Here is a 56610-nt window from a genome sequence, read left to right as displayed (position 1 = left end):
GAGAAGGTCGCGGGCCAAAAGATCCGCGATCTCGTCACCGTCAACGGCGTGCGTGTCACCTCGGAGGACGGCAGCTGGGGCCTGGTGCGGGCGTCCTCCAACAAGCCGGAACTGGTCGTGGTGGTCGAAAGCCCGGTCAGCGAGGCGCGGATGCACGAGATGTTCGAAGCGATGGATTCGGTGCTGCGCACCCATCCCGAAGTCGGCGAATATAATCAGAAGATTTGAGGGACACTCGAACGCGCCGCGCCCTCCGCCGTCATACCCCGCGAAAGCGGGGTATCCAGTACGCTGCGGCTTCTCTAATGAATCTCGACGTCGGTGGAATACTAGGTTACCCGGTCAAGCCGGGTAACGACAGCTGCTACGCGACGTGAAGCGAGCCGAGGAAGCTGTCGACCTCGGATTTCAGCCGGCCCGATTGCGACGACAGGCCATTCGCGGCGTCGAGCAACCGTGCCGTCCCGCGTCCGGCGTCATCGGAAGCCCGGCTGACGCTGAGGATGCTGTCGTTGACATCCCTTGTGCTATTTGCGGCCTGCTGCACGTTGCCGGCGATTTCGCGCGTCGCGGCGCCCTGCTGATCGACGGCGGCGGCGATTCCGCTTGAGATCTCGTCGATCTCGGCGATGGTGCCGCTGATCACCTGGATGGCGTTGACGGCCTCGCCGGTGGCGGCCTGGATGGCTTGAATCTGCGCGGAAATTTCCTCCGTCGCGTTCGCGGTCTGATTAGCCAGCGCCTTGACTTCGCTCGCCACCACCGCAAATCCCCTGCCATGTTCGCCGGCGCGCGCGGCTTCGATGGTGGCGTTCAGCGCCAGCAAATTGGTCTGGCTGGCGATGCTCTGGATCAGCGTCACCACTTCGCCGATCTTCTGGGTGCCGGCGGCAAGTCCCTCGACCACGGCGTTGGTGCGACGCGCCTCTTCGGCGGCCTTGTTGGCGATCTCGGCGGAGCGCGTCACCTGCTGGGCAATGCTGTTGATCGAAGCCGCGAGCTCTTCGGTTGCCGATGCCACCGTTTCCACGTTCGCCGAGGCCTGCGTCGATGCGGCAGCGACCGTTGCGGTCTGCCGCGAAGTTTCAGCGTTGCTTTCGCTCATCGAAGCCGACAGTCCCTGCATCTCGCTGGCTGCCACGGCGACGGCCTCGACGACGCCACTGATCCTGCGCTCGAAGCCGGCGGACAGTTCGCGCCTTGCCGCATCACGGTCGCGCTTGGCTTGTTCGGCCATGTTGCTGTCGGCAGTGGCGCGCGCTTCGGCAGCGCTCGCCGTATCGGCCTCCGCGGTCTTCCGTGCCGCCATTTCGAACAAATGGGTGACCGTGGTCGTGAGCCAGATCAACACGCCTGCCTCGATAAGGAGGATGACGGCGTGGAGAACGACGCGGCCAAAGTCGGAGCCGCCGGGATAGACCGCGGCCGGCAGCAGGAAATTCAGCGTCAGGTGGTGCAGCGCGACGGCCACCGTACCGAGGACGATCGGCCGGTAGTCGCAATAGGCGACCAGACAGGCCAGCGCGGCGAAGAAGTACATGTGCATGTCGACCTGCCAGCGATGTCCCGCGAGCTGGAAGACAAACATGGCGACATCGGCCATCAACGCGACCGCAACGATTAGGCGGGTGGAAAGTCCGTTCCCCGACATGCGCCACGACAAGGTCGCGGCCAGCGCCATTGCGGCCATGAATGCGGCCGGTACCAGCCAGTCGGCGTCGCGCGCCATACCGATGACGAGAGCGATCGGGACATGCAGCCAGAGCACCGCGAGCAATATCTTGCTGGCTGTTTCGCGCAGGATTACCAGGTCTTCGCTTTCGAAGGTCATTCCCAGCTCCCAAAATGTAGGTCGTGAAGTACGCGTCTATTTCGTGAAGCAGGCCGCGATCGCCTGCGGGTCCATGGTCAGCCAGGCGCCGGCTTTGCGCAGTTGTGTCAGCCCGTCATTGTCGTCCGGACGCACGATCAGAAGGGCCGGAACGGCGGTCGTCCTGACGATGGCGGCGTTGGCGGACGCGGTAGCAAGGAACGCTTGCTGGTCGCTCCACCATGGCGGGAAGGCCACCGCCACGACCTCGGCGCCGGTCCTGACCTGCAACGACAGTGCTGCTACTCCGATCCAGCTCGCGATCAGGAGCGCGGCAGCGTTCAGCCAGACAGGCCGTCGGGTCGTTGGAATGATTTCCCCCCGCTCCATCACAAAACAATATCGTGACGAAGCTAACGGCGCGTAAACCTTCAGCCTAAGGTAGCGATAGGGGATGTCCGGCGGTTACGCCGCCGGCACCGGCAGGGCGGTGACCGACTTGATCTTCTCCATCGCAAAGCGCGAGGTCACGTTCTTCAGCGGCACGGCGCTGATCAGCTTTTTGTAGAACACGTCATAGCTTGCCATGTCGGCGACCACCACGCGCAGCATGTAATCGACGTCGCCCGCCATCCGGTAGAATTCCATCACCTCGGGCATGGCGCTGACGGCGCTGGCGAAGGTCTTCAGCCAGGCCTCGGAATGGTCGGAACTCTCGACCGAGACGAACACGGAAATGCCGAGCCCGATCTTGTTCTGATCGACCAGGGCAACCCGCCGCAGGATCACCCCGTCGGCTTCGAGCCGCTGGATGCGCTTCCAGCATGGCGTCGAGGACAGCCCGACCCGGTCACCGATCTCGGCTACCGACAGCGAGGCGTCCTCCTGCAGCACCGTCAGGATTTTGCGGTCAATGGCGTCAAGACGGCGATTGGCTTCGTGAAGCTGGACTGCAATGTCGGTCATGAGAAGAATGTTCCATGAATAAGGCTTTCATTCCTCATATATAGAAAATTCTTCTATAGCAAGCCCATCTTATTGGCCGGTCGAGGCCGGGCTGGTACTCTGGCCTTGGCTCAAAAGCTTTTCAACTTCAATACGTTGGGGAGCGGCGAAGGCACCGCCAAAGCGGGTGCATTTCAGGGCCGCGGCAGCCGAGGCGAACCGAAGCGCCTGCCGCAATTCCTGCCCCTCGGTGATCGCGAGCGCGAAGGCGCCGTGGAACACGTCGCCGGCGCCCAGGGTGTCCACCGTGTGGACCGGGAAGGCCGGGGTTTCCTGGATGGCCTGATTCTCGTCGAGCCAGATGGTGCCGCGCGCACCGCGGGTTCCCGCCAGGAACGACTTGGTCAGTTTGGCGATCTTCTTCAGCGCCTGGGCGTCGTCGGCGACATCGGCGGTCTCCTGCAGCGGCTCGCTCGAGAACACCAGATGCGAAGACGCATTGAGCAACCCCTCCCGCAGCGACATCGCGCGGTCGACGTCGACGATCACAGGGATGCCGCGTCTTTGCGCCTCGGCGCACAGATCCGTACAGAATTCAGCGCAACGGCTCTCGGTGAGAATGGCGGCACAATCGTCCAGCAGCGTGTCGAAGTCGGGCAATTTCACATGCCACAGCTCTGGATCGCGGAAGGTCACGATCGTGCGCTCGCCGGAAGGATCGATCATGACAGCCGAGATCGGCGTCACCAGGCCGGGCATATGGATGAGATGTTTCGTCTCGATGCCCTCATGCGCCATCTGATCGAAGATGAAGCGACTCGATGTTTCCTTGGCATCGCCCATCGGCCCGCAGATCGAGGCGCGGCCACCGAGCCGAACGATGCCGATCGCGCCATTGAGCGCGTTGCCGCCGCAGATTTCGTCGAATGCGGTGGCGTTCTCCTTGGAGCCGCGCCCGGGAACACTTGGCGTGTGAAAGGTCAGGTCGCGCACCGGCATACCGATGCACAGGATGCGCGGCGGGGTTTTCGGCGCTTTATCGTGAAAGTTCATACCGGAATCCGTCATGCCGGTTCCGCCATGTGCCGGAACCCGGAAGAGAGTCCGGGGATAATGATTTGGTCCATGGGAGAGTTCCCGCTATGCGCTCGAATCGGTTCCCCCATGCACCCAGCGGCCGATCAAATGGTGAGCAATCGCGAACGGATGCGCGGCAAACATGCCGTCGGGGTGTGTGCGGCTGTGCATCAGGGCCACCTCGTCGCGAGTGAACCAGCGTGCATCCTCCAGTTCGGCCTTGTCGACCACGATTTCGTCCGAGGTTGCGCGCGCGGCGCATCCGATCATCAGCGACGACGGGTAGGGCCACGGCTGCGTCATGTAATAGGTCACGTCGGTGCAGTGAATCCCGGATTCCTCGAAAATCTCCCGCCGGACCGCGTCCTCGATGGTTTCGGCGGCCTCGACGAAGCCCGCCAGGCACGACCACATCCCCGGCAAAAACTGTTTCTGCCGTCCCAGCAGACATCTGTCGCCATGAGTGACCAGCATGATCACGACCGGATCGGTGCGCGGAAAATGCTCGACCTTGCAGTTCGGGCAGTCGCGCTTCCAGCCGCCCTCCTTCATCGCGGTGCGGGTGCCGCAATTGGCGCAATAGCCATGGCGCTGGTGCCAGGTCACCATCGATTTGGCCATCGCGATCGCCGAGAGCTGTTCGGTCGGCACCGCGCCCTGCATCACCATGCCGCGCAGTTCGGTGACCGCGACGTCGTCGCGCGTCAGCAGCTTTTCCACCGCCGCGGCCGCGATGCCCATTCCGAAAACAGGCGCACCGTCGCGCAGGCCCAGAAAGATCGTGCCGGGATTGGCGCCCAGTTTTACGGCCTCGTCGACACTGAGCAGGACGCGAGAGCCGCCGGCCTCCTGCCGCACCACCAGCGAGTCGCGGTAGATCACATAGGCGCCGGCGTCGCGGTGACTTTCCAGCGCGAACAATTTCTCGTCATTGCTGCGCAGATGCGCGGCGCGGTCGAGAATGTCGGTGACGAAAGCCGGCTTGCCGAGCGGAAACGAATCGAAAATTGACATGAATTCAACCTAGCCAAATCTTGCGGCGGAGCGCGCTGATGAAATTCTGGACTTCCTCGGCGTCATGCGCCAGTGGCGGCATCACGCCCCAGACCGGCCGCGGCCAGGCGGCGTCGCTGGTGCGGCGCGCGACGACGTGAACGTGGAGCTGCGGCACCAGATTGCCCAGTGCCGCGATATTGAGCTTGTCGCATTTGGTGATCTCTTTGAGGGCACGGGCGACGCGGGAAACTTCCGTCATCAACTGCGCCTGGGCTACCTCGTCGAGATCGATGATTTCCACCGCTCCCTCGCGGCGCGGCACCAACAGCAGCCACGGGTAATGCGCGTCCTTGATCACCAGCACCCGGCACAGCGGCAGGTCGCCGATGTCGATGGTGTCTTTCTTGAGCTGGGAGTGCAGCGACCAGGCGGCGTCGGACATACGTATTTCCCCGTCATGGCCGGGCTTGTCCCGGCCATCCACGTCTTTCTGGTTGGGAACCGAGGAAGGCATGGATACCCGGCACAGGGCCGAGCATGACGGCAAGTAAAGCCTTTCCGCGTTTCTGCACAAGTCCCGCAAACCCTGCTGACCCCGCTTGCTTTCCGGCCCTTTTGGCCCCAAATAAGGGCCGGGAGATTGGCGGTGGACGAGCCACTCGCCAACCGGGTCAGGTCCGGAAGGAAGCAGCCCTAACGAGGTCCGGATCGGGTCGCTCGTCAGTCTCCTACCTGTTTTTCGAGCGAATCGCGCTGAAAGCGGCGAGGCCGCCTTTGCCGCTTGATTCCTCTTCCGTTCCGCAAGCCGGCCTTGAGAGACAATCAATTGCGGATCGACCGATGAGTGATGCTGGCGCTCCCCAAGAAAAGCCTGAAGATCAAACAGATGGCGCCAATCAGGGCGGCTTCGCTCTCGGTGGCGCACCCGAGGCCGGAAAGCCCTATCGTGTGCTGGCGCGTAAATACCGCCCCTCCAGTTTCGACGATTTGATCGGCCAGGAGGCCATGGTCCGAACCGTTTCGAATGCGTTCGAAACGGGGCGAATCCCGCAGGCCTGGATTCTGACCGGGGTGCGCGGGGTCGGCAAAACCACCACGGCGCGGATTCTCGCCCGCGCGCTCAATTACGAAATGGCTGACGGCTCGGCGAAGGGGCCTGCGATCCAGATGCCTGTTCTCGGCGTGCATTGCCAGGCGATCATGGAAAGCCGGCACATGGACGTGCTGGAAATGGACGCCGCGTCGCATACCGGCGTCGACGATGTCCGCCAGATCAATGACAGCGTGCGCTATGCACCGGCCTCTGCGCGCTACAAGGTCTACATCATCGACGAAGTCCACATGCTGTCGACCGCCGCCTTCAACGCGTTCCTGAAAACGCTGGAGGAGCCGCCGGAGCACGCCAAATTCGTGTTCGCGACCACCGAAATCCGCAAAGTGCCGGTCACGGTGCTGTCGCGCTGCCAGCGTTTTGACCTCCGCCGGGTCGAGGCCGATGTGCTGATGGGGCATCTGTCAAACATCGCCGCGAAAGAGGGCGTCGAGGTCGAGCCCGAGGCGCTCGGCATCATCGCGCGCGCCGCCGAAGGCTCGGTGCGCGACTCGCTGTCGCTGTTCGACCAGGCGATCGCGCATGCCGCCGGCACCGTGCGCGCCGACGCGGTGCGGCAGATGCTCGGGCTCGCGGACCGCACGCGCGTGATCGATTTGTTTGAATCGCTGGCGCGCGGCGACATCGCCAGCGCCTTCAAGGAATTCCGCGAGCAATATGACGTCGGCGCCGATCCGGTGGTGGTGCTGTCTGACCTGGCCGAGTTCGTCAATTTCGTCACCCGCGTGAAAGTTGTGCCGGCCACCGCCGACAACGTCGCCTATGGCGAGACCGAACGCGTGCGTGCCCGCGATTTTGCGGCCAAATTGTCGATGCGGGTGCTGTCGCGGATGTGGCAGATGCTCCTGAAAGGCATCGCCGAGGTGCAGACCGCGACGCGGCCGGCCGCGGCCGCCGAAATGGTGCTGGTGCGCATCGCCTATGTCGCCGACATGCCGACGCCGGACGAAGCGATCAGGATGCTTGAACAAAATGGCGGTGGCTCGCCGGTCGTTTCGGCAAGTGCTGCGCCCTCGCGCGCGGCGCCGGCCTCGACCGTGTCCGCCATGTCGTCAGCGCCGATGCGCGCGCCCACGGCGCAAAGGTCCGGTGCCGAGGCGTCGGCGCGCCCGCAAATGGCCGCGCCCGCGCCTGAGGCGCAGTCCGCGCCCGCCTTGCGGATCACCAGCTTTACGCAGCTCGTCGCGCTGGCCGGCGAGAAGCGCGATCTGCTGATCAAGGCGGCGCTCGAGGCGGACATGCGGCTGGTGCGCCTGGAGGATGGGCGGCTGGAAGTCGCGCTCGAGCGCCACGCGGCGCGGGCGCTGGTCAGCGATCTCTCCCGCAAGCTGGAACTATGGACCGGCCGGCGCTGGACCGTGATCGTCTCCAACGAGACCGGCCAGCCGACGGTTCGTTCGCAGAACGAGCATGCGAAGAACGAACATGCGCGGGCCGCGGAAGCGGATCCGCGCGTGCAGGAAGTGCTGGCGCGGTTCCCGGGCGCCAAGGTCGTCGAGGTGCGCAAGCTTGCCGCCGAGCCGCCGGAAACCGATGCGATCGCCGAAGACCCGGCCGAGCGTTCGGACAGCGACGACGATTGATCGATATCTTGAGAAGACGCACCCAAGGAAAACTGCGAGGAAAACCCAATGGCTGATTTTCTCGGCATGATGAAGCAGGCGGCGCAGCTGCAATCCAAGATGCAGGCGATGCAGGAAGAACTCGGCAATGTCGAAGTCGAGGGCATTTCCGGCGGCGGCATGGTCGCCGTGCGGATGACCGCGAAGATGGAAGTGAAGGGTGTCAAGATCGATCCGTCGCTGATGAAGGCGGAAGACCGCGAGATCCTCGAAGACCTGCTGGTGACGGCGCATAACGACGCCCGGCGCAAGGCGGAAACCGCGATGCAGGAAAAGATGCAGGCGCTGACCGGCGGGCTCGGCCTGCCGCCAGGCCTTGGTCTTACTTAAATGCTCGGTCTCACCTGAAATGGCTACTGCGGTTGCCGGCCCTGAAATCGAACGTCTGATCCAGCTGTTGGCGCGGCTGCCGGGCCTTGGGCCACGTTCGGCGCGGCGCGCGGCGCTGCATCTGATCAAGAAGCGCGAAGCGCTGATGACGCCGCTCGCCGGCGCGCTGCAGGTGGCGATCGAAAAGATCCAGGTCTGCAAGACCTGCGGCAATATCGATACGCAAAATCCCTGCACGGTCTGTACCGATCCGCGGCGCGATCCCACCACCATCGTCGTGGTCGCCGACGTCGCGGATTTGTGGGCGCTGGAGCGCGCCAATGCGACCAACGGCCGCTATCACGTGCTGGGAGCCACGCTATCACCGCTCGACGGCGTCGGCCCGCAGGATCTCACCATCGACGCGCTGGTGGCGCGCGCACATGATTCGCAAGTCGGCGAGATCATCCTGGCGCTGAATGCAACGGTTGATGGTCAGACCACGGCGCATTACATCACCGATCTGCTGCAGGAAGCCAACGTCAAGGTGACACGGCTGGCCCATGGAGTTCCAGTCGGCGGCGAGCTTGATTATCTCGATGAAGGTACGCTATCCGCAGCGATGCGGCAGCGAACGCTGTTCTAACCAAAACAACGGAACTGACATGACGAAATCACGATTCGCCAAGCGCCTTTGTATTGCGGCTACCATGGCGGCGGCCTTGGCCGCGCCTTCCGCACGGGCGCAGCAGGCCGAGCCTGCGCCGAAGCCGGGCAAGCTGATCAATGCCGGCGACGTCCTGTCGGGGGAACTCAATGCGATGAAGGTTCGCGGCGGCAAGAAAGGCAAGCGCGTCGCCACCTATCAGCTGACCAGCGAGCCGCGCCGGCTGCCGCCGCCGAACGGGCTCTGCAATCTGGAGACCGGCCCCGAAACGTTCCAGCTCATCACCTCGAACGACGCGCAGGCCGCGCAACTGAAGAACTTCATCGGCAAGGAAATCTCGGTGAAGGTCGACGAAGTCGCCTGCGCGCAGGATGCCGGGCAGATGAGCGAAGCCGTGATCACCAAGTGGAGCGTCGTGACCAAGCATTGAGTTGTCGCCGTCGTCGTCACATACACCGCTGTTGCCACAAACACCGCTGTCATCGCCCGGCTTGACCGGGCGCCGCGGCTTCTCGGTCCTACAACCAACGTCTCTGGAATACTGGGTCCCCGCCCCCCGTGCGCAATTGCGCACTCGGCGGGGACGAAACCGAGGTTGTTGACGCAACGTTCAACGCCCTTGCAGCCTAAACTTTCACCGGCCCCAGTTCGTCGAAATGCCCGCGTCGCTGCAGCCATACCAGCAGGATCAGGCTCGGCACCGCGACCAGTACGGAGACCACGAAGAACAGCGGCCAGCCCGTCGCCGCGGCCACATAGCCCGAGCCAGAAGACAGATAGATGCGGCCGACTGACGCCAGCGCGGTGAGCAGCGCGTATTGCGTGGCGGTGTGCAGCGGGTTCTTGCACAGCGCAGATAGATAGGCGACGAAGATCACCGTGCCGATCGCGCCGGTGAACGCTTCCACCGAGACAGCGACGGTCAGCGCCCATTGCTGCGGCCCGACCAGCGCCAGCCAGGTAAAGGTGAGATTGGATACCGCCTGCAGCAGGCCGCCGATCCACAGGCAGGTTACCAGCGAGGTGCCGCGCGCGAGGAAACCGCCGGCGAAACCGCCGACCAGGGTCGCGGCCAGGCCGACGCCCTTGACGATGATGGCGTAGTCGTTGCGCGTAAAGCCGATGTCGATGATGAACGGCACTGTCATCGCGCCGGCGAAGGCGTCGGTGAACTTGAACAGCATCACGAACACCAGCACGACGATGGCATAGCGCTGGGTCAGGAACTCGCTGAAAGCGCCCATCGCGGCCTCGGCGATGCGGCTGACCGAAGGCTTTCCGCCTGCTGCGGCGTCAGCGATGCGGGACTGCTCCGGCTCCCGCGCGCACAGCACCGTGACGATGCCGATCAGCACCAGCGCCGCCATTGCCGCGAAACTCGCCATCCAGGCATCGAGCCGGCTCAGCCCGACATATTCGAAGCCAGTGACGAGAAACAGCGCACCGGCCGTGGACGCCACCATGCCGACGCGATAGGCCGCCACATAGGACGCCATACCGGCGGCCTGTTCGTTCTCCGCAAGGCTTTCGACCCTGTAAGCATCGACCACGATGTCCTGCGTTGCCGACGTCGTTGCGACCAGCAGGGCGCCGAGCGCCACGAAGAACGGCGAGCGCGCGGGATCGGTCAGCGCCAGTCCGAGGATCGCGGCCATCAGCAGCAGTTGGGTGAAGACCAGCCAGCCGCGCCGCCGCCCGAGCCAGCGCGTCAGCAGCGGAATGTTAAGGCCATCCACCAGCGGCGCCCACAGGAACTTGAGCGTGTAGGGCGTGCCGACCAGGGTGAACAGGCCGATGGTGCCGAGGCTGACGCCGTTCTCGCTGACCCAAACCAATAGCGTCGATCCCGACAGCGCCAGCGGCAGCCCGGATGAGAAGCCGAGCATCATCACGATCAGCACGCGCGGCTGCAGATAGACCGCCCACGCTTCGCGCCAGGAGGCGCGGGGTGGTGTTGCCGATGTCGAGGGGGCTTCAGGAGCGTTCATGATGAGGTGTTAGCAGATTCGGCTCTTCCCCTCTCCCCTTGTGGGAGAGGGTGGATCGAATGAGCGTAGCTCATTCGAGACGGGTGGGGGGTCTGTCTCCGCGGATAGAGACCCCTCATCCGGCGCTTCGCGCCACCTTCTCCCACAAGGGGAGAAGGGAAGATCTCACTCCCCCGCCTGCAGCTTGCGCTGCAACGGAAACAGCTCGGGTGCGCCTGTTTTGACGATGCGCGGGGCCTCGGGCGGCGGCTCGGACTTGCTGAAATCCAGCTCCTCGATCCGCCCCGCGCGCTTTTCGATCTTGTCGGCGGAAATCAGGATCTGGCGGACGTCCTCGTTCACATCGCCAAAATGCTTCTGCAACTTCACGACGCGGTCGCGCAGCCGGTTGAGATCGTCGCCGAGATTGAGAACTTCCGTGCGGATCTGGTCGGCGGCGTCGCGCATCCGCGCGTCTTTCAGGATCTGCTGCATCACCTGGATCGCCAGCATCAAGAGCGACGGGGACACCAGAACCACGCGGGCGCGGTAGGCCTTCTGGATCACGTCGTCGAACCCGTCGTGAATCTCCGCATAGACCGATTCCGACGGCACGAACATCAGCGCGGTGTCCTGAGTCTCGCCTGATATCAGGTATTTCTCGGCGATGTCGCTGACATGTTTCATCACGTCGGCGCGCAGCCGCTGGGTGGCGTGTTTCTTTTCCTCGTCGGTGCGCGCGTCGTGCAGCGCGGTCATCGCTTCCAGCGGAAATTTCGCATCGATGCAGAGCGGGCGCTGGTCGGGCAGGAACACCACGCAGTCCGGCCGCTTGCCGGTCGAGAGCGTATACTGGAACTCGTAGGCGCCCTTCGGCATGCCGTCCTGGACGATCGCTTCCATCCGCGCCTGGCCGAACGCACCGCGCGACTGCTTGTTGGCGAGCACGTCACGCAGCGTGGTGACCTGCGAGGTCAGATCGGTGAGATTTTTATGCGCATTGTCGATGATGCCGAGCCGCTCATGCAGCGCGCGCAAACTGTCCATGGTGTTGCGCGTGGTCGCTTCCATCGACTGGCCGACCCGGTGGGTCACCGAATCCAGCCGCTCATTGACGGCGCGGGCCATCTCGGCCTGGCGGCCGGCCAGCGCCTGTCCCATCGCGTCGACCCGCCCGGTGGATTCGCTCTGCGCCCGCAACATCTCGCTCAGGCGCTCTTCCAGCTCGTCAGCCCGGATCGCCTGCGCCATCGCGAGTTCCGCGCCGCGCCGGCCGGAGCGGGCAATCACGATGGCAATGGTCAGCAGCAGCACCAGCGCCAGCATGCCGAACCCGATCAGCGCGTCGCTGGTCCGAATCGGCAGGTCGCCGACCACAAAAAGAATCTCGTTCATGGCCTGCTTGTAGCCGATTCGCCGACTTGCACGAACGAAGAGGGAACATTTATGGTAAATGAAACCCTAATTTTCGTGGTTAACGCGGCCTTAAAAATCATGGTTAAGGCCGCCTTAACCGGTTCCGCCGCGCATTGACCCCGGCAAACCGGCAGCTTAAATCGCCCCATCATGGCATTAAGAGAAATCATCATCCTGCCGGACAAACAGTTGCGGCTCGTCTCCAAACCCGTAGAGAAGGTGACGGCGGAGATCCGCAAGCTCGCCGACGACATGTTCGAGACCATGTACGACGCGCCCGGCATTGGCCTCGCCGCGATCCAGGTCGCCCAGCCGCTGCGGTTGATCACCATGGATCTGGCCAAGAAGACCGAGGACGGCGAGACCAAGCCGCAGCCGCGGGTCTTCATCAATCCGGAAATCATCTCCTCGTCCGAGGAACTGTCGGTTTATGAGGAAGGCTGTCTGTCGATCCCCGAATATTACGAGGCGGTGGAGCGGCCGGCGCAGGTGCGCGTGCGCTTCACCGATCTGGACGGCAAGGTGCATGAGGAGGACGCCGACGGCCTGTTCGCGACCTGCATCCAGCACGAAATCGATCACCTCAACGGCGTGCTGTTCGTGGATTACCTGTCCAAGCTGAAGCGCGATCGTGTGCTGAAGAAGTTTACCAAAGCCGCGAAACGGGCGGCGGAGTAGGCCAGACTCTCTCTGCCGTCATGCCCGGCCCTGTGCCGGGCATCCACGTCTTTCTTACTTGCGGCGTCAAAGACGTGGATGGCCGGGACAAGCCCGGCCATGACTAGTAAACTAGAATCTCCGTAGGACATCCTTCGAACATGTCTCTCCGCTTGATCTTCATGGGCACGCCCGATTTCGCGGTGCCGACGCTGCTGGAGCTCGTGGCCCATGGCCATGAGATCGCGTGCGTCTATACCCGCGCGCCGAAGCCGGCCGGGCGTGGCATGAAGCTGCAACCGACGCCCGTCGAGCAGGAAGCGCGGCGGCTCGGCATATCCGTGTTGACGCCGACCACATTGAAGACGCCGGACGCGCTGGACGCGTTTCGCGCCCACAACGCCGATGCCGCCGTTGTCGTCGCCTATGGCATGATCCTGCCGCAGGCGATCCTGGATGCGCCTCCGCTCGGCTGTTTCAACCTGCACGGCTCGCTGCTGCCGCGCTGGCGCGGCGCTGCCCCGATCAATCGCGCCATCATGGCAGGCGACGCGGAGACCGGCGTGATGGTGATGAAGATGGACGTCGGTCTCGATACCGGCGACGTCGCAATGGCCGAGCGCCTTCCCATTTCGGACACCATGACGGCTGCCGATCTGCATGACGCGCTGGCCCCATTGGGCGCTGACCTGATGGTGCGCGCGATGGGCGGGCTGGAACGCGGCGGCCTGCAATTGCGCAAGCAAAGCGAACAGGGCGTCACCTACGCGGCCAAGATCGAGAAAGCCGAGGCGCGGATCGACTGGAGCCGGCCGGCGCGCGAAGTGCTGCGGCATATTCACGGGCTGTCGCCGTTTCCCGGCGCCTGGTGCGAGGCCGCACTCGACGGCGAAATCGCGCGCATCAAAATCCTGCGCTGCGAGCCGGCGAAGGGCGCAGGGGCGCCGGGTGACGTGCTCGACGAGCAGCTCACGATCGCCTGCGGCGACGGCGCGATCAAAATTCTCGAATTGCAGCGCGCCGGCAAGTCGCCGATGAAAGCCGCGGATTTTCTGCGTGGCACGCCGTTAAAACCGCCGGCGCGGCTCGGCTGATGCCCCGCTACAAGCTCATCATCGAGTATGACGGCAGCCCCTTCAGCGGCTGGCAGATTCAGGACAACGCCCCAACGGTGCAGGGCGCGCTGGAAACCGCGGTCAAGGCAATCTGCGGCGAACAGGTTCGCGTGCACGGCGCGGGGCGCACCGATGCCGGCGTGCACGCGCTGGGCCAGGTTGCGCATTGCGACATTGAGAAGCCGTTTCCACCGGGGCGGCTGCGCGACGGGCTGAATGCGCATCTGCGGCCGCATCCGATCGGCGTGCTCAGCGCCGAGATCGTGGCCGACGATTTCGAGGCGCGATTTTCAGCCATGAAGCGCCACTACCGCTATCGCATCACCAACCACCGCGCCAATCTCGCGCTCGACATCGGCCGCACCTGGCGGGTGCCGCGACATCTCGATACCGATACGATGCATGCCGCCGCCCAGCGGCTGCTCGGCAAGCATGATTTCACGACGTTCCGCGACACCGAGTGCCAGGCGAAATCGCCGGAGAAGACGCTCGACCAGCTCGACGTCATCAGGGACGGCGACGCGGTTGCCATCGTGACCTCGGCGCGCTCGTTCCTGCATAGCCAGGTGCGCTCGATGGTGGGCTCATTGGTCTGGGTCGGCGAAGGCCGCTGGAGCGCCGACGATCTTGCCTCAGCCCTTGCCGCCCGCAACCGCGCCGCCTGCGGCCCCGTCGCGCCGCCGGACGGGCTATATCTGGTACGCGTGGATTATTGAGAACCCCAATCCCTACTGTGCATGGGGTTGTTTTCGCGATTTTTTTCCGACCGAAGCGGCGCGATCACGAAAAGTACCGATCCAGTATCCCGCGATAAACCTTCGTCAGCTTTTCCAAATCCGACACCGGCGTGCGCTCGTCGACCTGGTGCATGGTCTGGCCGACCAGGCCGAATTCGATCACCGGGCAATAGCTCGAGATGAAGCGTGCATCGGACGTGCCGCCGGAGGTCGACAGTTCCGGCTTGCGTCCCGTCACCTCTTCGATCGCACTGACGGCGAGGTCGGTGAAGGCGCCGGGTTTTGTGACGAACACGTTGGAGTTCGAGGGCTCCCATTTGATGTGCGCGCGGATGCGGTTGCCGCAGGCTTTCGCCAGCCGCTCATCGACCAGCGCCCGCAGCGTTTCCTGCGTGTGGTTGTCGTTGAAGCGGATGTTGAACTTCGCACGCGCCTGTCCGGGGATCACGTTCCTGGCGGTGTTGCCGACATCGACGGACGTGAATTCGAGGTTGGAGGCCTGGAACTGGGCGCTGCCATGGTCGAGCGGCTCGTCGCTCAGCGCCACGATCAGCCGCGAAATATCCGGCACCGGGTTGGCCGCGCGATGCGGATAGGCGACGTGGCCCTGCACGCCATCGACGAACAGCGTGCCGGATTGCGAGCCGCGGCGGCCGACCTTGATGCAATCCCCTAGCACTTCGACATTGGAGGGCTCGCCGAGCACGCAATGGTCGAATTTCTCGCCGCGCTCGGCGCACCACTTCAGCAGCTTGATGGTGCCGTTGACGGAAACGTCTTCCTCGTCGCCGGTGATCAGGAACGAGATCGACCCCTTTGGCTTGCCGTCATTGTCAGCGAGATATTGCAGCACCGCCGCGACGCTGCAGGCGATGCCGCCCTTCATGTCGACCGCGCCGCGGCCGTAGAGAAAGCCGTCCTTGATGTCGCCCGAGAAAGCGCCATGGCTCCATGCGCCTTCATCGCCGGCCGGCACCACGTCGGTATGCCCCGCGAAGGTGATGTGCGGCGCGGCGTTGCCGATGCGGGCATAGAGATTGTCGATGTCTGATGTGCCGGGCTCGCCGAATGTAACGCGATGCACCTCGAAGCCGGCGGCCTTCAGGAGGTTTTCGAGAACACCGAGCGCGCCGGCATCGGCCGGGGTGACGGAAGGGCAGCGGACGAGGTCGCGGGTAATGGAAACAGCATCATTCATACCCCGGCTTAACATGCCAAACCGGCGGCGGGCCAGCCTTGTGGGGCACCATTTCGATCTCGCTTTGCTGGTCCCATGCGGGCCGCGTATCGACCGGCGCCAGCGGGTCGGCGCCGAACCGGTTGGGCCCTCGCGAGCCCTTGAGGAAGAACAGCTCGATAATTCCCCAGACCCACAAAACGAGAATGCAGATGGCCAACAACAAACCGAATACGTCGGGAAGCCAGTCGGTGAGCTGGTCGAAGGGACGGGAAAAGACCAGGAGCGTGGCTATCCACCAGCCGCTTCTCCCGCGATCGTGCAAGCGCTTGACCGAGGTGGCGAAAAAGACCCACAGCAGCAGGACCGAGCCGGCGGCCTGGAAAAACAGGACTGGCGCGTTGACCCATGACAGCGATCGATAAGAAGCGGAGCCGAATAGCTTGAGGATTTCCTCGATGCCGAGGCTGAAATTGAAAGGCCCGGTCCCACCAAGGAGGAGGACGACGCCTATCGTCAGGATGGCAAGGAATATCATCCAGCAAATGCTGATCAGCAGCGCCTGCCAATATCTGGCGCGGTTGAGGCGACCCTCAAATCTGAACAGGTACCAGGCGTAGTCCATGCGCGTAACTCCGGGCTACCAGCCAGGTATTAACCACGTGCGACCGGGCCAGCACGCTGCAGGAGAAAATCCGGAACGCCGAACGACTGCGCGTGCGAAACAACAGGAGATTTGGGAGGGCTGCGCGTCGGATCGGTTCCGAACCGGTTGCGGCCATCGGTTCCGATCAGGAAAAACAGCTCGATGACAATCCAGGTTTGCAGAACCGAGAGGGCCACAGCACCCATCACGAGCAGCATCTCCCGCGCGCCGGAAACATCAACGCCGAAATAGAGCCCGAAGAAGAGAGCATAATAAACGTAGGAGAGAGGGTTAACGATCAGCACCGCAATCGCCCACCAGCCGCTTCGGTCGCGGTCGTGAAGCCGCTTGGCCGTCGTGGCGGCGTTGATCCAGAGCATCGCGATGACGGCGCCGGCCTGCAAAACCTCCCATTGCCCTAACGGGGATTTGAGCCAAAGCACCAGCCAGCAAGTCAGGAGGGCGAGCTGGACCGCTAGGTATCTGGCGCGGTTGATGCGGCCATTGAAACTGAACAGAAAACGGGCGTAGTCCATCGCATCCTCCGGACGGCGGAAAAACCCCGCGGTTCCGGAATATTGGTCGCGTCAGACGGCCGCGGGGTTCGAGCTTTGGGCTCGAAATCAGTCCCGCAGCAGCTCGTTGATGCTGGTCTTGGCGCGGGTGCGCTCGTCGACGCGCTTGACGATCACCGCGCAGGCAGTGGACGGGCCGGGCTGGCCGTTCTTCAAGGGGCGCGCCGGCAGGTTGCCGGGCACCACAACGGCATATTCCGGAACTTCGCCGATGAAGGTCTCGCCGGTGTCGCGGTCGACGATCTTGGTGGAGGCGCCGAGGAACACGCCCATCGAGAGCACCGCGCCCTTGCGCACGATCACGCCTTCGGCGACTTCCGAGCGCGCGCCGATGAAGCAATCGTCCTCGATGATCACGGGCTCGGCCTGCAGCGGTTCCAGCACGCCGCCGATACCGACGCCGCCGGAAATGTGCACGCGCTTGCCGATCTGCGCGCAGGAGCCGACCGTGGACCAGGTGTCGATCATGGTGGCCTCATCGACATAGGCGCCGAGATTGACGAAGGACGGCATCAGCACGACGTTGCGGGCGATGAAGGCCGAGCGGCGCACGATCGCGCCGGGCACCGCGCGGAAGCCGGCGTCGCGAAAACGGTTCTCGCCCCAGCCATCGAACTTCGACGGCACCTTGTCCCACCACGTCGCCTTGCCGGGGCCGCCCGGGATCGCACCCATGTCGTTGAGGCGGAACGACAGCAGCACCGCCTTCTTCAGCCACTGATTGACTTTCCACTTGCCGTCGGCCGCGCGCTCGGCGACGCGCACTTCGCCCTTGTCGAGCAGTTCGAGCGAATGATCGACGGCTTCGCGAACTTCACCCCTGGTCGACGTCGAGATGCCGTCGCGGGCATCGAACGCGGTGTTGACGGTGGATTCCAGCGCGGACAGGGACATCGGGATTTCCTCGGGATATCGGGCCAGTTGTGACGTGAATTGGGAGGCTTTTTCGGGATTTGGCGGGAGAGAGTCAAGGCTTGCGCTCCCGTCGTCCCGGCCTTGAGCCGGGACCCATAACCACAGGGAGCTATGATTTGAAGAAGGTATCTACCCGCAGCGCTTCATCATATCCGCCGCGGCGTATGGGTCCCGGCGTTCGCCGGGACGACGTGGGGACACACAGTACCTCTAAACCTGCGGCAGTCGCGCCAAAAACCCCGTCAAATCATCCGTGACATGATCGACATAGGCGGCGTCGCGGCCTTCCAGTTCCCAGTCCTCGCGGACCACTTCCTTGGCGCCGTCAGGCACCACCAGCACCGTCGTCATGCCGAGCTCGTGCGGCACCACGAGGTTGCGGGCGAGATCCTCGAACATTGCGGATTTTTGCGGATCGACGCCGTGAACCCTAAGGAATTTCTGGTAGGTCTGCAGCGCGGGCTTCGGCTCCAGCTCGGCGGCAATGATGTCGAACACCGCCTCGAAATGATCCCCAATGCCAAGCCGCGCCAGCACCGCGCCGGCGTGGTCGGTCGAGCCGTTGGTCAGGATCAGCTTGCGCCCCGGCAGCCTGGCGATCGCAGCTCCCATCGCCGGGTTCGGCTCCAGCGGCGAATGGTCGATCTTGTGCACATAGGCCAGGTAATCGTCGGCGTGCACGCCGTGCTCGGTCATCATGCCGCGCATGCTGGTGCCATAGCGGCGGTAATAATCCTTCTGCAGCACCCGCGCTTCTTCCGCCGAGATCTTCAGGTAGGTGCTGATGAACTCGCCGATGCGGGCGTCGACCTGCTGCCACAGATTGACGTGATGCGGGTACAGCGTGTTGTCGAGGTCGAACACCCAGGTGTCGATGTGGGTGAAGGTGCGGGGTGTTGTCATGACTCGCTCTCCACCGTCGTCCCGGCGAACGCCGGGACCCATACGCCGTGTAGAATCTTGTTGAGCACAGTGTGAATTGCCTTTTCTTGTGGCGCCGTCATCAGCCAAAACTCAGATCGGTGGTTATGGGTCCCGGCGTTCGCCGGGACGACGATAGCGGGCGTTCCCATCATGGCATCGCAAACCGCAGCGTCTTGCCGCCGCCCGTCATGTCGACGACGGCAAAGCCGATCGGGCTGAGGCCGCGGCTGCCGCAATCGCCCTGTTCGTTGATTTCGAATTTGCTCTCGCGGGTGCAGAGTTCCCTGGTGCCGCCCCAGTTCAGCGGCTTGTCCTTCAGTTTGACCGTGCGGTTCTCGCCGTCGACGGCCTCGGCGAAACTGAACACCTGCTTCGGCTGGCCGGTCACGTCGGGATGCAGGCATTTGCCGGGATCGATCCGATACCAGCCGCGGCTGGTCACGGCCTTGCCGTCGTCGGTGGCGACCGCGGCCATGATCTTGTGTGGCGTGTCGTTGCACCAGGTGAGCCCCGTCGCGGACGGCGACTGCACCGCATCGATCATGGTGGTGAAGAAGTTCGGCGACTGCACGATGTCGGGGCTAAGCCCTCGATTCTTCAGGAATGCGTTCAGCGCGGCTTGTGTCTTCGGGCCATCGACGCCGTCGATGGGAGCGGCGTCATAGCCCGCGATCACCAGCAGCCGCTGGATGCCGGCAAGGCGCGCCTGTTCGTCGTCATACTCGCTGCCCTCGGCCAGATAGGCCACCAGATGGCCATCGTCGGTCTGCGTCGGCGTGACCTGGGTGAACGGCGCCGGGGTCTGTCCGGTGCGGCACTGGCGTGCCGCGGCGATGATGAAGTTCTCCGGTGCGATGCACAGCGTGTCGTTGCCGCCCTGCGGGATCGGCGAGGCGCCGTAGACGCCGAGCGCGCGCGCATTGAGGAGGATGCGATCCGCGGTCAGCGCGCCCTGCAGCACGACGCGGCAGGCGGCAGGATCGATGCGAAACCAGCCCCGGGTGGCGGTCGCCGATTTGTCGTCGATGCCGATCGCGGCCTCGACCACATAGCTCATGCGGTTGCAGAGCTTCAGGTCGGCCAGCGCCGGCAACGACGAAACGACCAGCGAGATCGTGGCCGCCGGCAGTGCCAGGATCGTGCGTCTCCCATACCGCCGCATTCTGGCGCGGAAGCGGCGCGTGAACTTCGCGGGCGGGGAGATCGCGCTTGTCACTTGTGGATCAGCGTGCCGGTGCCTTGATTGGTGAACAATTCGAGCAGCACGGCGTGCTGTGTCTTGCCGTCGATGATGACGACGCCCTGCACGCCCTGTTCGAGCGCATAGATGCAGGTCTCGACCTTGGGGATCATGCCGCCGGAAATCGTGCCGTCGGCGATCAGCTTGCGCGCATCCTTCACCGACAGTTCCGGAATCAGCTTCTTGGACTTGTCGAGCACGCCGGGAACGTCGGTCAGCAGCAGCAGACGTTTTGCCTTCAGCGCGCCGGCCACTGCGCCGGCAAAGGTGTCGGCGTTCACGTTCAGCGTCTGCCCGTCATGCGAGGTCGCCAGCGGCGCCAGCACCGGGATCAGCTCATAGCCGATCAGCTGGTTCAGCAAGGTCAGGTCAACCTTGTCGGGGTCGCCGACGAAGCCGAGATCGACAGCCTTTTCGATGTTGGAATCCGGATCGACCATGGTGCGCGTCGTCTTCGACGCCTTCACCATGTTGCCGTCCTTGCCGCTGAGGCCGACGGCCTTGCCGCCGGCTTCGTTGATGTAACCGACCAGTTGCTTGTTGACCGAACCGGCCAGCACCATCTCGACGATTTCGATGGTCGCCGCGTCGGTGATACGGAGGCCCGCGGCGAATTCGGACTGGATGCCGAGCCGCTTCAGCATGGTCGCGATCTGCGGCCCGCCGCCATGCACGACCACCGGATTGATCGCGGTCTGCTCCAGGAGCACGATGTCGCGGGCGAAAGCCTTGGCGAGATCCTCGGCGCCCATGGCATGGCCGCCATATTTAATGACGATGGTTTCCTCGTCATATTGCTGCATGTGCGGCAGCGCCTCGGACAGGATGCGGGCCTGATCGAGCGGGCTGATATGTTGCGAGTCGGTCATGAAGCGGCTCTCGTCATTTCCAGATGTCGGGCCGGGTTCTAGCTGATTGGCGGGCAGGGCGCAAAGTGGGGATTTATTGGCCTCTCCGCGTACATTCTTCCCCCCTTGTGGGAGAGGGTGGATCGAATGAGCGAAGCTCATTCGAGACGGGTGAGGGGTCTGTCTCCGCGGATAGCGACCCCTCATCCGGCGCGCTTTGCGCGCCACCTTCTCCCACAAGGGGAGAAGGAAGAAGAAGCGGCCTCAGCTGCGCCGTGGCCAGGCCGTGGCGATGGCCAGCACCAACCAACTCGCGATCAACAATGTCCCACCCGTGGGCGCTGCCATCGGAAACAGGCCGTGTCCGGCATATTGCCGCAGCGTCAGGTCGCCGGCGAACAGGCCGGCCGCGATGACGAAGCCGAAGGCGGCCACGATGCCGATGCGGGGGTGGATGAGGCCACGTTCGGCCAACGCCACCGCAGCGAGAACGGCGGTGGCATGGAACAGCAGCATCGATGACGCCGACGCCAGCCGCGACGCGTCGGCCTGATGCGCGGAGGCCGCCGCCAGTATCACGCCATCGGCGCCCATGATGGCGGCCAGCACGATCAGGATACGACAGGCGCGTGACATCAGCTGCGCTCACCGAGCAGGCGCACCATCGCCGCGCGCAATTCCGGCATGCCGCTGCCATCGCGCGAGGAGGTTACCAGCACGTCCGGAAACGCGGCGGGGTGTTTGGCCAGCGCTGCCGTCGTTTCTTCGATGTGCTTTTCGAGCTCTGTGCGCTTGACCTGATCGGCCTTGGTCAGCACCACCTGATAGCTCACGGCCGACTTATCGAGCGTCTTCAGCACATCCTGGTCGACGTCCTTGATGCCGTGGCGGGCATCGATCAGCACATAGACCCGCGCCAGCGTGGCGCGGCCCTGCAGGAATTGATGGATCAGCTTGGTCCAGGACGCGACCTTGGCCTTCGGCGCCGAGGCGTAGCCATAGCCGGGCATGTCGACCAGGCGCAGCCCGGCGTTCTCAGGGCCTTCGAAGAAGATCAGTTCCTGGGTGCGTCCGGGCGTGTGCGAGGTGCGCGCCAGCGCGTTGCGGCCGGTCAGCGCGTTGATGAGGCTCGATTTGCCGACATTGGAACGGCCGGCAAACGCCACCTCCACGCTGGCCATCGGCGGCAGCGTTTCGATCGACGGCGAGGCCCAGACGAACTGCCATTCGCCGGCGAAAAGTTTTCGCCCCTCTTCGATCAGCTTCGCATCGGTTTCCGCGGTCATGCGAAGGTTTCCTGTTCTTCGTCATGGCCGGGCTTGTCCCGGCCATCCACGTCTTCTCTTTTCGCGGGTCCCAAAGACGTGGATGCCCGGCACAAGGCCGGGCATGACGAGTTGGGAATATTCGCGTCCAACAACCAGATGCCGGTCGTCAGGTTTTTGAATCGGCCTTCTTGGCGAACGTCGCCTTGAGATTGTCGAACAACTCCACCTTGACGCCGTTCTTGCGCATGATGAAGCTCTGCTGCAGCACCGACAGCAGGTTGTTCCAGGCCCAGTAGATCACGAGACCTGCCGGGAAGCCGGCCAGCATGAAGGTGAAGATCAGCGGCATCCAGTCGAAGATCATCTTCTGGGTCGGATCCGGCGGCGTCGGGTTGAGCTTCATCTGGAACCACATCGTGATGCCCATGATGATCGGCCAGACGCCGAGCATCAGGTACGGGCCGACATGCGGCCCGAGCACCATGGGATCGAACGGGATGAGCCCGAACAGGTTGAAGATCGTGGTCGGATCGGGCGCCGAAAGGTCCTTGATCCAGCCGTAGAACGGCGCGTGGCGCATTTCGATGGTGACGAACAGCACCTTGTAGAGCGAGAAGAATACCGGGATCTGCAACAGGACGGGAAGACAACCGGCGATCGGGTTGATCTTCTCCTTCTTGTAGATCTCCATCATCTCCTGTTGCTGCTTCTGGCGGTCGTCGGGATAGCGCTCCTTCAGTGCGGCCAGTTGCGGCTGCACCGATTTCATCTTGGCCATCGAGGCATAGGATTTGTTGGCGAGCGGGAAGAACAGCAGCTTCACCAGCACCGTCACCAGCAGGATCGAGACGCCGAAATTGCCGACCAGGTGGAAGAAGTAATCCAGCGCCAGGAACATCGGCTTGGTGATGAAGTAGAACCAGCCCCAGTCGATCAACAGGTCGAAATGGTTGAGCTCGAGCTGCTTGTTGTAGCCGCCGTGGCCGGCGAAGGGAAAGTTGATGCCGACGACGTTGGCTTCCTTGGCGCCGGCGAACAGCCGCGCATTGGTGCTGCCGGTGCCGCCGATCGCGACGGTCTGCGGATCCTGCAGGTAGTCGGTCTGATAACGGACCTTGGCGCCCGGTTCGGCGAGGAAGCGGGCCTTCAGGCGCGCCGACGTGTCAGGCAACAGCGCCGCAGCCCAGTACTTGTCGGTGATGCCGAGCCAGCCATTGGTGACATTGAACTCGAAGCCTCGGCCGCCACTGCCCAGAACCGGCGCCTCGGCGACGGCTTTGTAGCCGTGTTCCTGCAGGCCCTTGTCGCCGAGATAGCCGATCAGGCCTTCATGCAGGATGTAGTAGCCCGAGACCTCAGGCGTGCCGTGACGAGAGATGAGGGCGAACGGATAGAGCGTGACCGGCGCGGTGCCGACATTGGTGACGTCGTCCTTGACGCTGAACAGATAGCGGTCGTCGATCGAAATGGTGCGGCGGAAGGTGAGGCCTTCGCCATTGTCGTATTTCAGCGTCACCGGGTGGGTCGGCGACAGCGCGCCGGAGCCTTCCTGCTGCCATACCGTCTCGCGGTCGGGAAGCCGCGCCGTCGAGCCTGCGGCCGCCACCCAGCCGAACTCGGCATAATAGGGATGAGCGGTGTTCGACGGAGAGAACAGCACGATCGCAGGCGATTTGGGGTCGACGGTGTCGCGGTATTGCACCAATGCGAGATCGTCGATGCGGGCGCCCTTCAGCGCGATGCTGCCCGTCACCCGCGGCGTGTCGATCTTGACGCGGGGGGTTGCGGCAATCGCGGCGTCGCGGCTGACGACCGGCGCAGCCGCGCCCGGCTGGGCGGGCGTGGTGGCGGACGGGGCCGAACCCGGCGTCGGCGCGGTGGTGGTAGCGCCCGGCGCTGTCTGCGGCGAGGATTTTGCGAGCTCGGCCTGGGTCTGCGACTGCAGGCGCTGCTTTTCCATCTGCGGCGCGTTGTAGAAATATTGCCACGCGATCAGCACGAGGCCGGACAGAATGACGGCGAGGATGGTGTTGCGATTGTCGGTCATCGTTTCAAGGTCTCGTCATTCAACTCGGGTTCCGGCTCGCGCCGTCGTCTTTATTTTGGTGTCTTTGGACGCGTTGTCTTGACGCGAACCGGTAGCGGCTTCGCTCGGAAGCGCTTTGGCCACTTTTGCCGGCTGCCGGTCGAGACGAAGCAGCGCCTGGCGAAGGTCGTCGAGCATGGTCGTAAAGTCGCGATGCAGCGCCGCGCGCCGCCCGACTAGCACATAATCATGGTGCGGTCGCATCGGTATGACGTCCAGCCGCTTCACCAGTTCGCGAAGCCTGCGCCGGATACGATTACGCTCGGTAGCGGTACCGTTCTTTTTGGTAACGGTAAAACCGATCCGGATCGGGCCATCATCGTCGCGGCAGCGTCCCTGCACCACGAAGGCGGCGCTGTTGGCTCGCGCGCCATTGGCAACGGCGAGGAAGTCCGCCCGCTGCCTTAGCCGATCCATAATAAGGTCTCCGGAGACGTCCGGCTCAGGCGCTCAGACGCTTGCGGCCACGCGCACGGCGCGCAGCGAGAACCTTGCGGCCGCCGGTCGTGGCGAGACGGGCGCGGAAGCCGTGACGGCGCTTGCGCACCAGTTTGCTGGGTTGATAAGTCCGCTTCACGGGTAGTTCTCCGCTAACCTGGCAAGCTGCCGCTGAATTGCAAACTGCCGCTGAATTGATGGTAAGTCCGGTAATGCTGGCCGGCCCAAGACGGGCCATCGACGGCCCCAAATGAGCCGCCCCCGGTCAGACCGGGCCATAGCGGACAATTGCGCGGCTTATACGGGAGCGACCTGTTTTCGTCAATGTTGCGCGGAGCCGCAATCGGGCTTCTTTGAAATGGCACAATTGGGGCGAATATTATTGTTTTCGCGGGGTTTTTAGGGACGGGACGGCAACTCGCCCCTGACATCGGAACCGGCCGACATTAGCGATCGGTAATTTGACCGGTCCGTGGCCGGAACGCATCCTCGCAAATCAGCGTGCGGGCGGCGGCAGTGAAGCCGGTCTTAAGCTCCGATCCTGTGCGTAAAACAAGGTTATCAAGGCGGATATTTCGTGTCAGCGACCGACGACCAGCCGACCATCGAAGCGCCGCGGCCAACGCCGCCGCGCCGGCTCGGCCTGTCCGGCAAGCTGCTGCTGCTCACCATTCCCCTCGTCATGATCGCCGGCCTGATGATCTATGTGCCAGCGATCGCGAATTTCCGCATCAACCGCCTGAACGACCGCATTGCCGCGGCGAGCACCGCGGCGCTGGTGCTGGACGCCGCACCCTCGGGCATGGTCCCGGAATCGCTGGCGCGGCAGATCTTGAAGAGCGTCGGCGCCCGCGCGGTCGCCATCAAGATGGGGCAGCAGCGCCGTCTGCTCGCGAGCGCCGATTTGCCGACGGCGATCGACCACGACATCGATATGCGGACCATCACGGTATGGTCCGCCATCGTCGATTCCATCGAAACCATGCTGGCAACCGACAATCATGTGATCCGCGTGGTGGGACCTGCGCCCGGCGGCGGGCAATTCATCGAGGTCGTCGTCGACGAGGCGCCGCTGCGGCAGGCGATGTACCGCTTCTCGCGCAACACGCTCCTGGTCTCATTGGCTATCGCCATGCTGACGGCGGCGCTGGTCTATTTCGCCATGCATCATCTGTTCGTGCGGCCGATGCGGCGGCTGACCGCGAACCTGGTCGGTTTCCATGAAAACCCGGAAAGTTCGGCGCGCATCATCGTGCCGAGCCAGCGCGGCGACGAGATCGGGGTCGTGGAGCGCGAATTGTCCGACATGCAGCGCGACCTGGTGTCGATGCTGCATCAAAAGAGCCGGCTCGCCGCACTCGGCCTTGCGGTCTCCAAGATCAACCATGATTTGCGCAATCTGCTGGCATCGTCGCAATTATTGTCCGACCAGCTCGCCAGCGTGCCCGATCCGCGGGTACAGCGCTTTGCGCCAAAACTGATGCGATCGCTGGAGCGCGCCATCGATTTCTGCCAGTCGACCCTTTCTTATGGCCGCGTGCAGGAAGCCGCCCCCGACCGCCGCATGATGCTGGTCGAGCCCGTGGTGGCCGAAGTGCGCGAATCCGCAGGCCTTGCCGCCGACGCCTCGATCGCCTGGGTCAGTGCGATCGAGCGCGGGCTCACTGTGGACGCCGATCCCGATCAGATGTTTCGCGTGCTGCTCAATTTGGTGCGCAACGCCGCGCAGGCGCTCGAAAGCCGCCCGAAGGGCGATGCGGCGGCGCTGCAGATTCGCATCACCGGCCGCCGCGAAGGCGCGGTCGCGATCATCGAGGTTTCCGATACCGGCCCCGGCGTGCCGGCGCGGGCGCGCGAGCATTTGTTCGAGGCTTTCCAGACCTCCGGCCGGCCCGGCGGCAGCGGGCTTGGCCTCGCCATCGCCGCCGAACTGGTTCGCGCCCATGGCGGCGATATCCATCTGGTCGAAGGCACCATCGGCGCCACCTTCCGGATCTCGATTCCCGACCGCCCGGTGGAACTGCAAAGCGTCCGCAACGAGCGGGCAAGGGCGTAAATCACGCTATTTGCTGCGTTTTGTGACCGATCTGGCCGATTTGCCCGGCCAAATCGTTTGCCAAAACCCGCGTTCCGGAGCTTGCCAATCGGACGCGGAGCGGGTAGCTAAAGCGCTCTTTCGCGACGTTTCCGACACCATTCGGATGCATCGGGGCGACTAGCCCACGATGGCCTTTGCTAAAAAGGGTCTTGGCGAAAAACGCGCCCGTAGCTCAGCTGGATAGAGCACCAGACTACGAATCTGGGGGTCAGGAGTTCGAATCTCTTCGGGCGCGCCATCAACATCAGAAACCCTTATTTTCTGGGATTAACTCGATAGCTCAAGGGCTTCGTCCTGCCGCACTGGTATCAAGCGGTGGGATCAACTATGCGTTTCGGAATGGGTTTGATTAAGAACGAACACGGTGTGTTCCATGTGCGCCGGAAGGTGCCGAAGGCTCTTGAAGTTGCGACCGCACGGGTGCCGGGCGTAGCCAAGGAGCGGGTGTCGTGGCTCAAAAAGTCGCTGGCGACCAAGGACGCAAAGCGGGCGAAGGTCCTTGCCGCGCCAGTTCTCATGACGTTCAACCACGTCCTCGCGCAGGCCGAGGCGTTGCTCGTTCAGCATCCCGTTCGCACCGAACTGACGGACTACGAAAGCACCCGCATGGGGCACTACCATTTTGCTGCCGTGCTCGCTGAAGACGATCGGCTAAGACAGGCAGGCTTGCAGCAGTATTCGGACGAAGACCGGACGGCGCTTGAGCATTTTGAGGTGGACGCGAGGTCAGAACATGACCTGGCCGTCACGGAAATCCTTGACGATGCACAGGACGCACTGGCTGCGAATGATCTTGAGTACGTCAAGGAGGAAGTCGAAGCGCTTCTGGACGTGTTTCAACTCCGGCTCGACGGACGGTGCGATGCGTACAAAAAGCTCTCACTCGTCGTCCTTAGAGAGCACGTAAGGGCCTATAGCGCTCTTCGTGCAAGAAGCCGTGGCGAACCCGTCGAAACTCCCAACATGCTCAACATCGCTTCGCAGGCAAGAAGCGGCGGCCTGCTGAGCGCGGCTTACAACGGTTGGAAGAAGGCAAAGAACTCGACAGGACGAACGGCAGATGAGTTCGAGCGAGCAGTTTCGCTCTTTATCCAGCTTCATGGTGATTTGCCGTTGACGGCTATCACCCGCGCCCACGTCCGCCAGTTTGTTGAGGCGTTGCAGGATGTGCCTCGAAAGCGGTCCGGTGGACAACCGTGGGCAGCAGGCGCATCCCGATTTCTTGATAACCGTTGAGAATTATCCTTCCATTGTGGTGGAAGTGAAGTCCAGAATTGGCGATGACCAGTTGATTGCTCTAAATTCGGCTACAGAGGTTCTAACTGCTTCGGAGCTAATTGGATTGCGAGAATATGCATGTCTAACGTTGTGCAGCCCCGGTGTAGAGCCAAGCGTGCCGGGAGTTATTGAGCGTTGTGGAAGGCTGTGCGTCGTGGATGTGTCTGACCTTGTTGAAGCGATTTTGAGGCTCTTAGAGGGATCGATCACACGGGCTGGGCTTTACAACTGGCTCACAACGCCGGGAATAGCTCTCGTCGAAGACCTGCCTCATCCAGACTGAACTTGATAACTTCGTGCTAAAGCAGGCCACATCGACCGCGGCCCCCTTTAGCGCAAAGAGAGCCTTGGGGCGCTGACAGGTTTTGGTCGGCTAGGAGACCAAGAATGGAAGGCATTTACTCTATAACGTTCCGAGGGACGTCGGATTGGGGCATGGGGATGCTCTTATTTCGAGCGGGCCGTTTGACGGGAGCCGATTTCTCTGGGGTGCTGTACGACGGCACTTATCGAGACGCCAATGGTATGGTCACGGTGGCCGCTGAACTGACGGTGCCACCCGGATCGACACTCGTGCAAGGCATCCCAGCAAGGCCGGTGGCTTACAAAGTGCCCTTTAATGCGGAGGTGCCACGTCAGGCATTTTCGAGCGGGCAGCCTGTCCTCATTCAATTACCAGTAGGGCCAGTAAATGTGATCTTCAAGTTCCTTCGAGGGTTGGAGTAGTGAGTAAGGTCATCCGCTCTCCCTGCAACCTCTGCAAGCGGGAAACCGAGCACGATGTATTGGACGTTCGGGAGGCATCCGACGAGGGGCCAAATGGAGAGGTCAGTAGCGTAAAGAGTTACGCGCTACGATGCAGGGGCTGCCGCGACTATTCCGCGCGGATTGAGCAATGGTACTTCGACGGTTATTTTGAAGGGAGTTCAACGACACTAACGCGGGTCGAGTTTCAACCGGCTCGACTTTGGGCTTGGCCTCCCGATTGGATTGGAGATCTTGAAGCATTGGATAGTGATCTATTCGGTCTGCTCACCGAGATTTATTCGGCGGCAAACGATGAGCAGGTGCGGCTTTTGTCGATGGGGACCAGGACTGCTCTCGATCATCTGATGAACGTAGTTCTAGGCGCGGACTACGGGCCGTTTGAGAAGAAGCTAACCGAGATGGTTGCGCAAGGCCATCTCACCGGTCGGCAGAAGGATGAACTAGAAACGGTGATTGATGCTGGGTCGGCATCAAGTCATCGGGCCTTTAGGCCACCTCGCCAACTGATCCAAGCCATGTTGGCAACAATGGAAGGTCTCGTGCAAAACCATTACATAACGGGTCCGATGCTCAAAACGGCCGCGAGCCTAATCCCTCCTCGGCCGCCTAGGCAGCGGCGTTAGGACGAAGACATGACGATTGTCCTATGCCCCGTATGTAAGGGAAAGTGCCTGTGTGTAGCGTGTGATGGGCGAATGGAAATCTATAACGAAGGCAAGAAGGAATGGTTGATCTGCCCGGTTTGCAGTAGCCAAAACAAGAATGTCTCAGACAATGGGGTTTGCCAGACCTGCCGAGGCATCGGTACCATTGACAACAATGCGCCGCTGCGGGGCGGGGCGGGCTGAAGGTTGCCTTTGCGGTGGTACACTTCTGTGGTATCAAATGGCGCGGCAGGAAATCGAATTTCTCAATAGATACAGCGCTTTCTGTGATTGAGCATCGCCTCTCTTCGGGCGCGCCATTTGCCGTTTCAGTGACAGCTTATTTTTCCCGACATGAAGCGGCCCGAACTGCAAGTTGCCGTCGCGTGCTCACCGTCAGTCGGACGAGCCCGAACGGCCTTCGCGCTCGGGATGATCGCCTCCACCCAGGTCTTCGCCTTGCACGCCCGCCGGCGCCGACGCGCCGCGGGATCGAATGACGATCGCGATGATGTCGACCTCGACCTTGAGCAGGTCGAGGTCGCGCGTCATCTCGCGCAATTCCTGACCCTTGCGCGCAATTTCCTCCGAGACGTCGATAGCCATGTTGCGCTCGGTGACCCCGCCCGAGCTGCCGGTGAACATCTTGGCCTTGATCCAATCCAGCCGCGCCCGGTGTGTATCGCGCGTGAATTTCTTTTCGACGAATTGTCGCCGGCTTTCGACATAGGCGGCCAGCAATTCCACGTCGGACATTTTGTACAGAGCGTCGGCTGAAAGGCTCATGGTACCGTGCTGAGGCAGTTGAGATCATGAACTCGCCAGGCGGACGCGCCGCCCCGGCCATGTCGTTCGGAACCTTGTCCCCCAGAATATTGACGCGACAGCGCTCAACCAAGTGGGATCTTCGCCATACCATGCAGGAATTCCGAAGCGCTGGAGGAATTGGCGATGGGATTATGGTGACAGTGCACCTAATCTCATAGGAGAGCGCGTCGACTCGGCAGGCGGAAACCGCAACATGGCGAAACACCGGATCTACACAACGAGCTTTGCAAGCGTCTATCCGCTGTACATTGCCAAGGCAGAGCAAAAAGGACGTACAAAAGCGGAAATCGATCAGATCATCGCGTGGTTGACCGGCTATCGCGGTGCAGAGCTGAAAGCGCAACTGGAAAAGCAAGCGGACTTTGAAACCTTCTTTGCAAAGGCGCCTCGGCTGAATCCCTCGCGAACCCTGATCACAGGCAAGGTCTGCGGCGTCCGCGTCGAGGAAATTGCCGAACCGACGATGCGTGAAATCCGCTACCTGGACAAACTCATCGATGAACTTGCAAAGGGGAAAGCGATGGAGAAGATTTTGCGGAAGCCGTAATCGATTTGTTCGCGAGCGGCCGCTTCAGACGAAGACTGTCGCAATTCGTCGTCGTAGGGCGGCCCGCATACGTCTCGGCCGCCCTGGCCATTCAGACGTACGTCTGGCCTATGTCAGTCGAACGGAGATGCCGCCATCCACGATCATCGGGCTTCCTGTCATGAAGGTCGAGCGATCGGAAAGCAGGAAAAGGGCTGCTTGCGCCACCTCCTTTGCATTCGCCATTCGTTTCATTGGATGCAGATTTGCGATGAAATCCAAAGCGGCAGGATTTCCCTCTCCGCCGCTTGGCGTAATCGTGCCGCCCGGCAACAGTGAATTGACCCGGACGCCATCTGCGGCGTGGTCGGATGCCAGTGACCGCACCAGGCCGATCAACCCGGCTTTGGACGCCGCATAGGCCCCCATTCCCGGCATTCCCCCGTTGCTGAAGCCCACAAAGGAAGACGTGAAGACAATCGAACCTTGCCCTCGCTTCTTCATGACCGGTATCTGCGCCTTCGCGGCCAGGAACGCGCTTGTCAGATTGACCAACATGACATCGTTCCAATTGGCGATTCCCATATCGGCGACCGGCCCCATCTCCCCCACGATGCCGGCATTATTGAATGCGCCATCCAACCCATCGAACTCCCTTATGGCGAGATCGACGAGAGCATTGGCGTAGTTTTCATCCCTTACATCGCCGGAAAGAAACACAGCCTTGCCATTGCCTTGATTGATTTGCCCGGCAAGCGTTTCCAGCTCCGCCGATCGGCGCGCGCCAAGGACCACATTGGCGCCCTCGGCTGCGAACAGCAAAGCCGCCGCTGCGCCTATCCCACTGCTTGCGCCAGTGACGATGATCGACTTGTTTTTCAGTTCCATAACGAGCGCTCCAGAAGGTTGTGTCAGGGCGCTCTAACAGTTGTGTACGCAGCGCAGCCACCCGTTTCCCGACCTCAAACAACTGGTGTCGGCGACATCGCAAGAGAGACATCGCAAGAGAAATGGATCGTGCCAGCCTGCCGATGAAGCCAGCCCATCACGGATGAGCAAAGGTTGCGCTTCTCAGTTTCGCCAATCGCGAGGGGTCCGCCAGAACGACTGGCTTGCCTCGTAGTCGACGGTGCCGGCATCGAGGCCGATATCGCGGAGCATCCGCTCGTCGAGGCTGGCGAGTTCGCGGCGCGCCACGCTGCGGTGGCGCCACTCGCGCAGTGTCGCGACGATCAGGTCCAGGATCAGGCTCCAGGTCGCGCGCGGTGTCACCACCGCGTGAGCAGGCACAGCGGCTGCCGGCTCGTGCGTGGCCGGTGTCCGCGGGGTCGAGCGTTGCGCCGGGACTCGGTCCAGAAGTTTGGGCGCGATGATCGGCTGACGGCGTTCTGACACCAATGTCGACATGATCGTCTCCTCTTCTCTGTGTTGCGGCCATTCGAAAGAAATATCGTAGTAATTTCAGTGTGTTATGTTGAATTTTGCCGACCCGTGACGGTGTCGGCGATTGCTGTTCTGATTATGCGCCGCCATACCTGACAGGATGTGTCAGGTATTTTCTGCTAGGCTGCGGAAATGCGCGCGAGCCGGCTGTTGTCGATCCTGTTGCTTCTGCAAGCCCGCGGCCGGATGACGGCCGAAGAGCTGGCGAGCGAGTTCGAGGTTTCGGTTCGCACCATCTATCGCGACGTCGATCAGCTCAGCGCCGCAGACGTTCCGATCTATGCGGATCGCGGCCCGAGCGGCGGATTTCAGTTGCTCGACGGCTACCGCACCAAGCTCACGGGCCTTTCGCCCGCCGAGGCCGAGACGTTGTCGCTCGCCGGCCTGCCGGGACCCGCGGCGCAACTCGGGCTCGCCGACGTGCTCACCGCAGCCCAACTGAAATTGAGCGCGGCATTGCCTGAACGGTCGCGCGCGAATGCGGGCCGCGTCGCCGCGCGATTCCACCTCGATCCCGTTGGCTGGTTCCGCAATGCCGATGACGCCAGGCTGCTGCCGGCAATCGCCAACGCGGTATGGAACGAGAAGTGCATCGACGTGCACTACCGGCGCGCCGAGGGCGCGGTCGAGCGCCGGCTGCAGCCGCTCGGCCTCGTGCTCAAGGCGGGCATCTGGTATCTCGTCGCGCAGGTCGGCGATCAGCCGCGCACCTATCGCGTCTCCAACTTCATCGATCTTACAGTGACCGAGGAGTCGTTCGAACGGCGGAAGGATTTCGACTTGTCGCGCTTCTGGGTCACCTCATCGCGCGCGTTCGAAACCAGCGTCTACCATTCCAACGCCACGCTGCGCGTGACGGCGCGTGGCCTCGCCAAGCTCGAAGTCCTCGGCTCACTCGTCGCTCAGGCGGCCGCCGCGACGGCAACGCCGGTGGATGCCGACGGCTGGATCCGCATTACGATCCCGATCGAGTCGGTCGAGCGGGCCGCGTCCGGTCTGATCGCGCTCGGCGCCGACGCCGAAGTCGTCGACCCCCCCGAACTGCGCGAGCGGCTCGCCAAGACGGTGCAGGATCTGGTCCGCCTCTACGCGCCCATGCAACTGGCGGAGCGCCGTCCGCGACAGCGCAAGCGCTGAAGGCGGCACCGCGCCCGACGGATCACCGCTTGCAATAAAAATTGCTTGTGGGTCAACTTTTATCGACGCCAAAGTTGCGACGGTGTTGATGCCGCGACGGCGACGCCCTTAGTTCGGCGTTGCCACGATATCGAAATTTTTCATGGCCGGATTGCAGGCCATCTTGGCCGCCTTCTCGCAGCTTTCCAAAGCGGATCTCTGCGCGGGTTCAAGCCCGCCGGTACTCGCGGAATAGCTCGGCACGCCGTTCGGCGCGCGGACCAGCACTTTTGGGGTGTAGAGCGAGAAATATCCCTCGAGCCACGGCCGGCGGGTCGCCGGCATATTGTACTTCCGCATCAACGCGTCGAGCTGTTGCGCACTCCAGGTCGGCAGGTTCTGCGCGCGCAGGAAGGGGTCGAGCGCCGCCAGCCAATGCTGCCGCCCTGCCGGAAGTTCGAAGATGTTGTGACCGTCGGCCGGTTGCAGCGACGGAGCGATTTTCAAGGTGGCGACGCCGCCTTGTGCGACATAGGCCGCATGCACCTTGCGTGCGGCGTCGGGCCCGAAATTGCCGTCGTTCTCCGAATAGACCCACAGCGTCGGCGTCTTTGTCTGGCTGCCGAAAGACGCCAGCGCCGCGATCGGCATATCCTGCGGGCAGGCGAGTTGCCCTTGGGCGTCGGTAATCCGCATGGCGCCGGCGAGATTCACGACCGCTTTCAGCCCCGGGGTATTGCGCGCCGCAAGCGCGAGCGCGGCGCCGCCTCCCACGGAGCCGCCGATCGCGATCACCTGCGAGGCGTCGGCATCGGCGCGCCCGGCCACGACGCGCAACGCGCGCTCGAGATCATCGGCCTCCACCGAGAAGTAGCGGCGCAGGTCGGCATCATTGCATTTGGCATAGGCCGCATTGGTGGGTTGGCCCGTTGTCCCGCCCGACACCCCGTAACCGCGCCGTACCACGGCGACAGCGAGATAGCCGCGATAGGCAAGGTCGCGGGCCTGCGGCGCCATCAACGGGGCGCGCATGTTCATGAGTTCGGACGGCAGCCGAGGCTTGCCATGCGTGAGCAAAGCGACCGGCAACCGTCCGTTCGCGGCAGCCAGCCGTACGATCAAGGCTTCCAGCCGGTAGTTTCCACCCGGCGCGCGAATATCGAGGAAGGTGATTTCTTCGAGCAGGGCCGAGTGGTCCGGTGGCGAGGCAGGCCCGGCTTGCGTCAGGCCGGGCGTGGAGACTGCCATGGACATGATCATTGCCACGGCCGCCGCGATCGCAGAAATGGACCTCATCGTGGAACCTCCGCAGGCGCATTGCGCGGCGTGGCCTGAACATGCAGCGCATCACAGCCATCATGTCGCACGATCATCACCGCCACACGCTTGGCCCGCGCCGATCGTGTGGTCCAATCATCAACCTCACTCGGGTGGAATAGAACCGTGATCTGGCTCACCTAGCCAGGCATTAAACCGTGTCCACGGATGAGATGCGACACGATCCGTTCGACCGGATCGTACGACATGGTAATCGCGAGATACCGCACCGGCATGTGGCGCACCAGTCGTTGCCGAGATTGCCCGGTTCGCAGCCCCGTCTCTGGTCAAACGGCGGCGGACAAACTATCGTCGCTTCATGTCAGTCCCAAAGCGCGTCCATGCCGATCGGTGTTGCGGCGCGATCATCGACTATCAGGATTTCTTTTTGGCGCAGCTCGAGCCGCGCAACCGCTCTCGCCTGCGCAAAAACATGCGCAACTTCGCGCGCCTTCTTGCGTATATGCGTATTCCGACGGTCGTCACACTCGAGCGGCCGGTCCACCGAAAAGGCGCGGTGCCGCAGGATATCAAGGCGCCGCTCGGCAGCGCCGCAAAGGTTTTCGAGAAGGATTTCTTCGACCTCACCAAGGAGAAGCCGATCCGGGCCCATCTGAAACGGCTGAAGAAGACGCAAATCGTCGTTGCGGGTTGCGAGACCGATGTGTGTGTCCTGCAATCCTGCCTTGGTCTTCTCGAAATGGGTTTTGAGGTTTTCGCGGTCGAGGAGCTGCTGTTTTCGTCGGCGCGCAATGTCGATGCGGCGTTGGTGAGGCTGAGGTCCGAGGGAGTGATCATCCTGTCCTACAAGACGCTGTTCTTCGAGCTGGTCGAGGCCGTGGCAGGTGCGCCGCATGCCGAAAAGATGGTCGCGGCATTCGGCGAATTTCCTTCCGATCTCCCGGAAGAAGCTGTGTCTTGAGGTGGAGGCGTCCCCGCTTGGCGCGCTGTTGCCGCTCGACGGCGGGCTGACGCAGATGGTGCGAATGCGAAATTCCCTGATGGTGAAATAGATGTCGGACAAGAAAGTGGATGTCGTCGTGCTCGGCGCGGGCATCGTCGGCGTGTCCGCGGCCTATGCCGCGCGGCAGCAGGGGTTGTCGGTCGTGCTCGTCGATCGGCGTGAGCCCGGCAGCGAGACCTCCTACGGCAATGCCGGCATTCTCTCCAGCGGCTCGATATCGCCGCTGAACAATCCGTCGCTGTGGAGCGCGCTGCCGAAATACCTGACCAACCGGCACGCGGCGCTGCGCTGGAACATCGGCTGGTCGATTCGCAACGCGGAATGGGTGCTCCAGTTTCTGGCCAACGCGATCCCGTCTCGAACCAGACCGCGGGCCGCGGCTTTGCACGGGCTCATCGGCGCATCGCTGAAACTGCATCGGGACTGGATCGTGAAAGCGGGCGCAGGACACCGCATCCGCGAGACCGGCTGGCTGAAGGCGTGGCGCGGCGACGCGATCGATGTGGCGAAGCGGGAACAGGCCTTGCTGACCGAATTTGGTATCGAAAGCCAGTTGCTCGACCGCCAGGCGATTTCCGCGCTCGAGCCAGGCATCGTACCGGTCTATAAAGTGGGGCTACTGCATTCGCAGACGGCCTCGGTCGATTCGCCGGGCGCGGTGGTGAAAGCCTATGCGCGCATGTTCGCGGGCGCAGGCGGCGAGATCCGGCAGTCGGAGATTAGGGCGATCATGCCTGACGGCGAGGGCTGGCGCGTGGTGCTCGCCGATGGCGCGCTTTCCGCGCGCCATGTCGTGGTCGCGCTCGGACCGTGGTCGGCGGAAATCCTGCGGCCGCTCGGCTATCGCGTGCCGCTGGCGTTCGAACGCGGTTACCATCGCGAGTTCAAGCCGAACCCGGCGCGCGCGTTGCGGCGTCCAATCCATGACGCCGATGGCAGTTTCCTGATGACGCCGATGGAGCAGGGCATTCGCGTCACCTCCGGCGTCGAACTCACCGACCATGATGCGCCTTCGTCCTACGCCCAGATCGATGCGGTGGAACCGCTGGCGCGCGAGGTGGTCGAATTTGGCGAGCAGGTCGGCGACACCTGGCGCGGCGCGCGGCCGACGCTGCCCGACAGCCTGCCGATGATCGGCCCGGCGCCGCGGCATGCCGGCCTGTGGCTGGCGTTCGGCAACCAGCACATCGGCTTCACCACGGGGCCTGCGACCGGCGCCGCGATCGCCGCCATGATCAGGGGAACGCCACCATCGTACGACGTCACAGCTTTTGCGCCGAGCCGCTACATCTGATGCTCCATGGCGCCTTCCTCAGTACATCTATTGACTCGGTTCTGCTTGCGGATCCTGTACTCGGGAGCCACATTTCTTCCTGAATGCGTGCGAACACCATTAAAATTGGAGTTCTGCGATGGAAGCGGCTTCGGGGCGCTATTCGGCAGCAACGCCTGAGGCAGGGAACGCCGGCGACGGACCGGCCCTCTCCAACCAGGTGAGGACGATCAATCTGGCCCTACAGGGTGGCGGCGCCCATGGCGCCTTTACCTGGGGCGTGCTCGACCGGCTCCTCGACGAAAAGGACGTTGCCTTCGAGGGATTGAGTGCGACCAGTGCCGGCGCGATGAATGCGGCGGTCTTTGCCTACGGGCTTTCCGTCGGCGGACGCAAAGGGGCGCGCAAGGCGCTGACCGACTACTGGAAGCGTGTCAGCGACGCGGCGAGTTTGGGGCCGTTGCAACCAAGCCCGATCGACCGACTGCTGGGGAACCACAAGCTGACCTGGTCGCCGGTCTTCTCGCTGCTCGGCTTCGTGACGCGCGTGCTGTCGCCGTATGAGTTCAATCCGTCGGACTATAACCCGTTGCGTGAAGTGGTCGAGCAATCGATCGATTTCGAGGTGCTGAAGCGTCCGGACTGTCCGGTCAAGCTGTTCCTGTCTGCGACCAACGTTCGCACCGGCAAGGTGAGGATCTTCTCGGGGACTGAAATTTCAGCGTCGGCCGTGATGGCTTCGGCATGTGTTCCGACCATGTTTCACGCCGTCGAGATCGACGGTGAGGCCTACTGGGACGGCGGCTACATGGGAAATCCGGCGCTGTTCCCCCTCATCTACAACTGCAAGAGCTCCGATATTGTCATCGTTCATATCAATCCGCTGTTCCGCAAAGAATTGCCGTACGCGGCAGTCGACATCCTGAACCGCATCAATGAGATCAGTTTCAATTCATCGCTGATGCGGGAGATGCGGGCGGTCAGCTTCATTACCAGGCTGGTCAAGCAGAACCATATCGTCGGCGGAGACGTCCGGCAGATATTCATCCATAGCGTCGCCGACGATGAATTCATGGGGGCGCTCAGCCCGACCAGCAAATACAACGCCGATTGGGACTTTCTGGTTTTTCTTCGCGACCAGGGCCGGAAATGCGCGAACGACTGGCTGACGAACCATTTCGTCAAGCTCGGCGTCGAATCGTCCGTCAATATCGACCAAGTGTATCTCTAAATCTGCAATGGTGCCGAAGGGTAGCGCGCCATTCGTTATTTGCTGGTGAATTATTCGCCGCGTTGTGCGATGACGGCAGCAACGCTACCTCCAGACCCGCCATGCCATGACCTCACCCACCGTCACATCCTCGCAAGTACGCACCGCGCTTCTGCTGCGCGATGAAATCGCGTTGCTCGATCTGCGGCACGAGGCGGCTTTCGCCACCGGCCATCCGCTGTTTGCCGCCAACATGGCGGCCGACCGCATCGCGCTCGAAGCGGAGACGCGGCTGCCGCGCAAGGACGTGCCGATCGTGGTTTACGACGCGGGCGAAGGCCTCGTCCCGCAGGCGATCGATCGATTCAAAACGCTGGGATACGCCAATGTCCGCGCGCTCGACGGCGGGCTGCAGGGCTGGCAGGCGGCGGGCTTTGAGCTGTTCCAGGACGTCAATTCCTACGCCAAGGCGTTTGGCGAACTGGTGGAGCATCGCCGCCACACGCCGTCGCTGGCGGCGGAAGAGGTCGCAAGCCTGATTGCGCGCAAGGCCAATATCCGGATTCTCGACGTTCGCCGCTTCGACGAATACGCCACCATGAACATCCCGGGCTCGATCAGCGTGCCCGGCGGCGAGCTGGTGCTGCGCGCCGGCGAGGCGGCGCCGGATCCCGAAACCACCATCATCGTCAATTGCGCCGGCCGCACCCGCTCGATCATCGGCACCCAGTCGCTGATCAATGCCGGCGTCGCCAATAAAGTCGTGGCGCTGCGCAACGGCACCATTGGCTGGACATTGGCCAAGCAGGATCTCGAACACGGCGCCATCAGGCGCGGAGCGATCGGCGCTTCCGAACAAGCCAAGGCCAACTCGCGCGATGTCGCCTATCGCGCCGGCGTCCGTCGTGTCGGGCCACAAGAGGCGCGGGCGCTGGCGGCGCAGACCAGCCGCACGCTCTATCGTTTCGACGTCCGCGACGGCGAGGAATATGCCGCCGGTCACCTCCAGGGCTTCCGCCATTACGCCGGCGGGCAGCTGGTGCAGGAGATCGACATGGCAGCACCGGTGCGTGGCGCGCGGATTCTTCTGTCAGATAATCTCGGCGTCCGCGCCGACATGACCGCGTCCTGGCTCGCGCAGATGGGATGGGAAGCCTATGTGCTCGATGGCGGCTATGACGGTGCGCTGGAAGTCGGCACGCCCGTGGTCCTGCCAAAGCCCGATCCGTCGCACCGCTACCGGCGTCCCTATGAGGGCACCGATGTCTCGACCGCTGCAATGCAGGCCTATCTCGACTGGGAGTATGGCCTGGTCGAGCAGCTCCGGCGCGACGCCAGCCATGGTTTCTTCGTGATTTGAATGGCTACCTCGTAATTTGATGCCGAAAGGCGGCGGCAGGGTCCTTGTCGGCGTGATAGTCTTGGCCTTGCTGGGCGCCGCGAGGTGAGTCGAAAGGCAATGAGAGACAAAAAGGACATCGTGGAAAACTGGCTGCCGCGTTACACCGGCACACAGCTTTCTGAATTCGGAGATTATGTTCTCCTGACCAATTTCGACAATTACGTCGAATGGTTCGCCGCCGGGAACGGCGTTCTGGTCAACGGCATCGATCGGCCGATGCCCAACGCCACGGCCGACGGCATCACGCTGATCAATTTCGGCATGGGAAGCCCGAACGCCGCGACCGTGATGGATCTGCTCAGCGCCATCGCGCCGAAGGCCGTGTTGTTTCTCGGCAAGTGCGGCGGATTGAAGCGTAAAAACCAGATTGGCGATTTGATCCTGCCGATCGCGGCCATCCGGGGCGAGGGGACGTCGAATGATTATTTGCCGCCGGAGGTCCCCGCGCTGCCCGCGTTCGAGTTGCAGCGCGCGGTGTCGACGATGATCCGCGATCTCGGTCGCGACTATTGGACCGGCACCGTGTACACCACCAATCGCCGCGTCTGGGAACATGATGATCGCTTCAAGGAAATCTTGCGCCGCACGCGAAGCATGGCGATCGATATGGAGACGGCAACGATTTTTGCGGCAGGATTCGCCAACCATATTTCGACCGGCGCGCTGCTACTGGTGTCCGATCAGCCGATGATACCCGAGGGTGTGAAGACCGAAGCGTCGGACCGGACGGTGACCGAGAACTATGTCGAGATCCACATCAGGATCGGGATCGAAGCCCTGAAGCTGGTGCGCCGCCGAGGTCGCAGCGTCAAGCATTTGCGTTTCGAAGACGATTTCGACCGGGGCATCGAGACGTAAGGGATTCCCCTGATGTCAGCGCCACGCCAGTAGTATCGCGACCAGGATGACGAGGCTCGCCGACAATACTTTCCAGAACACCAGCGGATTGCGCTCATAGAGCGCTCGCCGCTTCACGGCGGCGGGCTTTGCCCACATGGCGCCATTTTCCAGTTCGTGGGCGAATTCGATGACGTCGCCGAAGCGTTGGGTGGGGTCGACGGCGAGCGCCTTGCCGATCACGGCATCGAGCCAGGCCGGCAGATCGGGACGGTAGCGCGACAGCGAAACCGGTTTGCCGAAGCGTGGCCGCGAAAATGGTTCGATCTCGCCATAGGGGTAGGCGATGCTGAACATGCGGTAGACGGTCACGCCAAGCGCATAGAGATCGGAAAATTCGTCTCCCGCGCGGCCGCTGAAGAGCTCGGGCGCCATGTAACTCGCGGTGCCCGGAATATCCTGCGCCGGGAAATCCTCGAGCAGCGGCACCCGGGCGACGCCAAGATCGACCAGCCGCAATCCGCCGGCCGCCAGCAGTATGACGTTGTCAGGCTTGATGTCGCGATGGATGATGCCGGCGCGATGCAAGGTGGCCACCGCACGTGCCAGCTTGGTCGCAATCCCGATACCTTCGGTGAGCGAGAGCTGCGGCGAGCGGTTCAGGCGCTGCTCGAGCGTTTCGCCCTCGTACAGCGGCATCACCGAATAGAGCCGCGTCTGGCGTCCGGCGGGAACCTCGATGATCTCGCCGATCCACAGGCTTCTGACTCGGGCCGCCACCCATGCTTCGCGTACGAAGGCGAGACGATATGAACCTTCGCTGGCAACGCGGGGGTGAGGAAATTTCAGCACCAGTTTGCGGTTCTGCCGCTTGTCGATGGCGACGAACAGCCGGCTATAGCGGCCGTCGGAAAGCACCTCCTGGAGCACGAAATCGTCGATGGTCTCGCCGGACGACGGCAGCTCCAGGATGGGAAGGGTTTCGATTGCGTGGGTGAGTTCGTTGCGGTCGGCCGGCGGCAGGTCGATGACGTCGAGCACCAGCGCGGTCATGTTGTCGCTGCTGCCGGCGGCCAGCGCCGTGTCCACCAGCTTGCGCGCGGTTTCCTCAGGCGAAGCGCGCTCGTCGAGCAGTACCTGCAGGCGGCCGTCGTCGAGGGCGCCGTGAATGCCGTCGCTGCAGATCAGCAGTCGATCATGTTGCCGCAGGCCGACCGCGGTATAGTCGACGCGCGCGAAATCCTCGAAGCCGATGGCGCGGTTGAGCAAATGGGCGAGGTCGCCGCGTCCTGCGACGTGGTCCTTGGTCAGCCGCTCCAGACGGCCTTCGCTCAAGCGGTAGGCGCGTGTGTCGCCGATGTGAACAATGTGACAGGTGCGGCGCGACAGGATCATTGACGAGAACGCGCAGCTCATGCCGCTGAGCCGGGAATCGACGCGGCCCTGCGCATAGATCCAGCTGTTGGCGGCCTCCAGCGCCCGCGAGGCGATGCGCCGAACGCCCAGCGTTTCGGGAAGCGAATAGTAGGCGTCGAGAAAACAACGCACAGTCAGTTCGGCGGCTTCCCGTCCGCCCTTGTGGCCTCCGACGCCATCCGCCACCGCGGCAACGATGTCGCGGTTGAATGCGCCGGTCTGACCGAGGCACGCCGCGACGTAGTCTTCGTTGGTCGCGCGCTTGCCGGTCTCGCTGACGAAACCGACGCGCACCTGAAGATTTCTCTGCGAACCGATCGTCACGTCAGAGACCCGCCGAGCCCTTGGAAGCGCGCGTCGTCAGACCCGCGCTCCCGATGCAGCGCCCCATGTCGTGCGCCATCGGACCTTGACCATGGCAAGTCCGATAAAGCCAAGCAATGCCAGCACCCCGAAAAACAGGAAGCCGGCCCCGAAGCCGCCGGTTGCGGCCTTGGCGGTGCCGAGCGCCTGGGCCAGGAAAAAGCCGCCGACGCCTCCGGCGCACCCGACCAGACCGGTCATCAGGCCGATGTCCTGACGGAAGCGGAGCGGGATGAGTTGAAACACCGCGCCGTTGCCCATGCCGAGCGCCAGCACGCCGACCGAGAACAGCAGCACCGACATCCACGCGATGCGCGGCATCTGCAGTAGCGACCAGCCCGCCGCGGTCGGCGCCGCCGGTCCTTCCGGCATGAAGGCGATGACGAGATAAGCGGCAACCACAACCGCGAACAGCACCGACAGCGAGCGGATGCCGCCGATGCGGTCGGCAATCAGCCCGCCGACCGGGCGGAAGCCGGAGCCAAAGGCGACGATCAGCGAGACCAGCAGACCTGCCGCGACGCCGGAGACGTGATACTGCACGGTGAAATACAGCGGCAGCGCGTTGGCGAGGCCAACGAAGCCGCCGAAAGTGATGAAGTAGAAGAACATGAACCAGCGGCTGTCAGGATCGCGCAGCAGCGTGGCATAGGCCTTCAGCGAGATCGGTTTGCGCTCGCCCGGCGCATCCTTGGCCGCGAAGACGTAATATGCGAGCACCAGCACCATCGGAATCAGCAGGAAACCGAACACGGCCTGCCAGCCGAAATGCTCGGCGATCGTCGGTGCGAGCATCGTATCGATGACGACGCCCATATTGCCGGCGCCTGCGATGCCCATCACCACGCCCTGATATTGCGGCGGGTACCAGCGGCTCGCCTGTGGCAAAGCGACGGCGAAGGACGCGCCGCCAATGCCGAGCACCAGGCCGAAGATGATGATCGCGAGCTTGCTGTCGAGCCCGTACCGCCATACCCACGCCGTCGCCGCGGTGACGATGAGCTGCGCGATAATTCCGGTTCGCTTGGCGCCGATGATATCGGCCAGGATGCCCATCGGGACGCGCAGCAGCGCGCCGGCCAGAACCGGGATGGCCACGAGGGTAAACTTCTCGCTGACCGCGAGGTTCATGTCGTGCGCGATGTAGACCATCAGCGGGCCGAGCGCGACCCAGGCCATGAAACTGATGTCGAAGTAAAGAAACGCGGCCAGCAGCGTCGGCCAATGGCCAGCCTTCTTAAACTCAGCAAACTTCATTGCGACAGCCTCGCGATCATGCGGCCGATGGCGTGCGCGCAGGTGCGGCAGGTCTCGGCACGACAGATGGAATATGGGTGAAAGCGAGAGCCGTTCTCGTCATTGAGACGGTCTCGATTGGCGCTAACGGCAGCAATATCTGTGCCATTCGATTGCGAGCGGCACTTTGCCTTTAATCGCAACGCGTTGACCGCTATTCCACCGCCAGGGAAGAAAACCCGATCTGCTGCAGCGGGCAGCAAACCGCGCCACTCAAACGCGCAGGGTGGTGCTTTTTTGTGCGGTGCGCACAAGCGCCCGAATTCGCGGCAGCCGATAAACCTATTGATATCGCTCGCGGAATCGCTGCTGCCGAGTTGGCACGCGTTTTGTATTCAAGGAAATATCGATCGTCATTGATGATGGTCAGCTGCCCGCGGATGGGCTCCTCAAAACTCCCAATCTCTATTCCACCGATCGACGACGCATGGCGCGTCGACGCGCGGTGTCGTCGGAATGCGAAAGGCAGATCATGCTCGAGAAAGTTAGCAGGCAGAAGCTGGTGGTGATCGGCAACGGCATGGCCGGCATCCGCACAGTGGAAACGCTGCTGGAGCGTGCGCCTGATCTCTACGACATCACGGTGTTCGGTTCCGAGCCTTACGGCAATTACAATCGTATCCTGCTGTCGCCGGTTCTCTCCGGCGAGAAGTCCGTCGACGACATCATGCTCAACACCGAGCAATGGTATGACGACAACGGCATCACGCTGCGCAAGGGCGAGACGATCGTGATGATCGACCGGCGCACCTGCGAAGTCGTCACCGCCACGGGCGCGCGCGTTGCTTATGATCGGCTGCTGATCGCGACCGGCTCCAACCCGATCATGTTGCCGCTCCCCGGCAAGGATCTTCCCGGCGTCATTGGCTTTCGGGATATCCAGGACGTCGAGCGCATGGTTGAAGCCTCGACGAGCCATCCGAACGCCGTCGTGATCGGTGGAGGCTTGCTCGGCCTCGAGGCCGCCAACGGGTTGATGAAGCGCGGCATGAACGTCACCGTCGTGCATCTGCTCGACTGCCTGATGGAACGCCAGCTCGATCCGGTTGCAAGCGGAATGTTGCGCAAGTCGCTGGAAGAGCGCGGCATGGTGTTCAAGATGCCGGCGCAGACGCAGGCGATCCTGGGCGAGGACCGCGTCACGGGCGTGCGCTTTGCCGATGGCGTGGAGCTGCCGGCCGACCTGGTCGTGATGGCCGTCGGTATCCGCCCGAACATCGAGCTCGCGCAGAAGGCGGGCATCCATTGCGAGCGTGGCATTGTCGTCTCCGACACCATGCAGACCTATGACGGGCGCATCTACGCGGTCGGAGAATGCGTGCAGCACCGTCGCCAGACCTACGGTCTGGTCGCGCCGCTGTTCGATCAGGCCAAGGTCTGCGCCAATCAGCTCGCCATGAAGGGCTTTGCCAGCTATTCGGGATCGGTGGTCTCGACCAAGCTGAAGGTGACGGGCATCGACCTGTTCTCCGCCGGCGATTTTGCGCCCGGCGCCGACAAGGAAGAAGTCGTGATGCAGGACGCCGCGCGTGGCGTCTACAAGCGGATCGTCCTGCGCGACAAGAAGATCGTCGGCGCCGTGCTTTACGGCGATACGGTCGACGGGCCCTGGTATTTCCAGCATCTGCGCGACGGCACCGATATCTCGCAGATGCGCGAGCGCCTGGTATTCGGTGCGGCCAATCTCGGCGACGGCGGTCACGCCGGCCAGAATTCGGTTGCCGCGATGGGCGACGAGGCCGAGATCTGCGGCTGCAACGGCGTCTGCAAGGGCACCATCGTCAAGGCGATCGCCGAAAAGAAGCTGTTCACGATCGATGACGTACGCGCCCACACCAAGGCGTCATCGTCATGCGGCTCATGTACCGGCCTCGTCGAGCAAGTGCTCGCGTTCACGCTCGGTGGCGACTATTCGACGGCGCCGAAGGTCAAGCCGATGTGCAAGTGCACCGATCACAGCCATGACGACGCGCGCCGCGTCATCGTCGAGCAGCAGTTGAAGACCATCCCCGATGTCATGAAGTTCATGGATTGGAAGACCGCCAACGGTTGCCATTCCTGCCGGCCGGCGCTGAACTATTATTTGCTCGCCACCTGGCCCGGCGAATATCGCGACGACCAGCAGTCGCGTTACATCAACGAACGCGTTCATGCCAACATCCAGAAGGACGGCACCTATTCGGTGGTGCCGCGGATGTGGGGCGGCGTGACCACGCCGGACGAATTACGGGCCATTGCCGACGTCGCCGACAAGTTCAAGATTCCGACCGTCAAGGTCACCGGCGGCCAGCGCATCGATCTGCTCGGCGTCAAGAAGGAGGATCTGCCTGCGGTGTGGGCCGACCTCAACGACGCCGGCATGGTGTCCGGGCATGCGTATGCCAAGGGGCTGCGTACGGTGAAGACCTGCGTCGGCTCGGAATGGTGCCGCTTTGGTACCCAGGACTCGACCGGCCTCGGCATCAAGATTGAAAGATTCATGTGGGGGTCCTGGGCCCCGGCCAAGGTGAAGATGGCGGTGTCGGGTTGTCCGCGCAACTGCGCCGAATCGACCTGCAAGGATGTCGGCGTGATCTGCGTCGATTCCGGATACGAGATCCATTTCGCGGGCGCCGCCGGCCTTCACATCAAGGGAACCGAATTCCTCGCCAAGGTGGCGACCGAGGAGGAGACGCTGGAGTTGATCGCGGCACTGACGCAGCTCTATCGCGAGCAGGGCTGGTATCTGGAGCGGATATACAAGTGGTGCGATCGTGTCGGTCTCGATGCCATCCGCAAGCAGGTGGTCGAGGATCTCACCAACCGCAAAGCGCTGTACGACCGTTTCGTGTATTCGCAGCAGTTCTCGCAAAGCGATCCATGGGCGGAACGCGCCCAACGCGGCGTCGATCGCAACGAGTTCGCGCCGATGGCGGAGCTGGAACTCGCATGACCGGAGCTCGCATGACACGGTGGATTGAAATCGGAGCCCTGGACCAGATTCCGCGCCTCGGCGCCCGCGTGGTGCGCACGGCGTCGGGAAACATCGCGGTATTCCGCACCGAAGACGACGAGGTGTTCGCGCTGGACGATCGCTGCCCGCACAAGGGCGGACCGTTGTCGCAAGGCATCGTGCACAACAAGCGCGTCACCTGTCCGCTGCACAATTTCGTCATCGAGCTTGCAAACGGCGAGGCGGTCGCTCCTGACGAGGGATGCGCGCATTCGTATCCGGCCAAGGTGGAGAACGGCACCGTGTGGCTGTCCGTTCGTGAGGTAGTCGCCGCTTCCGCCGATTGAGGGTAACGACGCGTGCCAGTCAAGACGACATGTCCCTATTGCGGCGTCGGCTGCGGCGTCGTGGCCGACAGGGATCCGGCGGGGGCCGTCACGGTCCGGGGTGATCCGCTGCATCCGGCAAATTTCGGGCGGCTGTGCGCGAAAGGATCGGCGCTGGCTGAAACAGTCGATCTGGAAGGACGCCTGCTCGAGCCCATGGTCAACGGCCGCGCTGCGACCTGGGATGCCGCGCTCGGCCATGTCGCCGATGGATTCAGCAAGGCGATCCGGGAGCACGGGCCTGACGCGGTGGCGTTCTACGTCTCGGGCCAGCTTCTCACCGAGGACTACTACGTCGTCAACAAGCTCGCGAAGGGCTTTGTCGGCACCGCCAATATCGATACCAATTCGCGGCTGTGCATGGCCTCCAGCGTGGTGGGTCACAAGCGTGCCTTCGGCAGCGACACCGTTCCGGGTTGTTATGAAGATCTGGAACTGGCCGACCTGCTGGTCCTGGTCGGATCCAATGCGGCCTGGTGCCATCCGATTCTTCACCAGCGCATGCTGGCGGCGAAAGCCAAAAATCCCGCTTGCCGCATCGTCGTCATCGACCCGCGCCGGACGGCGACCTGCGAGGGCGCCGACCTGCATCTGCCGGTTCGTTCGGGCAGCGACTCCGTTTTGTTCAACGGATTGCTGGCGTATCTTGCGAAGAACAAGGCGGCCGATGGCGCGTTCGTCGGCGATTTCACCACCGGCGCCGAGGCGGCGCTGGCGCAAGTAGCTGGCCAGACCGTGGCGCACACGGCTGACGTCTGCGGGCTGACGGGCAGTGCAGTCGAGCAGTTTTTCAGCTGGTTCGCCAGGACCGAGCGCGTCGTCACGCTCTATTCCCAGGGCATCAATCAGTCGAGCAGCGGCGTCGACAAGGTCAATGCGATCATCAACTGCCATCTGCTGACCGGCCGGATCGGAAAGCCCGGCATGGGGCCGTTCTCGCTCACCGGCCAGCCCAATGCGATGGGCGGACGCGAAGTCGGTGGCCTCGCCAATCAGCTCGCCGCCCATATGGAGATCGAGAACCCGCGCCATCGCGAACTCGTGCAGCGCTTCTGGCGCTCGCCCGTCATCGCGGACAAGTCCGGGCTCAAGGCGGTCGAGATGTTCGACGCGATGGCCGACGGCCGCATCAAGGCGGTCTGGATCATGTCCACCAATCCGCTGGTCAGCCTGCCGGATGCCACTCGCGCGCGCGCCGCGCTGGATGCCTGCGACCTCGTCGTGGTGTCGGATTGCATGCGGCATACCGACACGACGCGTCACGGCCATGTGCTGCTGCCTGCGACGGCGTGGGGCGAAAAGGACGGCACCGTCACCAATTCCGAGCGCCGCATCTCCCGGCAACGGCCGTTCTTGCCGGCACCCGGCTCCGCGCGTCCGGATTGGCGGATCATCTGCGATGTCGCCCGCCGCATGGGATTTTCAGGCTTCGACTATACGAGCGTGGCCGGGATATTTCGGGAGCACGCCAGCCTCTCCGGCTTTGAGAATAATGGCGTGCGGGATTTCGATCTCTCCGCCTTGAGCACGCTCGATGATCGCGCTTACGAGACGCTGGCCCCGGTACAATGGCCGGTGACGCGGGATTATCCGACCGGCACGCAGCGGCTGTTCGAGACCGGCGGATTCTTCACCCCCGATCGCAAGGCGCGCTTTATTCCGGTTGTGCCGCGCCCGCCCAAGAACCCGACCAGCCGCGAGCATCCTCTGATTCTCAACACCGGCCGGATTCGCGACCAGTGGCACACCATGACGCGGACCGGGAAATCGCCGCGACTGATGATGCACATGTTCGAACCCTGTGCGGAATTCCACCCCGAGGATGCGCGCAAGGCGGGGCTCGACGACGGCGCGCTCGCCCGGCTGTCCAGTCCCTGGGGCCAGATGGTGGCGCGCGTGACCGTCACCGCCGAACAGCGGCGCGGCTGCGTGTTCGTGCCGATGCACTGGAATGGCGAGTATGCCGGCGACGGCCTGATCAACGCGCTGGTCAATCCCGCGACCGATCCGATATCCGGACAGCCGGAATCCAAGCATACGCCAGTGAAGGCCGAGCCCTATCTGCCGAAATGGCATGCCTTCATTCTAAGCCGTTACGAGATCGAGCGCCCGGAGAAGGGGTACTGGGTTTCCGGACGGTCGGGCATGTGCTGGCGCATGGAGCTGGCGATCGAGGAACGGCCGCCGAGCTGGCGCGATTGGGCGCGCGCGCAGCTCCGCGCCGAGCAGGCGGACATCGAATGGATCGCCTATCGCGATCCGAGCATCGGCCGGTATCGTTACGCGAGCATTCGCGACGGGCGGTTGGAGGGATGCATCTTCATCGCCTCGGACCACAAGCTGGTGTCGCGTTCATGGCTGACCAATTTGTTCGCGGAAAACACGCTCTCGCCAAAGGCGCGGATGTCGCTGCTCACAGGGCAGCCGCTGGAAGCCGGCGAGGATATCGGGCCGATCGTCTGCTCGTGCTTCGGCATCGGGCAACGGCAGATCTCGGCCGAAATCAACAAAGGCGCGAGAAATGTCGAAGCCATTGGTCAACGATTAAAAGCCGGCACCAATTGCGGGGCATGCAAGCCGGAGATCGGCAAGCTGCTCAATGGCGCGCCTGTGCCAAAACCCCTGCCGGCGTGAGTTTTTCCGATTCCCGGCCTATTTGCCGGGTCCATCCTTGCCCGTGACGAACACGTCGCGATGCGGAAATTTCCCGAACAGTTCAGGCGGCTGGCTGAAATTGGTGGCGAGCACGTCGGCCGGGTTGGCCGCGATCCATTGCGACAGGTCGATGGTCTCGTAGATACCGGAATTGAAGCCGATCAGGATGCGCGCAGGCTTGTCGCCGATATTTTCAATGGAGTGCCCGTAGCCTTGCGGGATATAGCCGACGTCGCCCTGCTGCAACTGCTCTATCCTTGTGCGCCCGTGCGAGCCGAACAGCGTGACGCTGACGGTGCCGTCCAGCACGTACTGCCACTCGTCTGCATTCGGATGCCAGTGCAGTGTTCGCAGCGCACCGGGATCGAGATCGAGCACGACGCCGGTGATGGTTTTCGCAATCGGAAAGCGGCTTGAATCGACGCGCCATTCCCGGCCGCCCTGAAAGATGCCGTGCGGCGGCTGCGCCAGCAGGCGGTATCTGTGCGTTTGCGGCGGCAGCTTCCAGCCCTGCAGCGGCACCGACGGCTCCGCGGGTGGCGGCTTGCCGCGGGCAAAATACACTTCGTCGTTGGGGAAATTGTCGAACGCCGATTCCGGCACGCCGAAGTTCTTCGCCAGCAGCGCTTTCGGGATGTGGCCGATCCAGTCGGTGATGCTGAAGGTGCCGAACTCGGAAAAATAACCGTTGTCGAAGATCAGAATGAAACGGCAGGGCTTGTCGCCAAGACATTGCAGCATGTGGCCGTGACCGCGGGGAAAGTACCAGACGTCGCCCGGATCGAAATCGTTGGTCTCGGCAAAGCCGTTGGGATCGACGACGGTGGTGCGAACGCGCCCCTCGAACACGAACGCCCATTCGGCCGCGGTGGCGTGCCAGTGCATCTCGCGCATCGCGCCGGGCTCGAGCCGCATCGAAACCCCGGCAATTCCCTTGGAGATCGGCAGCTGCGTAACGGTGGCTTCCTTGCCGTAGCTGTTGCCGATCACCTTGCCGGCGGATTTCTCCAGCGCGAACTTGAAGGTCGGCAGGTCCTTTCCCGACAGCGCGGGATCGGGGACGTTGTTCATGAAGCTGGGATCGCCGGCGACCGCCACTTGCGATCCGGCCAGCGTCGCCAGCGAGGCGATGGCAGCGGCGGCAGGGAGAAACTCCCGGCGTTGCGGATTGGACATGTTGGTCTCCCTGGTGAGCGAAAATCCTCCGGCGGGCGGCCGTGCCGCCTCTCGTGCCGGCACGGGCTAGCGATCTCACGGGATCATGCTGGCGGCCAGGCTTCACGTCCAGCCTGTGCAGGTCCGCTCGCGGTGCAACCCGGACCTGGCCAATGGCGATGTCGGCCACGCATAGTCCTGCTGCGCTCTTCCCATCGCTCGTCTTCCAGTCGTCACTGTGCTAATTTGAGCCAACAGGAATAGCTCCAGGAGCTTTCTGACCGGTAGCCGCATGTTCGTCTTAGGCGACAGAGAGATGCGATGATGGCTATGTGACGGCTCTTGTCTCGCGACCAGACTTGATGACGCGGCTAACGCGAAGGGCTTGTCATGAACCAGACGATTCCAGTCAATGAGCCCGGACGCCTTGTCGCGCTGACAAACTACGCAATCCTCGACACGCTTCCAGAAGCCGGTTTCGACGAAATCACCGAACTGGCGGCGCAGATCTGCGGCTGCCCCGCCGCTTTGGTCAGCTTCGTCGACGCATCGCGGCAGTGGATCAAGGCGAAGTATGGTCCACTTCCAGCAGAGCTTTCCGAATGCCCGCGGGAAATTTCGATCTGCACGGCCACGATCTGCAACAACGACATCCTCTACATTCCCGACCTGATAAAGGATCAACGATTCAATACCAGCCCGCTAGTGACGGGCGATATGCACATTCGCTTCTATTGCGGCGTTCCCCTCATCACGCAGGACGGCTATGCGCTGGGCACTTTGTGCGTGATCGCCTTCGAGCCGCGGGAACTTACCTTCGGGCAGCAGGAGGCGCTCAGACGACTGGCACACCAGACGATGGTTCACCTCGAATTGCGCCGGCAATTGCTCGTGCGCAACGAGATGCTGCGTGAGTTGGAGCGTGCACGCGACCAGGCCGTCGCCGGGAAAGCCGAATCGGACAAGCTGCTGCTGAACATCCTGCCGTCATCCATCGCAGCCGAGCTCAAGGCAAATGACCGCGTTCAGCCGCGCTTCTTCGATTCTGCGACGGTGATGCTGATCGATTTCACCGGCTTCACCCGACTGGTCGAAACCATGGAGCCGGCGAGCGTCATTGACCAGCTCGACCAGCACTTCACCAGGTTCGACGACATCATGGCCAAGCATCGCCTCGAAAAACTCAAGACGATCGGAGACGCCTATCTCGCTGTCGGCGGCGTGCCGGAGCCTAACCGCTCGCACGCCATCGATGCCGCGTTGGCGGCGCTGCAGGTCATCGATCACCTGGCCAGACTCAATCGGCAACGCGAGAAGCTGCACCTTCCGGCGTGGCAGGTAAGAATTGGAATCAATACCGGACCGGTCATCGCCGGCGTCGTCGGGAAACACAAATTCACCTACGATATCTGGGGAAATACCGTGAATATAACCCAGCGCGTCGAAGCCGCCGGCGCTCCCGGACGCATCAGCATCGCCGAATCGACCTGGCAGCACATCAAAACGCGATTCGAGACCGACGCTCGTGGGGCCGTCGAAGTGAAGCATCAGGGTTTGGTGAATATGTATTACCTCAACCGCATCCGGCCCGAATTGTCCTCTGATCCGGCCGGGATAACGCCAAACGACCGGTTCTGGAAACAGGAATGAGCGCGCGCTTTGCGCCAGCGCCCGGGAAGGGCGCCATCGCCGGATCATCTCGATGGAACGGCGCGCCGTGCAGACTTGCCTTCAGCGGAAATGGCAGGCGACCCAGTGCCCGTCGGCGCTTTGCTTGAGCGGCGGGGCCTCGCTCTTGCATAACGGAAACTGCGCGATCGGGCATCTGGTGTGAAAGTGACAGCCGGTCGGCGGAGAAATCGGGTTCGGCACTTCGCCCGACAGCCGGACGCGCTGCCGCTTCACTTTCGGATCCGGTATCGGCACCGCCGACAGCAGCGCTTCGGTGTAGGGATGCCGCGGCGAGGCATAGAGTTCGTGGGCTGACGCCATCTCGACAATGCGCCCGAGATACATCACCGCGATACGCTTGGAGATATGCTCGACCACCGCAAGATCGTGGGCGATGAAGAGATAGGCGAGCCCGAACTTTTCCTGCAGATCTTCCAGCAGGTTGATGACCTGGGCCTGGATCGAAACGTCCAGCGCCGACACCGGCTCGTCGCAGATGATCAGCTTGGGCTCGACCGCAAGCGCCCGCGCGATGCCGATGCGCTGGCGCTGGCCGCCGGAGAATTCGTTCGGATAGCGGCTCATATGGTCCGCGCGCAGGCCGACGGTTTCCAGCAAATCCACCACGCGCTCTTCGAACTGCTGTTTGGTCTTGGTCAGTTGGTGGATGATCAGCGCTTCGCCGACGATCGCGCCCACATTCATGCGCGGATTGAGCGACGCGTAAGGGTCCTGAAAGATGATCTGGATGTCGCGGCGCAGGATGCGAAGGTCGTCGGCCTTGAGCGACCGGACATCCTTTCCGTCGAAATGGATTTCGCCCGAACTCGGTTCGATCAGGCGAAGCACGCAGCGGCCGGTGGTCGATTTGCCGCAGCCGGATTCCCCGACCAGGCCCAGCGTTTCGCCGCGGTCGACGTGAAAATCGACGCCGTCGACCGCATGAACGCTGGCGGTTTGACCGCTGAACAGCCCGCCCTTGAGCGGAAATTCCTTGGTCAGTTTTGCGACTTTGAGCAGCGGCTCGCTCATTGAACCACCGTCGTTTCGGCGTGGATGCAGGCCACCTTGTGGCCGGGTTCGAGCTCACGCAAGGCAGGCTGCGCGCGCACACATTCATCGGTCGCAAAACCGCAGCGCGGCGCGAAGCGGCAGCCCTCGGGCGGGTTGATCAGCTTCGGCACCGTGCCGGCGATGGTCTGCAGCCGGGCCTTGCGCCCGCCGCCCCTGTCGACGCGCGGGATCGAGCGGATCAGGCCCTGCGTATAGGGATGGCGCGGGTTGGCAAACAGCTGCTCGACCGCCGCTTCCTCCACCACCTTGCCCGCATACATCACCACCACGCGCTGGGCGACTTCGGCGACGACGCCCATGGCGTGGGTGATCAGCATGATCGACATGCCGAGGCGCGATTTCATGTCCTGCAGCAGATCGAGGATCTGCGCCTGGATCGTGACGTCGAGCGCCGTGGTCGGCTCGTCCGCGATCAGGAGCTTCGGATGGCAGGACAGCGCCATCGCGATCATCACGCGTTGCCGCATGCCGCCGGAAAACTGGTGCGGGTAGTCGTTGACGCGGCGCGCCGGGTTCGGGATCTGGACCAGCGCCAGCATGTCGATGGTCCGCTCCAGCACGGCGCGGCGTCCGAGGCCTTCATGCAGGGCGATTACTTCGCCGATCTGGTCGCCGATGGTGTAGACCGGATTGAGCGAGGTCATCGGCTCCTGGAACACGATGGCGATTTCCTTGGCGCGAATCCGGTTCATCTCGTCCGCCGCCATCGGCACCAGGTCGCGGCCCTGCCACAGGATCTGCCCGCCGGCGATCCGCCCGGGGGGCATTGCGATCAGCTTGAGCACGGAAAGCGCCGTGACCGTCTTGCCGCAACCGGACTCGCCGACCACGCAGACCGTCTCCCCGCGCCGGACGGCAATATCGACGCCGTCGACCGCCTGCACGACGCCGTCATCGGTCGCGAAATGCGTCTTCAAGCCCCTGATGTCGAGCATGGGCGCTTCGTCAGTCGGTTTCGCACCCACGCTCGCGGTATCCTCCGGACGCAACATTACATGACTCTCCGGGGGTCGAGCGCGTCGCGCAATCCGTCGCCAATGAAATTGATGGTGAGCACGGTCAGGAAAATCGCGGCGCCCGCGAACAGCGCCCAATGCGGTGCGATGTCGAGATAATCCTTGGCGTCGAACAACAGCCGCCCCCAGGTCGGGATGTCAGGCGGAAAACCGAGGCCGAGAAACGACAGCGTCGATTCCGCGATGATCGCCGCCGCGACGTCGATGGTGCCGGCCACGATGACAGGCCCGAGCGAGTTCGGCAGGATGTGCCTGATCACCAGCCGCGGCGTGGTGGCGCCGAGCGCGCGCGCCGCTTCGACGAATTCCTTTTCGCGCAGCGACAGGAACTGCGCGCGCACCAGCCGCGCCACCGGCATCCAGCGAAACGCACCGATCACGAGCACGATCAGGATGAAGACGCCGCCCTCGGGGCCGACCCAGTTCTTGAGAAAATCCCGGAACAGATAGATCACCAATAGCAGCAGCGGCAGTTGCGGCAACGCCAGGAACAGATCGGTGATCCACATCAGCGCGGCGTCGACGCTGCCGCGGGAGATGCCCGAGATCGCCCCGATCAGCACGCCGACGATGATGGCGACCGCCATCGCCGCGAAGCCGACCGCCAGCGAAATGCGTCCGCCATACAGCATGCGCGCCAGCAGGTCCTGGCCGAGATCGTCGGTGCCGAACGGGTGGTCCCACGACGGGTGAGCGAGCCGCGCGGTGAAATCGATTTCGTTGATCGGTATCCGCCAGATCAGCGGTCCGAACAGAACGGCCGCGGTCAGCAACGTCAAAATGCCGATGCTCGCCACCGCCATGCGATGGCGGCGAAATTTTCGCCACACCTCATAGCCGGGCGAAATGTGACGCGGGCGTCCCTCGAGCGGAACGACGACGTCAGCGATAGGAGATGCGTGGGTCGAGCCAGCCATAGATGATATCGGCCAATAGGTTGAAGACGACGACGAGACAGGCGAACACGAAGGTCACCGCCATGATGACCGGTGTGTCGTTGGCGAGGATGGCGCTGATCAGCAGTGAACCAATGCCGGGGATGCGGAAGATCTGTTCGGTGACGATGGCGCCGCCGAACACGGCCGGCATTTGCAGCGCGACCAGCGTCACCACGGGAATCAAGGCGTTGCGCACCACGTGCTTGATGACGACCTTGCCTTCATTGAGACCCTTCGAGCGTGCCGTGGTGACATAATCGAGGCGGATCACGTCGAGCACCGCCGAGCGGACGTAGCGGGTATAGGAGGCGGCCTGAAACAGCCCGAGCACCGAAATCGGCATGATCGCCTGCTTGAAATATTCGAAAGCCCAGGCCCAGCCGGTGGCCGGGATATCGACCCGGTAGACGAACGGCAGCCAGCCGAGATTGATGCTGAAGATCAGGATCAGCAGCAGTCCGGTGAAGAAGGTCGGCAGCGAGAAGCCGATGAAGGCAAAAGTGTTGGCGATCTGGTCGAAGATCGAATAGGGCCGCATCGCCGCATAGACGCCGACCGGCAGCGCCACCGCCAGTGCAAGGATCTGCGACGAGCCGACCACGAACAGCGTGGTTGGAACCCGCTGCAGGATCAACTGGTCGACGTCGATGCGGCTGGCGAACGAAAAGCCCCAGTCGCCCTGCAGCATCGCGGCGAGCCAGCGCAAATAGCGGATGAAAATCGGATCGTCGATGCCGAACTTCACCCGCAGCGCCTCCCGGACTTCGGGCGGCACATTGGAGTTGGTGGCAAGTTCGCCGAACGGATCGCCCGGCGCCAGCGCCAGCAGCACAAAGAGAATGAGGCTGATGCCGAGCAGGCTGGGCAGGGCGATGATCAGGCGCCGGAGGATGTATTTTCCCATGGTCGTCCTGCCACCGCCCGTTCAGATCTTGCGCATCGCAAAGCTCACCTCAGGTCTCACGGTACCAGTTCGCGATCTGCCATAGATCGTTGTCCCAGCCGCTGAGAGGCACCGCCAGATTGCCGGCGACGGCCGAGACTTTCGGCCGGCGGAGCAGGGGCTGGATGTAGTTGTCCGTCACGACGAGGTCGTTGAGCTTGATGAACATCGCGGCCCGCTTCACGGCATCGAGTTCCTGCTCGGCCTGCTTGTAAATCTCGTCATATTCCTTGTTCTGCCAGCGCGAGACGTTGCGGCCCTGCCACTTGTTTTCCTTGTTCGCGGCGCGCCACGACAGATACTGGTTCATGAAGAACCCGGGGTCGGGCTGCGTCATGGTGGTGTTGTACATCTGCGCATCGCAATAGAAATGCGTGTAGGTGTCGGGATTGGCGGCGTCGGAGGAGAAAAACACCGATGCCACCACCGACTTCAGCTCGACGTCGATGCCTGCCTTCTGGCACGCCTGCTTGATGATGGCCTGCGTTTTCTGGCGGGGCGCGTTGATCGAGGTC

General features: G+C 62.9%; 55 protein-coding genes, 1 tRNA gene and 1 other RNA gene (2 of these 57 only partly in view). 25 read left to right on the top strand and 32 right to left on the bottom strand.

Going from position 1 to position 56610, the window contains the following annotated elements; all coding sequences use genetic code 11:
• Window positions 1-228, top strand: the 3' end of a protein-coding gene (locus JQ600_RS08195) for a phosphomannomutase/phosphoglucomutase (protein WP_212390304.1). The gene continues 1272 nt to the left of window position 1, outside the view; 228 of the gene's 1500 nt are visible here — the last part of the coding sequence; its start codon lies beyond the left edge, outside the window; the stop codon is at window positions 226-228.
• A 136-nt stretch (window positions 229-364) separates the two neighbouring features.
• Here the strand turns inward: JQ600_RS08195 and JQ600_RS08190 are convergent, their stop codons facing one another.
• The 6 genes from JQ600_RS08190 to JQ600_RS08165 form a co-directional block, all read right to left on the bottom strand.
• Window positions 365-1831: a methyl-accepting chemotaxis protein gene (locus JQ600_RS08190; protein WP_212390303.1), complete on the bottom strand. Its 1467-nt coding sequence runs from the start codon at window positions 1829-1831 to the stop codon at window positions 365-367.
• Window positions 1832-1867: 36 nt separating this feature from the next.
• Window positions 1868-2200 carry a hypothetical protein gene (locus JQ600_RS08185; RefSeq protein ID WP_212270045.1) on the bottom strand — a complete coding sequence of 111 codons (333 nt, stop codon included), beginning with the start codon at window positions 2198-2200 and terminating at the stop codon, window positions 1868-1870.
• 75 nt (window positions 2201-2275) lie between these two features.
• Window positions 2276-2776, bottom strand: coding sequence for an Lrp/AsnC family transcriptional regulator (locus JQ600_RS08180; RefSeq protein ID WP_192739183.1), 501 nt, complete (start codon window positions 2774-2776; stop codon window positions 2276-2278).
• A 69-nt stretch (window positions 2777-2845) separates the two neighbouring features.
• Window positions 2846-3808: a sugar kinase gene (locus JQ600_RS08175; RefSeq protein ID WP_212390302.1), complete on the bottom strand. Its 963-nt coding sequence runs from the start codon at window positions 3806-3808 to the stop codon at window positions 2846-2848.
• A gap of 87 nt (window positions 3809-3895) precedes the next feature.
• A complete protein-coding gene (nudC, locus tag JQ600_RS08170) occupies window positions 3896-4846 on the bottom strand; it encodes an NAD(+) diphosphatase (protein ID WP_212270047.1) in 951 nt (316 codons plus the stop codon).
• Between the two features lie 4 nt (window positions 4847-4850).
• On the bottom strand, window positions 4851-5270 hold the full coding sequence (locus JQ600_RS08165; protein ID WP_212036469.1) for an HIT domain-containing protein: 420 nt from the start codon (window positions 5268-5270) through the stop codon (window positions 4851-4853).
• A 193-nt stretch (window positions 5271-5463) separates the two neighbouring features.
• Between JQ600_RS08165 and ffs the strand changes: the two genes are divergently transcribed.
• From ffs to JQ600_RS08140, 5 genes are all read left to right on the top strand, one after another.
• Window positions 5464-5560, top strand: an RNA gene (gene ffs, locus JQ600_RS08160) — signal recognition particle sRNA small type.
• A 108-nt stretch (window positions 5561-5668) separates the two neighbouring features.
• Window positions 5669-7522 carry a DNA polymerase III subunit gamma/tau gene (locus tag JQ600_RS08155; protein ID WP_212270048.1) on the top strand — a complete coding sequence of 618 codons (1854 nt, stop codon included), beginning with the start codon at window positions 5669-5671 and terminating at the stop codon, window positions 7520-7522.
• Window positions 7523-7570: 48 nt separating this feature from the next.
• Window positions 7571-7891: a YbaB/EbfC family nucleoid-associated protein gene (locus JQ600_RS08150; RefSeq protein WP_192739178.1), complete on the top strand. Its 321-nt coding sequence runs from the start codon at window positions 7571-7573 to the stop codon at window positions 7889-7891.
• Between the two features lie 19 nt (window positions 7892-7910).
• The gene (recR, locus tag JQ600_RS08145) at window positions 7911-8516 is read left to right on the top strand and encodes a recombination mediator RecR (RefSeq protein WP_212270049.1); all 606 of its coding nucleotides are present in this window, start codon (window positions 7911-7913) and stop codon (window positions 8514-8516) included.
• 19 nt (window positions 8517-8535) lie between these two features.
• Entirely contained in the window at window positions 8536-8967 is a 432-nt protein-coding gene (locus JQ600_RS08140; protein ID WP_212270050.1) for a hypothetical protein, read from the top strand.
• Window positions 8968-9163: 196 nt separating this feature from the next.
• On the opposite strand, the gene JQ600_RS08135 is transcribed toward JQ600_RS08140, so the two are convergent.
• Entirely contained in the window at window positions 9164-10525 is a 1362-nt protein-coding gene (locus JQ600_RS08135; protein WP_212270051.1) for an AmpG family muropeptide MFS transporter, read from the bottom strand.
• A 165-nt stretch (window positions 10526-10690) separates the two neighbouring features.
• The gene (locus tag JQ600_RS08130) at window positions 10691-11899 is read right to left on the bottom strand and encodes a DNA recombination protein RmuC (RefSeq protein WP_212270052.1); all 1209 of its coding nucleotides are present in this window, start codon (window positions 11897-11899) and stop codon (window positions 10691-10693) included.
• Window positions 11900-12070: 171 nt separating this feature from the next.
• On the opposite strand from JQ600_RS08130, the gene def reads away from it, so the two are divergent.
• From def to truA, 3 genes are all read left to right on the top strand, one after another.
• Window positions 12071-12598 carry a peptide deformylase gene (def, locus tag JQ600_RS08125; RefSeq protein ID WP_212270053.1) on the top strand — a complete coding sequence of 176 codons (528 nt, stop codon included), beginning with the start codon at window positions 12071-12073 and terminating at the stop codon, window positions 12596-12598.
• A gap of 140 nt (window positions 12599-12738) precedes the next feature.
• Window positions 12739-13671, top strand: a complete 933-nt coding sequence (gene fmt, locus JQ600_RS08120) for a methionyl-tRNA formyltransferase (protein ID WP_212390299.1) — start codon at window positions 12739-12741, stop codon at window positions 13669-13671.
• Window positions 13671-14408, top strand: a complete 738-nt coding sequence (gene truA, locus JQ600_RS08115) for a tRNA pseudouridine(38-40) synthase TruA (RefSeq protein WP_212390298.1) — start codon at window positions 13671-13673, stop codon at window positions 14406-14408. The genes fmt and truA overlap by 1 nt, the downstream gene beginning before the upstream one ends.
• Before the next feature lie 64 nt (window positions 14409-14472).
• On the opposite strand, the gene dapE is transcribed toward truA, so the two are convergent.
• The 12 genes from dapE to rpmH form a co-directional block, all read right to left on the bottom strand.
• Window positions 14473-15627, bottom strand: a complete 1155-nt coding sequence (gene dapE, locus JQ600_RS08110) for a succinyl-diaminopimelate desuccinylase (RefSeq protein WP_212390297.1) — start codon at window positions 15625-15627, stop codon at window positions 14473-14475.
• Entirely contained in the window at window positions 15620-16231 is a 612-nt protein-coding gene (locus JQ600_RS08105) for a DUF805 domain-containing protein (RefSeq protein WP_212390296.1), read from the bottom strand. The genes dapE and JQ600_RS08105 overlap by 8 nt, the downstream gene beginning before the upstream one ends.
• Window positions 16232-16260: 29 nt before the next feature.
• The gene (locus JQ600_RS08100; protein ID WP_212390295.1) at window positions 16261-16788 is read right to left on the bottom strand and encodes a DUF805 domain-containing protein; all 528 of its coding nucleotides are present in this window, start codon (window positions 16786-16788) and stop codon (window positions 16261-16263) included.
• Between the two features lie 87 nt (window positions 16789-16875).
• Complete coding sequence (gene dapD / locus JQ600_RS08095) at window positions 16876-17721, bottom strand: 2,3,4,5-tetrahydropyridine-2,6-dicarboxylate N-succinyltransferase (RefSeq protein WP_212270058.1); 846 nt, start codon at window positions 17719-17721, stop codon at window positions 16876-16878.
• Window positions 17722-17952: 231 nt separating this feature from the next.
• Window positions 17953-18645, bottom strand: a complete 693-nt coding sequence (locus JQ600_RS08090; protein ID WP_212390294.1) for a pyrimidine 5'-nucleotidase — start codon at window positions 18643-18645, stop codon at window positions 17953-17955.
• Window positions 18646-18814: 169 nt separating this feature from the next.
• A complete protein-coding gene (locus tag JQ600_RS08085) occupies window positions 18815-19801 on the bottom strand; it encodes a DUF1036 domain-containing protein (protein ID WP_212390327.1) in 987 nt (328 codons plus the stop codon).
• Between the two features lie 77 nt (window positions 19802-19878).
• Window positions 19879-20775 (bottom strand): acetylglutamate kinase, encoded by an 897-nt coding sequence (gene argB / locus JQ600_RS08080; RefSeq protein ID WP_192739163.1) that lies wholly within the window; start codon window positions 20773-20775, stop codon window positions 19879-19881.
• Window positions 20776-21018: 243 nt separating this feature from the next.
• Window positions 21019-21390, bottom strand: a complete 372-nt coding sequence (locus tag JQ600_RS08075) for a DUF423 domain-containing protein (RefSeq protein ID WP_212390293.1) — start codon at window positions 21388-21390, stop codon at window positions 21019-21021.
• Window positions 21390-22040: a ribosome biogenesis GTP-binding protein YihA/YsxC gene (yihA, locus tag JQ600_RS08070; protein WP_212209327.1), complete on the bottom strand. Its 651-nt coding sequence runs from the start codon at window positions 22038-22040 to the stop codon at window positions 21390-21392. The genes JQ600_RS08075 and yihA overlap by 1 nt, the downstream gene beginning before the upstream one ends.
• Before the next feature lie 148 nt (window positions 22041-22188).
• Window positions 22189-24069 carry a membrane protein insertase YidC gene (gene yidC / locus JQ600_RS08065; protein WP_212390292.1) on the bottom strand — a complete coding sequence of 627 codons (1881 nt, stop codon included), beginning with the start codon at window positions 24067-24069 and terminating at the stop codon, window positions 22189-22191.
• A gap of 15 nt (window positions 24070-24084) precedes the next feature.
• On the bottom strand, window positions 24085-24525 hold the full coding sequence (gene rnpA, locus JQ600_RS08060; RefSeq protein ID WP_212390291.1) for a ribonuclease P protein component: 441 nt from the start codon (window positions 24523-24525) through the stop codon (window positions 24085-24087).
• Between the two features lie 25 nt (window positions 24526-24550).
• Window positions 24551-24685: a 50S ribosomal protein L34 gene (gene rpmH, locus JQ600_RS08055; protein ID WP_006609582.1), complete on the bottom strand. Its 135-nt coding sequence runs from the start codon at window positions 24683-24685 to the stop codon at window positions 24551-24553.
• A 438-nt stretch (window positions 24686-25123) separates the two neighbouring features.
• Here rpmH and JQ600_RS08050 point away from each other — a divergent pair, with 438 nt between their 5' ends.
• The 5 genes from JQ600_RS08050 (at window position 25124) to JQ600_RS37545 (ending at window position 29313) form a co-directional block, all read left to right on the top strand.
• Window positions 25124-26602 (top strand): HAMP domain-containing sensor histidine kinase, encoded by a 1479-nt coding sequence (locus JQ600_RS08050; RefSeq protein WP_312011062.1) that lies wholly within the window; start codon window positions 25124-25126, stop codon window positions 26600-26602.
• Between the two features lie 203 nt (window positions 26603-26805).
• A tRNA-Arg gene (locus tag JQ600_RS08045) sits at window positions 26806-26882 on the top strand.
• An 89-nt stretch (window positions 26883-26971) separates the two neighbouring features.
• Window positions 26972-27880, top strand: coding sequence for a DUF6538 domain-containing protein (locus JQ600_RS08040; RefSeq protein WP_212489771.1), 909 nt, complete (start codon window positions 26972-26974; stop codon window positions 27878-27880).
• 429 nt (window positions 27881-28309) lie between these two features.
• The gene (locus JQ600_RS08035; protein ID WP_212489770.1) at window positions 28310-28648 is read left to right on the top strand and encodes a hypothetical protein; all 339 of its coding nucleotides are present in this window, start codon (window positions 28310-28312) and stop codon (window positions 28646-28648) included.
• Window positions 28648-29313 (top strand): DUF4145 domain-containing protein, encoded by a 666-nt coding sequence (locus tag JQ600_RS37545; RefSeq protein WP_409410646.1) that lies wholly within the window; start codon window positions 28648-28650, stop codon window positions 29311-29313. Before JQ600_RS08035 ends, JQ600_RS37545 begins: the two co-directional genes overlap by 1 nt.
• A gap of 417 nt (window positions 29314-29730) precedes the next feature.
• Here the strand turns inward: JQ600_RS37545 and JQ600_RS08030 are convergent, their stop codons facing one another.
• Complete coding sequence (locus JQ600_RS08030; protein ID WP_212489769.1) at window positions 29731-30120, bottom strand: hypothetical protein; 390 nt, start codon at window positions 30118-30120, stop codon at window positions 29731-29733.
• 235 nt (window positions 30121-30355) lie between these two features.
• Here JQ600_RS08030 and JQ600_RS08025 point away from each other — a divergent pair, with 235 nt between their 5' ends.
• Window positions 30356-30709 carry a DUF2200 domain-containing protein gene (locus JQ600_RS08025; RefSeq protein WP_212390279.1) on the top strand — a complete coding sequence of 118 codons (354 nt, stop codon included), beginning with the start codon at window positions 30356-30358 and terminating at the stop codon, window positions 30707-30709.
• A gap of 108 nt (window positions 30710-30817) precedes the next feature.
• Here JQ600_RS08025 and JQ600_RS08020 read toward each other — a convergent pair whose 3' ends face one another.
• A complete protein-coding gene (locus JQ600_RS08020; RefSeq protein ID WP_212390278.1) occupies window positions 30818-31576 on the bottom strand; it encodes an SDR family oxidoreductase in 759 nt (252 codons plus the stop codon).
• A 183-nt stretch (window positions 31577-31759) separates the two neighbouring features.
• Complete coding sequence (locus JQ600_RS08015; RefSeq protein WP_212390277.1) at window positions 31760-32095, bottom strand: DUF1127 domain-containing protein; 336 nt, start codon at window positions 32093-32095, stop codon at window positions 31760-31762.
• Between the two features lie 168 nt (window positions 32096-32263).
• Between JQ600_RS08015 and JQ600_RS08010 the strand changes: the two genes are divergently transcribed.
• Window positions 32264-33268 carry a YafY family protein gene (locus JQ600_RS08010; protein ID WP_212390276.1) on the top strand — a complete coding sequence of 335 codons (1005 nt, stop codon included), beginning with the start codon at window positions 32264-32266 and terminating at the stop codon, window positions 33266-33268.
• A gap of 108 nt (window positions 33269-33376) precedes the next feature.
• Here JQ600_RS08010 and JQ600_RS08005 read toward each other — a convergent pair whose 3' ends face one another.
• Window positions 33377-34543, bottom strand: a complete 1167-nt coding sequence (locus JQ600_RS08005; RefSeq protein WP_212390275.1) for a S9 family peptidase — start codon at window positions 34541-34543, stop codon at window positions 33377-33379.
• 340 nt (window positions 34544-34883) lie between these two features.
• Here JQ600_RS08005 and JQ600_RS37540 point away from each other — a divergent pair, with 340 nt between their 5' ends.
• From JQ600_RS37540 to JQ600_RS07980, 5 genes are all read left to right on the top strand, one after another.
• Entirely contained in the window at window positions 34884-35486 is a 603-nt protein-coding gene (locus JQ600_RS37540; protein ID WP_212267877.1) for an isochorismatase family protein, read from the top strand.
• 91 nt (window positions 35487-35577) lie between these two features.
• The gene (locus JQ600_RS07995; protein WP_212390274.1) at window positions 35578-36822 is read left to right on the top strand and encodes an FAD-binding oxidoreductase; all 1245 of its coding nucleotides are present in this window, start codon (window positions 35578-35580) and stop codon (window positions 36820-36822) included.
• Between the two features lie 118 nt (window positions 36823-36940).
• Window positions 36941-38032, top strand: coding sequence for a patatin-like phospholipase family protein (locus JQ600_RS07990; RefSeq protein WP_212390273.1), 1092 nt, complete (start codon window positions 36941-36943; stop codon window positions 38030-38032).
• 106 nt (window positions 38033-38138) lie between these two features.
• Window positions 38139-39371, top strand: coding sequence for a rhodanese-like domain-containing protein (locus JQ600_RS07985; protein ID WP_212390272.1), 1233 nt, complete (start codon window positions 38139-38141; stop codon window positions 39369-39371).
• Window positions 39372-39470: 99 nt separating this feature from the next.
• Window positions 39471-40271, top strand: a complete 801-nt coding sequence (locus JQ600_RS07980; RefSeq protein WP_212209344.1) for an AMP nucleosidase — start codon at window positions 39471-39473, stop codon at window positions 40269-40271.
• Window positions 40272-40286: 15 nt separating this feature from the next.
• On the opposite strand, the gene JQ600_RS37375 is transcribed toward JQ600_RS07980, so the two are convergent.
• Window positions 40287-41990 (bottom strand): protein kinase domain-containing protein, encoded by a 1704-nt coding sequence (locus JQ600_RS37375; protein WP_312012295.1) that lies wholly within the window; start codon window positions 41988-41990, stop codon window positions 40287-40289.
• Window positions 41991-42026: 36 nt separating this feature from the next.
• Window positions 42027-43286 carry a NarK/NasA family nitrate transporter gene (locus tag JQ600_RS07970; RefSeq protein WP_212267886.1) on the bottom strand — a complete coding sequence of 420 codons (1260 nt, stop codon included), beginning with the start codon at window positions 43284-43286 and terminating at the stop codon, window positions 42027-42029.
• A gap of 511 nt (window positions 43287-43797) precedes the next feature.
• On the opposite strand from JQ600_RS07970, the gene nirB reads away from it, so the two are divergent.
• The 3 genes from nirB to JQ600_RS07955 are packed head-to-tail and all read left to right on the top strand — an operon-like array spanning window position 43798 to window position 49277.
• Complete coding sequence (nirB, locus tag JQ600_RS07965; RefSeq protein WP_212390271.1) at window positions 43798-46257, top strand: nitrite reductase large subunit NirB; 2460 nt, start codon at window positions 43798-43800, stop codon at window positions 46255-46257.
• Between the two features lie 11 nt (window positions 46258-46268).
• Window positions 46269-46604 (top strand): nitrite reductase small subunit NirD, encoded by a 336-nt coding sequence (nirD, locus tag JQ600_RS07960; protein WP_212267890.1) that lies wholly within the window; start codon window positions 46269-46271, stop codon window positions 46602-46604.
• Between the two features lie 12 nt (window positions 46605-46616).
• Window positions 46617-49277 carry a nitrate reductase gene (locus JQ600_RS07955; RefSeq protein WP_212390270.1) on the top strand — a complete coding sequence of 887 codons (2661 nt, stop codon included), beginning with the start codon at window positions 46617-46619 and terminating at the stop codon, window positions 49275-49277.
• Between the two features lie 18 nt (window positions 49278-49295).
• Here JQ600_RS07955 and JQ600_RS07950 read toward each other — a convergent pair whose 3' ends face one another.
• Complete coding sequence (locus JQ600_RS07950) at window positions 49296-50474, bottom strand: cupin domain-containing protein (RefSeq protein WP_212489768.1); 1179 nt, start codon at window positions 50472-50474, stop codon at window positions 49296-49298.
• A 369-nt stretch (window positions 50475-50843) separates the two neighbouring features.
• Here JQ600_RS07950 and JQ600_RS07945 point away from each other — a divergent pair, with 369 nt between their 5' ends.
• Window positions 50844-52103: an adenylate/guanylate cyclase domain-containing protein gene (locus JQ600_RS07945; RefSeq protein WP_212390268.1), complete on the top strand. Its 1260-nt coding sequence runs from the start codon at window positions 50844-50846 to the stop codon at window positions 52101-52103.
• 81 nt (window positions 52104-52184) lie between these two features.
• On the opposite strand, the gene JQ600_RS07940 is transcribed toward JQ600_RS07945, so the two are convergent.
• The 5 genes in view from JQ600_RS07940 to JQ600_RS07920 are tightly spaced (at most 56 nt apart) and all read right to left on the bottom strand, a layout consistent with a single transcriptional unit that may run on beyond the window.
• Window positions 52185-53156 (bottom strand): ABC transporter ATP-binding protein, encoded by a 972-nt coding sequence (locus JQ600_RS07940; RefSeq protein ID WP_212267898.1) that lies wholly within the window; start codon window positions 53154-53156, stop codon window positions 52185-52187.
• The gene (locus tag JQ600_RS07935; protein WP_249135737.1) at window positions 53153-54133 is read right to left on the bottom strand and encodes an ABC transporter ATP-binding protein; all 981 of its coding nucleotides are present in this window, start codon (window positions 54131-54133) and stop codon (window positions 53153-53155) included. Before JQ600_RS07935 ends, JQ600_RS07940 begins: the two co-directional genes overlap by 4 nt.
• 56 nt (window positions 54134-54189) lie before the next feature.
• The gene (locus JQ600_RS07930) at window positions 54190-55131 is read right to left on the bottom strand and encodes an ABC transporter permease (RefSeq protein WP_212267902.1); all 942 of its coding nucleotides are present in this window, start codon (window positions 55129-55131) and stop codon (window positions 54190-54192) included.
• Window positions 55097-56056, bottom strand: coding sequence for an ABC transporter permease (locus tag JQ600_RS07925; RefSeq protein ID WP_212267904.1), 960 nt, complete (start codon window positions 56054-56056; stop codon window positions 55097-55099). Before JQ600_RS07925 ends, JQ600_RS07930 begins: the two co-directional genes overlap by 35 nt.
• Window positions 56057-56105: 49 nt before the next feature.
• Window positions 56106-56610, bottom strand: partial view of a peptide ABC transporter substrate-binding protein gene (locus JQ600_RS07920; RefSeq protein WP_212390267.1) — the end only. It continues 1286 nt past the right edge of the window; the window shows 505 of its 1791 coding nt (coding positions 1287-1791); the start codon falls outside the window, past its right edge; it ends in the stop codon at window positions 56106-56108.

Source organism: Bradyrhizobium sp. AUGA SZCCT0176 (assembly GCF_018130145.1).
GTDB lineage: Bacteria > Pseudomonadota > Alphaproteobacteria > Rhizobiales > Xanthobacteraceae > Bradyrhizobium.
This window is presented reverse-complemented; position numbering and strand designations above follow the sequence as displayed.

Coding starts and splice junctions, on each gene's coding strand:
- JQ600_RS08100 (WP_212390295.1), bottom strand. CDS start 16,788: ATGGACTACGCCCGTTTTCTGTTCAGTTTCAATGGCCGCATCAACCGC.
- dapD (WP_212270058.1), bottom strand. CDS start 17,721: ATGTCCCTGTCCGCGCTGGAATCCACCGTCAACACCGCGTTCGATGCC.
- JQ600_RS07925 (WP_212267904.1), bottom strand. CDS start 56,056: ATGGGAAAATACATCCTCCGGCGCCTGATCATCGCCCTGCCCAGCCTG.
- JQ600_RS08180 (WP_192739183.1), bottom strand. CDS start 2,776: ATGACCGACATTGCAGTCCAGCTTCACGAAGCCAATCGCCGTCTTGAC.
- nirD (WP_212267890.1), top strand. CDS start 46,269: ATGACACGGTGGATTGAAATCGGAGCCCTGGACCAGATTCCGCGCCTC.
- nudC (WP_212270047.1), bottom strand. CDS start 4,846: ATGTCAATTTTCGATTCGTTTCCGCTCGGCAAGCCGGCTTTCGTCACC.
- JQ600_RS08140 (WP_212270050.1), top strand. CDS start 8,536: ATGACGAAATCACGATTCGCCAAGCGCCTTTGTATTGCGGCTACCATG.
- nirB (WP_212390271.1), top strand. CDS start 43,798: ATGCTCGAGAAAGTTAGCAGGCAGAAGCTGGTGGTGATCGGCAACGGC.
- yihA (WP_212209327.1), bottom strand. CDS start 22,040: ATGACCGCGGAAACCGATGCGAAGCTGATCGAAGAGGGGCGAAAACTT.
- JQ600_RS08105 (WP_212390296.1), bottom strand. CDS start 16,231: ATGGACTACGCCTGGTACCTGTTCAGATTTGAGGGTCGCCTCAACCGC.
- JQ600_RS07995 (WP_212390274.1), top strand. CDS start 35,578: ATGTCGGACAAGAAAGTGGATGTCGTCGTGCTCGGCGCGGGCATCGTC.
- JQ600_RS08150 (WP_192739178.1), top strand. CDS start 7,571: ATGGCTGATTTTCTCGGCATGATGAAGCAGGCGGCGCAGCTGCAATCC.
- yidC (WP_212390292.1), bottom strand. CDS start 24,069: ATGACCGACAATCGCAACACCATCCTCGCCGTCATTCTGTCCGGCCTC.
- JQ600_RS08185 (WP_212270045.1), bottom strand. CDS start 2,200: ATGGAGCGGGGGGAAATCATTCCAACGACCCGACGGCCTGTCTGGCTG.
- JQ600_RS08175 (WP_212390302.1), bottom strand. CDS start 3,808: ATGAACTTTCACGATAAAGCGCCGAAAACCCCGCCGCGCATCCTGTGC.
- JQ600_RS07940 (WP_212267898.1), bottom strand. CDS start 53,156: ATGAGCGAGCCGCTGCTCAAAGTCGCAAAACTGACCAAGGAATTTCCG.
- JQ600_RS07980 (WP_212209344.1), top strand. CDS start 39,471: ATGAGAGACAAAAAGGACATCGTGGAAAACTGGCTGCCGCGTTACACC.
- fmt (WP_212390299.1), top strand. CDS start 12,739: ATGTCTCTCCGCTTGATCTTCATGGGCACGCCCGATTTCGCGGTGCCG.
- JQ600_RS07990 (WP_212390273.1), top strand. CDS start 36,941: ATGGAAGCGGCTTCGGGGCGCTATTCGGCAGCAACGCCTGAGGCAGGG.
- recR (WP_212270049.1), top strand. CDS start 7,911: ATGGCTACTGCGGTTGCCGGCCCTGAAATCGAACGTCTGATCCAGCTG.
- JQ600_RS07985 (WP_212390272.1), top strand. CDS start 38,139: ATGACCTCACCCACCGTCACATCCTCGCAAGTACGCACCGCGCTTCTG.
- JQ600_RS08030 (WP_212489769.1), bottom strand. CDS start 30,120: ATGAGCCTTTCAGCCGACGCTCTGTACAAAATGTCCGACGTGGAATTG.
- JQ600_RS08075 (WP_212390293.1), bottom strand. CDS start 21,390: ATGTCACGCGCCTGTCGTATCCTGATCGTGCTGGCCGCCATCATGGGC.
- JQ600_RS08020 (WP_212390278.1), bottom strand. CDS start 31,576: ATGGAACTGAAAAACAAGTCGATCATCGTCACTGGCGCAAGCAGTGGG.
- JQ600_RS08040 (WP_212489771.1), top strand. CDS start 26,972: ATGCGTTTCGGAATGGGTTTGATTAAGAACGAACACGGTGTGTTCCAT.
- JQ600_RS08025 (WP_212390279.1), top strand. CDS start 30,356: ATGGCGAAACACCGGATCTACACAACGAGCTTTGCAAGCGTCTATCCG.
- JQ600_RS07970 (WP_212267886.1), bottom strand. CDS start 43,286: ATGAAGTTTGCTGAGTTTAAGAAGGCTGGCCATTGGCCGACGCTGCTG.
- JQ600_RS08090 (WP_212390294.1), bottom strand. CDS start 18,645: ATGACAACACCCCGCACCTTCACCCACATCGACACCTGGGTGTTCGAC.
- def (WP_212270053.1), top strand. CDS start 12,071: ATGGCATTAAGAGAAATCATCATCCTGCCGGACAAACAGTTGCGGCTC.
- JQ600_RS07930 (WP_212267902.1), bottom strand. CDS start 55,131: ATGGCTGGCTCGACCCACGCATCTCCTATCGCTGACGTCGTCGTTCCG.
- JQ600_RS08035 (WP_212489770.1), top strand. CDS start 28,310: ATGGAAGGCATTTACTCTATAACGTTCCGAGGGACGTCGGATTGGGGC.
- JQ600_RS37540 (WP_212267877.1), top strand. CDS start 34,884: ATGTCAGTCCCAAAGCGCGTCCATGCCGATCGGTGTTGCGGCGCGATC.
- rnpA (WP_212390291.1), bottom strand. CDS start 24,525: ATGGATCGGCTAAGGCAGCGGGCGGACTTCCTCGCCGTTGCCAATGGC.
- dapE (WP_212390297.1), bottom strand. CDS start 15,627: ATGAATGATGCTGTTTCCATTACCCGCGACCTCGTCCGCTGCCCTTCC.
- JQ600_RS08135 (WP_212270051.1), bottom strand. CDS start 10,525: ATGAACGCTCCTGAAGCCCCCTCGACATCGGCAACACCACCCCGCGCC.
- JQ600_RS08005 (WP_212390275.1), bottom strand. CDS start 34,543: ATGAGGTCCATTTCTGCGATCGCGGCGGCCGTGGCAATGATCATGTCC.
- JQ600_RS08130 (WP_212270052.1), bottom strand. CDS start 11,899: ATGAACGAGATTCTTTTTGTGGTCGGCGACCTGCCGATTCGGACCAGC.
- JQ600_RS07935 (WP_249135737.1), bottom strand. CDS start 54,133: ATGCTCGACATCAGGGGCTTGAAGACGCATTTCGCGACCGATGACGGC.
- JQ600_RS08165 (WP_212036469.1), bottom strand. CDS start 5,270: ATGTCCGACGCCGCCTGGTCGCTGCACTCCCAGCTCAAGAAAGACACC.
- JQ600_RS08015 (WP_212390277.1), bottom strand. CDS start 32,095: ATGTCGACATTGGTGTCAGAACGCCGTCAGCCGATCATCGCGCCCAAA.
- truA (WP_212390298.1), top strand. CDS start 13,671: ATGCCCCGCTACAAGCTCATCATCGAGTATGACGGCAGCCCCTTCAGC.
- argB (WP_192739163.1), bottom strand. CDS start 20,775: ATGACCGACTCGCAACATATCAGCCCGCTCGATCAGGCCCGCATCCTG.
- JQ600_RS08155 (WP_212270048.1), top strand. CDS start 5,669: ATGAGTGATGCTGGCGCTCCCCAAGAAAAGCCTGAAGATCAAACAGAT.
- JQ600_RS07950 (WP_212489768.1), bottom strand. CDS start 50,474: ATGTCCAATCCGCAACGCCGGGAGTTTCTCCCTGCCGCCGCTGCCATC.
- JQ600_RS08010 (WP_212390276.1), top strand. CDS start 32,264: ATGCGCGCGAGCCGGCTGTTGTCGATCCTGTTGCTTCTGCAAGCCCGC.
- JQ600_RS07945 (WP_212390268.1), top strand. CDS start 50,844: ATGAACCAGACGATTCCAGTCAATGAGCCCGGACGCCTTGTCGCGCTG.
- JQ600_RS08190 (WP_212390303.1), bottom strand. CDS start 1,831: ATGACCTTCGAAAGCGAAGACCTGGTAATCCTGCGCGAAACAGCCAGC.